46 protein-coding genes (1 of these 46 running past the window's edge) are annotated in these 57,671 nt (G+C 47.7%); 24 read left to right on the plus strand and 22 right to left on the minus strand.

What is annotated here, in order from left to right:
• Positions 1-202 precede the first annotated feature (202 nt).
• The gene (locus JW881_17775; GenBank protein ID MBN1699374.1) at positions 203-955 is read left to right on the plus strand and encodes a hypothetical protein; all 753 of its coding nucleotides are present in this window, start codon (positions 203-205) and stop codon (positions 953-955) included.
• Between the two features lie 588 nt (positions 956-1,543).
• Entirely contained in the window at positions 1,544-2,011 is a 468-nt protein-coding gene (locus JW881_17780; protein MBN1699375.1) for a hypothetical protein, read from the plus strand.
• 800 nt (positions 2,012-2,811) lie between these two features.
• Here JW881_17780 and JW881_17785 read toward each other — a convergent pair.
• The 12 genes from JW881_17785 to JW881_17840 all read right to left on the minus strand — a co-directional run bounded on the left by JW881_17785 (position 2,812) and on the right by JW881_17840 (position 17,598).
• The gene (locus tag JW881_17785) at positions 2,812-4,218 is read right to left on the minus strand and encodes a hypothetical protein (GenBank protein ID MBN1699376.1); all 1,407 of its coding nucleotides are present in this window, start codon (positions 4,216-4,218) and stop codon (positions 2,812-2,814) included.
• 14 nt (positions 4,219-4,232) lie between these two features.
• Positions 4,233-5,093, minus strand: a complete 861-nt coding sequence (locus JW881_17790) for an outer membrane lipoprotein-sorting protein (GenBank protein MBN1699377.1) — start codon at positions 5,091-5,093, stop codon at positions 4,233-4,235.
• Positions 5,094-5,113: 20 nt separating this feature from the next.
• A complete protein-coding gene (locus JW881_17795; GenBank protein MBN1699378.1) occupies positions 5,114-7,447 on the minus strand; it encodes an RND family transporter in 2,334 nt (777 codons plus the stop codon).
• A 130-nt stretch (positions 7,448-7,577) separates the two neighbouring features.
• On the minus strand, positions 7,578-8,159 hold the full coding sequence (locus JW881_17800) for a TetR/AcrR family transcriptional regulator (protein ID MBN1699379.1): 582 nt from the start codon (positions 8,157-8,159) through the stop codon (positions 7,578-7,580).
• Between the two features lie 164 nt (positions 8,160-8,323).
• The gene (locus tag JW881_17805) at positions 8,324-10,498 is read right to left on the minus strand and encodes a cyclic nucleotide-binding domain-containing protein (GenBank protein ID MBN1699380.1); all 2,175 of its coding nucleotides are present in this window, start codon (positions 10,496-10,498) and stop codon (positions 8,324-8,326) included.
• 71 nt (positions 10,499-10,569) lie between these two features.
• The gene (locus JW881_17810; GenBank protein ID MBN1699381.1) at positions 10,570-11,166 is read right to left on the minus strand and encodes a Fe-S-containing hydro-lyase; all 597 of its coding nucleotides are present in this window, start codon (positions 11,164-11,166) and stop codon (positions 10,570-10,572) included.
• Between the two features lies 1 nt (position 11,167).
• Entirely contained in the window at positions 11,168-12,010 is an 843-nt protein-coding gene (locus JW881_17815) for a fumarate hydratase (GenBank protein MBN1699382.1), read from the minus strand.
• A 200-nt stretch (positions 12,011-12,210) separates the two neighbouring features.
• The gene (locus tag JW881_17820; GenBank protein ID MBN1699383.1) at positions 12,211-12,840 is read right to left on the minus strand and encodes a J domain-containing protein; all 630 of its coding nucleotides are present in this window, start codon (positions 12,838-12,840) and stop codon (positions 12,211-12,213) included.
• A gap of 172 nt (positions 12,841-13,012) precedes the next feature.
• Positions 13,013-14,005: a hypothetical protein gene (locus JW881_17825; protein ID MBN1699384.1), complete on the minus strand. Its 993-nt coding sequence runs from the start codon at positions 14,003-14,005 to the stop codon at positions 13,013-13,015.
• A 92-nt stretch (positions 14,006-14,097) separates the two neighbouring features.
• The gene (locus JW881_17830) at positions 14,098-15,996 is read right to left on the minus strand and encodes a cellulase family glycosylhydrolase (protein ID MBN1699385.1); all 1,899 of its coding nucleotides are present in this window, start codon (positions 15,994-15,996) and stop codon (positions 14,098-14,100) included.
• A 52-nt stretch (positions 15,997-16,048) separates the two neighbouring features.
• Positions 16,049-17,035, minus strand: a complete 987-nt coding sequence (locus JW881_17835; GenBank protein ID MBN1699386.1) for a calcium/sodium antiporter — start codon at positions 17,033-17,035, stop codon at positions 16,049-16,051.
• Positions 17,036-17,454: 419 nt separating this feature from the next.
• The gene (locus JW881_17840) at positions 17,455-17,598 is read right to left on the minus strand and encodes a hypothetical protein (GenBank protein MBN1699387.1); all 144 of its coding nucleotides are present in this window, start codon (positions 17,596-17,598) and stop codon (positions 17,455-17,457) included.
• A 237-nt stretch (positions 17,599-17,835) separates the two neighbouring features.
• On the opposite strand from JW881_17840, the gene uvrC reads away from it, so the two are divergent.
• Complete coding sequence (gene uvrC, locus JW881_17845) at positions 17,836-19,644, plus strand: excinuclease ABC subunit UvrC (GenBank protein MBN1699388.1); 1,809 nt, start codon at positions 17,836-17,838, stop codon at positions 19,642-19,644.
• 107 nt (positions 19,645-19,751) lie between these two features.
• Positions 19,752-20,984, plus strand: coding sequence for a KamA family radical SAM protein (locus tag JW881_17850; GenBank protein ID MBN1699389.1), 1,233 nt, complete (start codon positions 19,752-19,754; stop codon positions 20,982-20,984).
• Here the strand turns inward: JW881_17850 and JW881_17855 are convergent.
• Positions 20,957-22,678: a tetratricopeptide repeat protein gene (locus JW881_17855; GenBank protein MBN1699390.1), complete on the minus strand. Its 1,722-nt coding sequence runs from the start codon at positions 22,676-22,678 to the stop codon at positions 20,957-20,959. The two genes, JW881_17850 and JW881_17855, sit on opposite strands and share 28 nt — an antisense overlap.
• A 409-nt stretch (positions 22,679-23,087) precedes the next feature.
• Positions 23,088-24,716 carry a hypothetical protein gene (locus JW881_17860; GenBank protein ID MBN1699391.1) on the minus strand — a complete coding sequence of 543 codons (1,629 nt, stop codon included), beginning with the start codon at positions 24,714-24,716 and terminating at the stop codon, positions 23,088-23,090.
• A gap of 222 nt (positions 24,717-24,938) precedes the next feature.
• Here JW881_17860 and JW881_17865 point away from each other — a divergent pair, with 222 nt between their 5' ends.
• The 16 genes from JW881_17865 (at position 24,939) to JW881_17940 (ending at position 43,828) form a co-directional block, all read left to right on the plus strand.
• The gene (locus JW881_17865; GenBank protein ID MBN1699392.1) at positions 24,939-25,118 is read left to right on the plus strand and encodes a hypothetical protein; all 180 of its coding nucleotides are present in this window, start codon (positions 24,939-24,941) and stop codon (positions 25,116-25,118) included.
• Positions 25,051-25,545 carry a GGDEF domain-containing protein gene (locus JW881_17870; protein MBN1699393.1) on the plus strand — a complete coding sequence of 165 codons (495 nt, stop codon included), beginning with the start codon at positions 25,051-25,053 and terminating at the stop codon, positions 25,543-25,545. The genes JW881_17865 and JW881_17870 overlap by 68 nt, the downstream gene beginning before the upstream one ends.
• Positions 25,546-25,635: 90 nt before the next feature.
• Positions 25,636-26,118, plus strand: a complete 483-nt coding sequence (locus tag JW881_17875) for an SH3 domain-containing protein (protein MBN1699394.1) — start codon at positions 25,636-25,638, stop codon at positions 26,116-26,118.
• On the plus strand, positions 26,115-26,990 hold the full coding sequence (locus JW881_17880) for a M48 family metalloprotease (protein ID MBN1699395.1): 876 nt from the start codon (positions 26,115-26,117) through the stop codon (positions 26,988-26,990). The genes JW881_17875 and JW881_17880 overlap by 4 nt, the downstream gene beginning before the upstream one ends.
• Positions 26,991-26,998: 8 nt before the next feature.
• Entirely contained in the window at positions 26,999-29,113 is a 2,115-nt protein-coding gene (locus JW881_17885) for an adenylate/guanylate cyclase domain-containing protein (GenBank protein MBN1699396.1), read from the plus strand.
• 232 nt (positions 29,114-29,345) lie between these two features.
• The gene (locus JW881_17890) at positions 29,346-31,355 is read left to right on the plus strand and encodes a polysaccharide biosynthesis tyrosine autokinase (protein ID MBN1699397.1); all 2,010 of its coding nucleotides are present in this window, start codon (positions 29,346-29,348) and stop codon (positions 31,353-31,355) included.
• Positions 31,356-31,371: 16 nt separating this feature from the next.
• The gene (locus tag JW881_17895; protein MBN1699398.1) at positions 31,372-32,877 is read left to right on the plus strand and encodes an O-antigen ligase family protein; all 1,506 of its coding nucleotides are present in this window, start codon (positions 31,372-31,374) and stop codon (positions 32,875-32,877) included.
• A gap of 23 nt (positions 32,878-32,900) precedes the next feature.
• The gene (locus tag JW881_17900) at positions 32,901-34,067 is read left to right on the plus strand and encodes a glycosyltransferase (GenBank protein ID MBN1699399.1); all 1,167 of its coding nucleotides are present in this window, start codon (positions 32,901-32,903) and stop codon (positions 34,065-34,067) included.
• Positions 34,068-34,072: 5 nt separating this feature from the next.
• A complete protein-coding gene (locus tag JW881_17905; protein MBN1699400.1) occupies positions 34,073-34,945 on the plus strand; it encodes a polysaccharide deacetylase family protein in 873 nt (290 codons plus the stop codon).
• A gap of 48 nt (positions 34,946-34,993) precedes the next feature.
• On the plus strand, positions 34,994-36,169 hold the full coding sequence (locus tag JW881_17910; protein ID MBN1699401.1) for a glycosyltransferase: 1,176 nt from the start codon (positions 34,994-34,996) through the stop codon (positions 36,167-36,169).
• On the plus strand, positions 36,166-37,551 hold the full coding sequence (locus JW881_17915) for a B12-binding domain-containing radical SAM protein (protein ID MBN1699402.1): 1,386 nt from the start codon (positions 36,166-36,168) through the stop codon (positions 37,549-37,551). Before JW881_17910 ends, JW881_17915 begins: the two co-directional genes overlap by 4 nt.
• Before the next feature lie 39 nt (positions 37,552-37,590).
• Positions 37,591-38,814 carry a glycosyltransferase gene (locus JW881_17920; protein ID MBN1699403.1) on the plus strand — a complete coding sequence of 408 codons (1,224 nt, stop codon included), beginning with the start codon at positions 37,591-37,593 and terminating at the stop codon, positions 38,812-38,814.
• Complete coding sequence (locus tag JW881_17925; protein MBN1699404.1) at positions 38,811-40,244, plus strand: flippase; 1,434 nt, start codon at positions 38,811-38,813, stop codon at positions 40,242-40,244. Before JW881_17920 ends, JW881_17925 begins: the two co-directional genes overlap by 4 nt.
• Before the next feature lie 155 nt (positions 40,245-40,399).
• Positions 40,400-41,488 carry a hypothetical protein gene (locus tag JW881_17930; protein MBN1699405.1) on the plus strand — a complete coding sequence of 363 codons (1,089 nt, stop codon included), beginning with the start codon at positions 40,400-40,402 and terminating at the stop codon, positions 41,486-41,488.
• Between the two features lie 75 nt (positions 41,489-41,563).
• Positions 41,564-42,661, plus strand: a complete 1,098-nt coding sequence (locus JW881_17935) for a radical SAM protein (protein MBN1699406.1) — start codon at positions 41,564-41,566, stop codon at positions 42,659-42,661.
• 123 nt (positions 42,662-42,784) lie between these two features.
• Positions 42,785-43,828 (plus strand): glycosyltransferase family 2 protein, encoded by a 1,044-nt coding sequence (locus JW881_17940; GenBank protein MBN1699407.1) that lies wholly within the window; start codon positions 42,785-42,787, stop codon positions 43,826-43,828.
• 120 nt (positions 43,829-43,948) lie between these two features.
• Here the strand turns inward: JW881_17940 and JW881_17945 are convergent, their stop codons facing one another.
• The gene (locus tag JW881_17945) at positions 43,949-45,349 is read right to left on the minus strand and encodes a sugar transferase (protein ID MBN1699408.1); all 1,401 of its coding nucleotides are present in this window, start codon (positions 45,347-45,349) and stop codon (positions 43,949-43,951) included.
• A 589-nt stretch (positions 45,350-45,938) separates the two neighbouring features.
• On the opposite strand from JW881_17945, the gene JW881_17950 reads away from it, so the two are divergent.
• Positions 45,939-46,889 (plus strand): class I SAM-dependent methyltransferase, encoded by a 951-nt coding sequence (locus tag JW881_17950; GenBank protein ID MBN1699409.1) that lies wholly within the window; start codon positions 45,939-45,941, stop codon positions 46,887-46,889.
• Between the two features lie 46 nt (positions 46,890-46,935).
• On the plus strand, positions 46,936-48,318 hold the full coding sequence (locus JW881_17955) for a B12-binding domain-containing radical SAM protein (GenBank protein MBN1699410.1): 1,383 nt from the start codon (positions 46,936-46,938) through the stop codon (positions 48,316-48,318).
• 133 nt (positions 48,319-48,451) lie between these two features.
• On the opposite strand, the gene JW881_17960 is transcribed toward JW881_17955, so the two are convergent.
• From JW881_17960 to JW881_17980, 5 genes are all read right to left on the minus strand, one after another.
• Positions 48,452-49,918, minus strand: coding sequence for a PD40 domain-containing protein (locus JW881_17960; GenBank protein ID MBN1699411.1), 1,467 nt, complete (start codon positions 49,916-49,918; stop codon positions 48,452-48,454).
• A 67-nt stretch (positions 49,919-49,985) separates the two neighbouring features.
• Positions 49,986-50,729 (minus strand): methyltransferase domain-containing protein, encoded by a 744-nt coding sequence (locus tag JW881_17965; GenBank protein MBN1699412.1) that lies wholly within the window; start codon positions 50,727-50,729, stop codon positions 49,986-49,988.
• A gap of 84 nt (positions 50,730-50,813) precedes the next feature.
• Positions 50,814-51,455, minus strand: coding sequence for a polysaccharide biosynthesis/export family protein (locus JW881_17970; GenBank protein ID MBN1699413.1), 642 nt, complete (start codon positions 51,453-51,455; stop codon positions 50,814-50,816).
• Between the two features lie 316 nt (positions 51,456-51,771).
• Positions 51,772-52,728: an SDR family oxidoreductase gene (locus tag JW881_17975; GenBank protein ID MBN1699414.1), complete on the minus strand. Its 957-nt coding sequence runs from the start codon at positions 52,726-52,728 to the stop codon at positions 51,772-51,774.
• A 301-nt stretch (positions 52,729-53,029) separates the two neighbouring features.
• The gene (locus tag JW881_17980) at positions 53,030-53,761 is read right to left on the minus strand and encodes a hypothetical protein (GenBank protein ID MBN1699415.1); all 732 of its coding nucleotides are present in this window, start codon (positions 53,759-53,761) and stop codon (positions 53,030-53,032) included.
• Between the two features lie 199 nt (positions 53,762-53,960).
• On the opposite strand from JW881_17980, the gene JW881_17985 reads away from it, so the two are divergent.
• The gene (locus JW881_17985) at positions 53,961-54,569 is read left to right on the plus strand and encodes a C39 family peptidase (protein ID MBN1699416.1); all 609 of its coding nucleotides are present in this window, start codon (positions 53,961-53,963) and stop codon (positions 54,567-54,569) included.
• A gap of 173 nt (positions 54,570-54,742) precedes the next feature.
• Here the strand turns inward: JW881_17985 and JW881_17990 are convergent, their stop codons facing one another.
• Both JW881_17990 and JW881_17995 read right to left on the minus strand, forming a co-directional pair.
• Positions 54,743-55,084 carry a P-II family nitrogen regulator gene (locus JW881_17990; protein MBN1699417.1) on the minus strand — a complete coding sequence of 114 codons (342 nt, stop codon included), beginning with the start codon at positions 55,082-55,084 and terminating at the stop codon, positions 54,743-54,745.
• A 101-nt stretch (positions 55,085-55,185) separates the two neighbouring features.
• The gene (locus JW881_17995; GenBank protein MBN1699418.1) at positions 55,186-56,526 is read right to left on the minus strand and encodes an ammonium transporter; all 1,341 of its coding nucleotides are present in this window, start codon (positions 56,524-56,526) and stop codon (positions 55,186-55,188) included.
• Between the two features lie 288 nt (positions 56,527-56,814).
• Between JW881_17995 and JW881_18000 the strand changes: the two genes are divergently transcribed.
• On the plus strand, positions 56,815-57,671 hold the start of the coding sequence (locus JW881_18000; GenBank protein MBN1699419.1) for a UvrD-helicase domain-containing protein. 1,198 nt of this gene lie beyond the right edge of the window; 857 of the gene's 2,055 nt are visible here — the first part of the coding sequence; the start codon lies at positions 56,815-56,817; its stop codon lies off the right edge, out of view.

Below are 57,671 nucleotides of genomic sequence, written 5' to 3' on the forward strand. Positions count from 1 at the left end.
AATCTTAATTACCCTTTTTTAAAAAAAGTGGGGAATCTTGTTTACCCTGATCGGGTAAAAAATGGGGAATTGAGTTTACCCTGGACAGTCTATAAAATGGATAATAAAAGTATATGGATTTATTTTCTGAATTGAATCCAGCCACGCATGTTATGATTCGCCGCAGGAATTCAATGACGATCTCATCGACCAGCGGAACGCGGTGCGCGCGTGGTATTCACCGTCGAATCCGTACTGGTCCATCGATGAGGACGGAAACGGAAGTCAGGATAATGTTAATCCGCACCCTGAATGGGGTTTCGGCGGGAGCGCCGAATGGAATTCGACACTCGCTCCGGACGGTGTGTGGGGAATGGAAGAGGATAACGGCGGCGTCTGTTACCGGTTCGGTATACCGCTCGAAGACGACGGCGGACATTATGATCCTCTCGCGATAACGGCGGGCGGCGGAACGGTATTTCATCCGTATACGCCGAATTTCACCTCAAAGAAAGTCAATGAAGTGCCGAACGGCTACAAGGCGATACATACAAGCTATTCTTCCGGGATCGATTGCGTCACCATTATACAGAGGTCGGCCGGTTATACCGGGAACCGTTATGACGAAATAACCGATCTCGCGGAAGACAGGCAGGAATGGGGAGAAGCATGGGCTTCGCTCGAGCATGTCGACAGTGTCGAAGCGGCCTGCTGGCCGATTCCCGTTGACGGTTCGCTTCTCGTGCCGGGAGATATTCTTGTGATTCACGGGGAATCCTATGGAGTACCGTGGGGTCATTGCGGGATTGTTCAGAGGATAATATATGGAGATGATCGGAGTGTGGATAGAAGTCAGGTGCGTATTCTCGATTCATCCGGAATGGTTATGAGAGTAAGACTTGATTTACGCTGGAGTAGCATGCTGTCTATGGGTGGTGTTACAGTATGGTCGATTGGACGGCTGCAACAACAATAAATAGATATTATTTATATTCAAATTAGGAGTGTAATGATGCGGAAGATAATCTTTATAATATTGATATTATTTCCTTTATATCTTTCAGGTGATTCCATACATGAATACTCACAGTCAAGAATTCTTACATTTGAAATAGGAAAGGGTGAAGGAAAAATAGGGTTTAATCCGAAACGTGCCCAGTATGGAGTTGCTGGTCCTACTGCGTTCACGATCAGCCCCATGTACAGGTTTTATATATGTGATCCTAACAATCGCGTTATAAACATATATGAACAAAATTTTAATTATATAAAGTCAATAAAAGACGTCCAATCCGGTTATGCTTCGGCTGCTTATAAGATAATTGTTGGAGAATCTGAAAACGTTTTAGTTCTTTCAGGTACACATAATTTAATTAAATTTGATTCAAATGGTAATCTAATATTCAATATATGGCATGCGAATTTACCAGACGAGGTAATTGCAGGTAATTTCTTTATTTTTAACAACACCGTATTATATTATAACAATAATTTTGATCTACTATTCCTCGATAGCCAGGGCAATACAATGAGCAAGGAAGACACGGATAAGGAAATTACAGCGATGAAAAATGACATTTCAACGGTATCGGGCGGTAATACGCGCGGCGTTACAGTTTCCCTTATCGATACATTTCTCGATAAAAAAATGATCGGGTTTAAAGACGGGATGCTGCTCACCGCGAGATTCAAACCGCACAGGGAATACTTCGAGACACTCAAAAAGGAGTTGAATACGAAAAGCACTACGGTCTTCGAGGACGAATTCGACATCACATCGCTCGGAGTAAAGGACAATGATCTTGATTTCATCGGGTTTGACGATGACGGAAACAGCTATTGGAACGTGGTTCTGGGCATGAAGCCGGAGGACAGGGCGGTCCTTGTCTGCTCGAAATACGGTGAAGCGCTCGACTGTTTTTACAACAGGATCAAGTGGAGCAGGATCGCTGTTGCGCCGGACGGTGAGGTCTATTTCCTTTATTACGACGAAAAGGGGACCCATATTTACAAAACGACGCGGCGGTGGTAATTACATCGGCGTGTTGTTAAATTGATCGGCAATCCGTTAACGGAGGAATCGGAGGCGATGATACCGGTCCTCGAAGCGCGGGGTGTTCATGTGTACTGAACGGAAGCGCCGTCAGGCTTTTTTTAAACTTTATAAGATTTCTGTATGATTAGCATTAAGAAAATTTCTCACAGAGTCCGCAGAGATCACAGAGAAAGAATTTAAATTTTCTTCCTCCGTGTCCTTTGGTGCGCTTTATGAGAGATTCTCTTTTCTCATATAAGTATGCAAAAGGTTTGCCGGGAAACAACCTTCTTTGACACGCCTTGTCTCCGGGACGATGACGGATGCCACCGCATGCTATATGATATGGCCATATAATTTGATATAAGGAAAACGCATGTGGTGCTGGGTATCTGCGGTTCTCTTCCCGCACTCTTTTCCCGGATTGTGAACACGTGTTCACAATCTGTAATATTGGGTTCATAGAAGGTTATCACCGTTCCCTTGCCCGTCATTCTCTTCCCCTGGTCATGTATATAAAAAGACACGGATTCACACGGATTAACACTGATGTATATTCAATCCGTGTAAATCAGTGTTAATCCGTGTCTGATTACTTCAATAAGGATTATTCCATGATCACTTGCCATCCGTTTGTTTTTACTTTGTTCTCTACAATCTCCTTCAACCACATTCCTTCTCAAACGTTATTATCCTGCTTCAACATCCGCCAAGCGTCACTTCCACATACAATCATCTGCGTACATCCGCGTAAGCCGGCTTCCCGAAACCCTTCGTGTCAACATATATTCACGCCCCTAATAGCTGTACTTGAGCTCGATGTAAAACGAATCCTCTTCGTCCAGCATGCCGAAGGTCGTGTACGGGTCGCTGACGATATCGCCGCCTGCGTCCTTTTTCATGCTGAAAAAGAGGTTCGCCCCCGCGCCGATATCGAAGGCGTCCGCGGCCTTGTAGGTGAAGGACGGCCTGAGCATGAAATCCCCGTATTTTTCATCCGTCTCCGCTTCCGTGTAATCCTCGGGGAAATTGTATATGCCCGCGAACGTGGTTTCGAGCAGGTCGTTCATGAAATTCTTCCGTACGATGAGCATCACCGTCGACATGACGGCCCCCTTCTGGTTTCCCACCAGGTGAGAAAACTGCTCCGAGTATCCTTCAATGTAATACTGATCGCTCTGATTTACGGTCAAGACGCCCGCTTTTTTGAAATTCGTCGTGATCTTTTGCGAGAATTGGAGGGTGACGGTGAGGTTGTCGAAGAAGGTGTAGCCTGCGCCGAGGACGTACTGGAGATACGGGTTTTTGACAAAGGCATCGTCCCCCGCAAGGTCATCCGTGATAAAAAAAGCGGCTTCACCCCTGAAGTCGATGTCGAGGACGGGCCACGCGAAGTCGGCCCCGATAATGTGGACCCTGTTGAATGAAAAGTCGAGTGAGGCCGGAAAGCCGAACATGATACCCCCGCCTAAATCCTGCTGCACGATATTTACTTTTACATCCGGAAGGTCGTCCCAGGCGTAAAGATAACTCAACGAGAAATCGATGCCGGGAAGCATGAAACCCGCCCTGAAGCCCGCCTCGAAACTCGCCAATGCCTCCTCATCGGGATAGCTGAAATTGAACGTGACGGCTGAGAGTTCGGGCGGCAGATAGGATGAGAAATCCGGCATTCCCGGGGGGGTGAAGAGCGGTATGAAAACGCCCTCGATCATGAGAAAATCCGTGGGATAGAAATCAAGCCGCAGTGCGTTCACGGGAATGGCCGTGTCCTTCATGTCCGTCGAGGCCATGTTGATGAGTTCGGACAAATCCTTCGGATTGATGTTGTTGGTCGGGTTCAGGCCGTCGGCGGTTCCCCAGGAGACGATCTGGTAGCCCGCCGTCACGTCGAGGCTGTTCAAATAAAGGGAGAGGTACATCTCCCCCGGCCGTATCGAGAGCTTGTCGGCAAAGGCGCCGGGCCCGGCGAGGTCGTCGATTTCGAAATAGAGCGCACCATAGAGTTTCGCAATGCCGCTCGAATAGTCGGCGGCGAGTTGCATTTCCGCCGACAGCTTCTTGTAGTCCCAGTCGTCGTTCCATCCCGAAGGGATCCACACGGAGGATGTGACATATCCCCCGATGGAGGCGTTTTCATCCGAAAACCCCGGAACCGCCGTGACGATCATAAGTGTAAACACTATAAGGATATTTTTTTTCATGCCTTTTTCCCCTTTCACGCGCCGCGTTTCAGATACTGCTGGGTGAAATAGGAATCGTCGGGATTCGTGTTTATTTCGATATGCTTCAATTCCATGATGGTTTTGTGGCTTTTCTTCACGTCTTCCACTTCGATAAGGGTGGGTATCCAGGTATCCGTAAACTCACGAATTTCCTTTATCCGCAAATTCTTGAAATAATTACCGTTGACGTCGAAAAAGACGGCCTGGAGAGGGGTCATTTTTTCCTTGCTGATCCAGTACACGATTCTGCCGTAGCCCGTGTCTTCTTTAACGGCATCGTTAGCCGGGACCGCCTCCACCACGTAACACGCTTCGCCGTCGACGGTTTCGTCTTCGAAGCGGTTGTTGGTGTAATCCTCGGGCGGCCTTTCTTCCATGTCGCTGTATGAAATATCCGAACCCATGAAACTGTCGTTCTTGCCGCTCGATACGATTCTTCTCGTCTTTTTCAGTTCGGGCAGGTACAGCCACATGTCCGTTTCGCCGTTCTCAGATTCGATCATCAGCAGTCCGGTCCCCTCGACGTCCGCCGGGGAAAGAAAGTGCAGTACCGTTTTGTTCAGTTTACCGTCTTCCTTCGATTTGATGGCGATCTCTCGTACCCGCCGGCTGCCGTTTTCATTGACGAGCGTCATGGTGATATCAGCGACGATATCGCCTGCCAGCAGTCTGCTGTTCGCCTCTTCCATGATTTGTTTTGCCTCGAGGCCGTCCGAACCGGTGTAGGGCGTGAGGCGGAACTGCGCCTGCGTCCCGTCCCCGGAGGCGGCTTCCTGTTCGCCCCCGGCGAACACGCATATCGGTGTCGACAATAAAATCAAAAAAATTACAATCAGTGGAACATGTTTCCGCATTGTATACCTCCTGAAATAGATTATTCCATGCCGGATAACGCATCCGGCGATTTTTTGTACAGAGACTTCCTGAAAAAGGATCTTTTTTCCACCACCGCCAGGATGGCCGGTATCAATGTCATCGACCCCATCGATGTGACGAACATGGTCAGGGCGATCATCGCCCCCAGGACACCGATACTCGCCAGACTCGAAAGGACGAGGACCAGGAATCCGAACCCGACCGAGCAGGCGTTGTAGATGATCGCCTTTCCCGTCGTCGAGTTGGTGTTTTTGATTGCGTCCAAAACAGAGGCGCCATTGTTGCGTTCCGTTTTGTAGTGGCTTATATAATGGATGGAGTAATCGATGCCGATCCCGATGGCGACGCTCGCGATCAGGACGGTCGCCAGATCGAGCGGTATATCGAGCAATCCCATTAGCCCGAAGTTCAGGCAGATGGTAATGATAATGGGTATTGTCGAAATGACTCCCAGTATTACCGATCTGAATATGACGGCGGTAATCAGGAATACCAGAACGAGTGAAATAACGATACTCAGAAGCTGGCTTTGAACGATCAGGTCGCTCAGGACCATTATCGTTGAAATACGCCCGGTGACATTGATTTCAAGGCCGTCCCGGTCGAAATTGTCGCGTATATAGGTTCTGATATGTTCTTCGAATTCCTCGAGTTTTTTCAGATTAACGCTTTTTACGAATATCGTTATGTTGGCCTTGCTGTAATCATAGTTGACGATATTTTCGAGCGTGCTTTCATTGCCGGTCAACGAATAAAGAAGCAGGTACTGTCCGATCAGTTTTTTGGAATCCGGAATCCTGTAAAATTTTTCATTATCCCCGTTCATCACGCGGTTCATTTCCTTGATCATGCCGGCTATCGATTGTGAACTTCCGACGATATCGAAACCGTCGACATACTTCTGAAAATCGTCTATTTCCCTGAGGACTTCCGGTTCCTTTATTTTATCCGCTTCATCGCTTTCGATAACGACCTGTAGCGTCATCGTACCGGAAAAATATCTGTTGAAGAATTCATTGTCCTGCATGATTTTGGTATTCCTGCCGAACATCTGAACCAAATCGCTCTCCACCCGCAGCTTGAATATGCCTATAATCGATATGATAATGACAAGCAGGGCCGCAAGCAGAACGATCGATTTTCCTCTAAATACGGCATCGCCCAGTCCGGATAATATTCTTTGCAGAGAGAAGGTTTTTTTGCCGCCGGTTGCGTTGTCCGGGGTCGATAATTTTCCGGGAATCGGGAGGAGATAGAGAAGTGCGGGAATGAAGGTGATGGAAAAGATGAGGGCGCACACGACCCCCACGGCGGTGAATATTCCGAATCCCCTTATGATCTCGATCCCGGAACTCAAAAACGAAAGAAAACCGGCCACGGTCGTCAGGCCCGCCATGATCACGGCCAGCCCCGTGTGTTTGATGGTTTCCGTTATCGCCTGTTTTTTGTCTTCCCCTTTTTTTACGTCATGGATAAACCTGTTGATGATATGGATGCCGTAGGCGGAACCGATCGCGATGAGAATCGTCGGAACGACCGTCGTCATGATCGACAACGGTATGTTGAGGACCGACATGATCCCGAGGGTCCATATAACACTTATGACAACGGTAAGAACCGGCAGCAGGACCCCCCTTATGTTCCTGAAACTCAAGAATAAAACCAGGAGGATGACGCAAATGACGATCGGGGAAAGAAAGAGAAGGTCCTTTATGATAATGGCTTTGACTTCCGTCAAAGTTGCTGCTTCACCCGCGATTCTGTATTGTTCGCCGTCTTCTTTGTGCCGGTCGATAATGGACTTGATCCGGCCGAGTATTTTTTCCCTGTTTTCGCCGTCTTCGATCTGAATCAGGATAACGGCGGCTTTTTCGTCTTTTGAAATAAAGGTGTCCTTGTAGAGGCGGTTTGTCGTAATCGTTTTTCTGTATTCCTCGATTTCTTCCGCAGTTTCGGGTATTGTTTCGAGGATCGGAAAAACTTCGATCCCTTCATCCGTCCCTTCGATAATATCCACATTGGTGGGACCCAAAACCTGCCCGATACCGTCGATGGTTTTGAACTCGTTCGTCAGCGTATCCAGTTTGCGGATGATTTTGCCGGTAAAAATATTGTCTGACACCAGTCCGATAATGAAGAACTCCTGTTTCGGGAATATCTCGTTGATCCTGTCGAAATATTTCACTTCCGGTATGTAGGACGGTATTGCCGCAGTAACATCCGCCTCGACATCCAGATCTTTAATCATGTAGCCCAGGACGGCGGTGATTATTGCAATCACGGCAATGATAAGCTGCGGTTTTTTCGTGATGGCCTTTGATAATATATTCATTATCATACAATCTCCTTATATCGGGAAACCGGATACGTGTTCGGATTTCATGATCATATTCGGGGGATTCGTACCCTCTCCGACCGTCCGACCACTCAGGTGTTTTGGTCGATTTTCACCCAAAAAAACATCATTGCTTTACGATCCCGTAAAAAAACATATCCAGCATATTGTTCACGTTTTTCTCCAGTTCCTGCTGATCCTCCTCCATGGCCCAGGCGTATTCCAGGCCTTTCAGCGCGATAATGATCGCGTGCGCCGTCACTTTTATATTCTTTACATTGAAGATCCCACGGTCGACGCCCTCCTTGAGGATGTTCTCGAATGTATCGATCTCTTCCTCCACATACCGGATTCGTATCGCTTCGATCAACCCCAGACACTCGAAATAATCGTTTTTCAAAGCCGCATAGAAATTCGATAATTGTGACAGCACCTTTAATCGGGTAAGAACATACGCCCGCAGCTTTTCTTTGGGCGATTCCTGGTTCCTTAGCGCCTCATCGACTTTTTTCTTTAAATATTCATATTCCTTTTTTATGACGCCTTTGAAAATTTCCTCTTTGCTTCCGAAATAATGATAAATCGAACTTTTTCCTTTATGAATGGCATTGGCTATTTCATCGATCGTCGTTTTTCTGAATCCGTATCGGGAGAATATTTTCCTTGCGGATTCGATTATTTGTTCCTTTATATCCATGTCTTTTCCCACTGTGTTCACTCCGAAAATAGAAAATTCGACCAGATTGTTCTATTAGTCAATGTAATACATTATGGCGTTATTATCAATACTTTTAAATAAAAACCGTCCGGTATAACGTATTTTACGGGTATTTATTGAAAAGACCGATTGGAATCGGTGCCGGTTCAGTTCCCTTATTTCTCGAAACGGTAGGCAAGCTTCATGGCCAGTCCGGGATTCCGGCGGATAAAGGTTTCGTAATCCTTTCTTTTTATCGCATACAGGGAGACCCCGTTTTTATATGAAAAGGTGTAATGAGAGGACGTTTTTTTGTCCGGTTTTGTGATTGCGCCGACGATATCCCCCCGTTTGAGGACGGCGACCGCGCCACCCCCCCTGCTGACTGAAACCTCGCCTTTTCTGATGATATAGATGTTATCGAAGGGGGTGTTTTCCCGTATCAGGATACCCGATTTCTCGCAGCGGACAGGATTGAGAACCGACTCGAGCCAGGTCTTCTGGTAGTTCGTAAGCCGCTGGAAGGTGGTGCTGGTCGAAAGAAGATCCCACGATTCACGGTCGCGGTTTTTGATCAGGTGTTTCAGTGTTTCCTCGAATTCGGTACCGGAGATAAAACTCAGGAAATGATCCTTTTCGATCGTATAGACCACGACATCGGTCTCCGCGATAATGTCCACGGCCCGCGTCTGCTCCGTCAGCAGGGCGACTTCGCCGAAGTATTCATAGATACCGTAAATCTTTTTTGCCCTGTATCCGTCATAGGCGACGGCGACATTCCCGGATGCGATAATGTAGAATTTGTCCCCCTTTGTCCCTTTTCTGATGATGTATTTTCCCTTTTTGAACTTCTCCTCTTTCACGAACATGATGAACTCCTGGACTTTATCGAGGGGAAAGGACTGGAAAAAATCGAGATGCCTGAGGATATTGAGTATCTGATAGGTTTTCTCGAATTTCGGGGTACTGGTATGCATGTGGATCGTATGTTCGATGCCGAATGCGGCAAGCGAAAGGCAAGTTTTTTCCGGGAAATCCTTTTTCGCAATATGATAGACGACGGTTTTCTCCTGGATACGGCGTGGAAGCGAGTTCAGGAAAGAGACGGGTGTATGGAGCGGGGGTATCCCGGATTCATGAAAAATATGCTTCGAATCCCAGGGAAAGTCCTGCAATTCCCGGTATCGGGATTCCGTGATAATCCCTTCATCGATGAGTTTTTTATGTATGGCGGGGTCGTTCTGATGATCGGACGAATAGACGAAGCTCTGGCCCTGGAAATTGATGGTGAACCCCATTGCAGGGATGGAATGCAGGGTATAGAACATCCGGAACTCGCCGCCGTGGATAAATACCGGTTCCCCGATATAGACCGGATGGAAGGTAAACAGTTTTTTCAGATATTCCTCCGATTCGTCGGAGAGTGCGGCATATTTTCGGAGAAAACTTTTCATGATCGTGGTCGTCGTATAAATCGTTATCCGTCCCTCTTCGAGTATTTTCTGGAATGTTCCCGCGTCGTGGTCCGCGTGGCAGTGGGTGAGGATGATGCCGTCGATAAGTTTTGGATTGACATTCGAATCCTCGAGCCATTCGGTGGAGTTGACCGGCGGATCGACCATGATCCCGGTGTGATTCAGCCATATGATAAATCCAGATGTATTCTCCGTCGGATCGAAACCGTGGCTCGGTCCAAGACAGGTGATGCCGAACAGTGGCGGGGAGTATGGCTCCGGAAGGCGCTGCCCGATATTGAACCGTGGCGTGTATTCGAAATTACGCGGAACGAAGGCGATTTTCATTTTCCCGTCATAGACTGCGAAATCATTGTTTTTATCGATTTTAACGGTCAGATTGCCGATGGTATGCCTGTTGTCCATGAAATACTCGAGTGAGAGGAGGTCGTTGAACGAAAAGTTCCTGTAATACTCCATCTCCGCCCTCAAATCGGGGATGCGTGGTTCCTTTGCGGCGGGATGAAAATCCGGAGAGAGATCGAGATCTTTCGGACCGAATATCGCCTCCTGCAGCACCTTCAACAGCCGTTTCCCCTGGGACTTCCTGCAGACGATGCGGGTTTTTTTCTTTTTGAGAAAGAAGTTGTAGTAAATTGGGAACTCGAGTTCGGCAAGGCTGATCCCTTTGTCCCAGTTGAAAAGCGAATACGGCAGCACAAAAATCTGCGGGACGGATTCGGGCAGCGCCATCGTGTCTTTTATTGTTTCAGGCGGTGCGCCGAACTGAATATAGCCGGCCGGTGAATCGAGGAGGTACCCGCCCCGCGGGAGGGAAGTGACTGTCCCCCTCAATCGCGCGAGTGATTTCATGACGGATTTCTTTGTTTTTTTCATCTTGCCCTTTTAACGGTGAAAAAGAACTCCATTTCATTCACAGGCAAATACACCGATAGAAAACCCCCCGGTCAGGTTAATGTATTCAAGATATCCTGAATGGACGTGCTGTGGTTTTTACGCCCGATTTCATAAAAATCTCTCCCGAAAATATCATTGACAACGATAACGGGGAAATCGACGATTTTGAGTTTGTGTATCGCTTCGGCGCCGAGGTCCTCGTACAGCACGATTTCGGATGATTTAATATATTTGCTGAGAAAGGCTGCGACGCCCCCGGTCGCGGCAAAATAGATATTCTTATACCGTTTGCAGGCGTCCCGGAACTCATGCGACCGTTCACCTTTTCCGATCATTCCCTTGATGCCGGAATGTTCCATCAATGTGATGGCGTACTTGTCCATACGAGCCGCCGTGGTAGGTCCCGCCGAACCGATTATTTTACCGGGCCGTGCGGGGGTGGGTCCGACGTAGAAGATGATCGCACCGTTCAGGTCCAGTTTTTTCGGGAGGGGCCGTCCGTTATCGATCAGTTCCACCAGCCTTCGGTGGGCTTCATCACGCGCCGTGTACACATACCCATTGAGAAGGATTCTGTCGCCGGCATGAAGGGTTTCGATGTCATTGTCGGTGAGTGGGGCATAAAGCCGTATCGTCGTCCAGACCATATTAAATCGTCGCCTCCTTGTGCCGATGGCTGTGACACTCCATATTGACCGCAACCGGAAGCGATGCGATATGACACGGGGATTCGAGAATATGAACGGCGAACGCCGTTGTCTTTCCGCCCATGCCGAGCGGGCCGATACCCAGCGCATTGATTCCCGAAAGAAGTTCCTTCTCGAGTGTGTCGAGTTTCGGATCGTCGTTCGGCGTCCCGACAGGCCGTAAGAGCGCCTTTTTTGCCAGGAATGCCGCGTAGTCGAAACTCCCGCCGAGTCCCACGCCGACAATGGTGGGGGGACACGGGTTCGCGCCCCCTTTGTATACCGTCTCGAGGACAAATCGCTTGACGCCATTGATGCCGTCCGAGGGATTCAGCATGGCAAGCGCACTCATGTTTTCACATCCGCCGCCCTTCGGGAGGACCGTGATCGATACCGTGTCGCCGGGGACGATATCGAAATATATGATGGCCGGCGTATTATCCCCGGTGTTTTTCCTGTCGATCGGGCTTTTCACGATCGATTTCCGCAGGTATGCGGAGGTATAAGCCGAACGAACCCCCTCATTGATCGCCAGCCTGAGATCGCCGCCCGTGAAGAAAACATCCTGACCGATATCCATGAATACCAGGGCGACGCCGCAATCCTGGCAAAGGGGAAGTTCCTCCTGATGAGCGATATCGGCGTTCTTGAGAATCTGGCCGAGAATTTCCTTGGCGGTCAAAGACGATTCGGTCTCCCGTGCCTGTTTCACCGCCTCCAGAACGTCGTTCGGAAGGTCGAAATTCGCGGCAATAAAGAGGTTTTCGATTGTTTGTTTTATATCGTTGACGTCAATCTTTCGCATTGAAAATCTGCTCTTGTATTTCCTTTTCGACCCCGCTTCCGGGTCTTAAGCAGGAAAGTCAGTGCGAAAAGGATAAATGAAACGGTCCTTTTTGTCAAGCGAGGTGGAGTGTAAAGTCACGGTAACTTCCGTTTCATTATTTCAGTTTCCGATCACAGGTAATGCATTTTTATAAGGTGTGATGTGTTCGCGGCAGAATTCTATTTTTTTACGATTGCGAGAGCGATTTTATAGGCATTCTCCGCCTGAATGAACTCTTCTTTATCGACATCGGGATTGATGTCGGGGTGAAGTTTTTTCGCGAGCCGTCTGAAAGCCAGCTTGACCTGGTTCCTGTTCACCCCTTCGGATATATTGAGGATCGTAAACGCCCGTTCCTGTGTCATAATCTGTTGAACCTGTTTCATCTCGTGTTCCGGATCGAGGCCGAAGTCGAAATCCAGATTTTCATTGAAATATGCTCTGTATAATGCTTCACAATCGATCTGTATCGAAAGGAGTTCCGCATAGAGGCTTTTCAGGCTTTCGATGATCCTGTTCGAGTGATCCTTGAGCCAGTCGAGCTTGTTCAGTACATAGCGTATGATACTTCGCGAGGCGCGTGTGTGTTCGGAGATAATGGAATAGTTCCTGAAAAAATAGTCGACGACAAACGTGACCTTCCTGTTGACACTCTGAGCCTTTATCAATTCTTTTATTCTCAAAAAAAAGGTGGCGATTCTGTCACCGAGTTTCTGAATCGTGTCGAGGATATCCCTGAGCACCGGATCGCGGGTGATAATCAGCGCAAGCTCTATATCCTTGCCCAGGGATTCGAAAAGGCTTGCCATTTCCCCCGTCCGCCGGGCAAGTATTGACTTTTTATTTTCTTCAACCATTTATTTTAAAGTATACAACATAATCCGATTGTTGAATAGTGCAAATGGTATGTTTTTGATCTGAGGAATCGTTGTATTTCTATTAAAATAATTTTAATAAGCCGTCAACCTGTGTCGCGACGTTTTATTCGACCTTTGTAATCCTCCCCTCCCGGTCAAACTCGAGTTTTGCCCCGGCCTTGAGTGCTTTTTTCTCTCCCGCTACGATGAGGGCGGCGTCGCTGCCGAGGTATACGAAATGGGGGGCATCGGTATTGTAATGAAACGAGAGGTATTTTTTAGCCATAACGGGTATCCTCTGTGTTCCCACCCTGAGTGTGACTGGCTCTGCGATCATGATCATGAAGATATTACCGTCCTCCGTGAAGTTTATCGATGGGACCGACCCCGAAGAAGCGAGGGCCGTCACCTCATATTTTCCGATGTTCACTTTTTTGTTTTCTTTCAGGATACCTCCCGATACCTTCCCGTTGATAAACGAAAGCCTCGTGCCTTTCGAAAAGGTATAACGGGTGTCTTTGATGATGAATGTGTGGTCGCTCTGCAATGTCAGCTGTACTATTTCGCCTTTGAAGTTGAACACGATATCGGGCAGATACTGATTGCCCGCGGCGGCGGCGTCAATCCGGTAGGAACCGATCGTCAATTCACTGTCGTCGAAAAGATAGCCGCCGTACAGGTAGATGTCGCCGGTATAATTCCTCATGAAAGAGATCGGTGTTCCGGCTTTTAGCATAACGGCCGATTTTTCCGTATTGACGGTAATGTTGTCCGCGAGGGTCGCCTCGATAATATAGTTGTATTCGGTGTTGAACCTGACCGCTTCCCCTTCCTTTAAGGGGATAATAATTCCGCCGATATCAACCGAGGTCTCCTCCGCGAGAACTCCTGTTTTCATGGTATCCGAGTATTTCGATTGCTCGATATCGGCAATCCTGATAATTTTTCCATTGAGAAAAACTTCTTCTCCCCTGTTTTTCTCAATGGGGGTTTCCGCCGCACGTGCCGCATCGACGCCGGCTTCCGATGACGTACCGCCCGTGCTCGCGCATGAAGAGGCAAAGATTGTCAATAACAGCAGGACGATGATTTCCGGTAAAAGGATTCTTTTTTTCATCGCAGGCCTCCGTCTTTTTTGTTTCCTTACCATGCTATTACTATGAACGAAATTCGGAATAATTTCAAACGGAAATACACCCGGGGGTATTGTTATTTTCCCTTTGTACCGGCGGGAAATACGGTAATTTCGCACACACTCCTCGATGCGGGCGGGCGAACGGCCAGAAGCGACGCCGAAGGATCGAATTCCCATGTTCCGCAGGAGAGGGTAACAGTGATTCCGGACGGATAATGGACGGAGGGTATGAATATTTCCGTGGCCCCCCCGCAGGAAGAATCGTGATCGAACGTCAGTCTGAATCGTCCCGTTTTCCGGTTGAATGACATGGCGAGCGGTCTGCCTGAAATTTTTTTCGCGTACGGCCTCACGAAACCGAAAAGGGCTTTTGCCCCCGAATCGATGGACGCCGGATCGTCCTGAAGGTCTCTGCTGAATACGGAAAAATCCTCCCCGTTCCACCCGTCGCCGTATACCGCGGTGTTGTCCGCCGAGTAATTCCAAAGCGTGCAATGCAGAAGATTCTTGTCCATTGCATAAAAATAAAGATCGAACGCCCGCTCATATGCTGAAAAATCCCGGGTACGGTACGCTTTTTTCTTCTCACCGTCAAAGGGTATTCCGAACTCGCCGATCAATGTGGGAATACGGCCCATCCTGTCAAAGGAGGTTTTCCCCAGCAGACGAAGCTGCCGCACGACGGCCCGCTTTACCCTTTCCGCGCCGAGAATGACTCTTTCCTTTATCGTATCGACGGTGATGAACGTCCTGAACTTTTTTGACATAATCGTCAATGCATCGTACCAGTGGTGCGCGTTCACGACGTTTTTTCCGTCTTTTTCCGACCATGAAAAATAGTCGTTTCCTACCGGTCCCTCGATAAAAAAGAGTGTTTTCGGTTTTACTGTGGCTATTTCCCGGATAAAACGCCTCAAAAAAGGCTTAAGATAATCTTCGGCAAAGTCAACGCTCCTGTTTTGCCTGAAGGAAAAATAGAAGGGCTTGAGTAGTTCCGGCTGTTTCGAACGGCGCCCTTTATCCGTCCAGACGCCGTGCCGTTTCCAGATGCATTCGTATCCCTCTTTCCAGAGAGAGATACCGTTCGGGTTAATGATCGCCGAGCCGGTTCTGACGGGGAAGATGGTACCGGATGAGTACCGCGGAACCTTTTGCGGATACCCCGAAGCCGCCAGCATGGATTGGAAGGGGGTGGGTGTATCCCTTATGCGGAGGGGATTCAGCCCGTGCCGGCCGAGATGGCGGTAACCGATATACCCCGCAAGGGGTTCGTTCAGGGTATCGTACCCCGTGACATTCGGAAGACGGCAAAGCCGTCCGGCGACCCGTTTGACTGCACCGATGAAGTGGTGCTGCAGGAATTCCTGAACCGGTACCCCGTCGAGGAGTGTGTGGGGGGCGAAATCGGTCCCGCCGAAAAAAAGGGTGAACATTGTGGCGGCTCCGAGTTTATACCGGTTTGTCGTCCATATCATCGACGGGGGCCTGCCGTTATAAAAGGAATGGACGAACGCGGAACCGGTTTCATGGAACTTCAATATATCCATGCCGAGAAGCTCCATCGTCCACGCGGGCGCCCCGTCGCCCCCCGTCCACCTGCTCCACATGTCATTGTGGGGATCGATAAAGAGATCGATGCCGTACCGCGCCGCCGCTTCGCACACCTGTTCGAGGTAGTCCAGGTAATCTTCATCGTATACTCCCGGGCCCGCGTGTTCGACGGCCTCCCACGTTATGAGAAAACGGATAAAGGTGAGACCCCACGAGGCAAGCCGCGAATAATGCTCGTCCGCCTCGTCGAGGGGAAAAGGCCGGCCGATAAAGGAAACCGTTTCGGGGTGGAGGAGTGATTCCTTTTTATGACTGGAACCATCCGGCCGGGCCGGAATCTTGCTGTTGCCGCCGAGGTTGACGCCGCGCAGAATGAGTGTTCTTCCTTCATCGTCCTTGATCCATATCCCGTCTGTTTTCAACCGGGTTTATCGTCTCCCTTCGCAACGGCCGCCACCGGATAACGGGACGGCCCTATAATATGTTGATCACTTTACAGAGAAAGTATATATAAAACAGAACGAACATCATACCCTCCCACCTGCTGACCTGTTTATCCTGAGTCGTGACGAGGAAGAGAAGCGAGGCGATCACCATCGCGGGGATACCGGTGGTAATGATCGATGGTGTGACGATGAGTCCTTCCTGAGCCCCGGGCGCGGCGATCGAAACAATACCGGTTATACCGGGCACGGCGAATGAATTGAATATGTTCGAGCCCAGGATATTCCCCACGACCATCTCCGCATTGTTTTTCCCGACCGCGCTGACGGTTACCCCCAATTCCGGTAATGATGTTCCCAAAGCGACGGCACTGACCGCGACGATATCGTTTCCGACACCGAAGAAAGAGGCGATATTGACGACCGAATCGACGGTGAGTTTCGCGCCGATAAAGATAATGAAGGCGCTTGCGAGAATGACGAGAAACGGGCGGATGGAGAAGGGGGGTTTTACCTCTTTTTCTTCCTCCGCCTGCGGTTTGCGGCCGGATTCAATCATATAGAACATGAAGATGAAAAGTCCGCCTGAAAGAAGCACCGCATCGAAAAAGGAAATGCGCGCGTCCCACATGACAAACGAGACCAGTAACGCCGATCCCACGAACAGGGGGAGATCGACGTTGATAAGATCGTATTTGATAACGAGTTTTTTCCCGACGATTGCGCCGATTCCGAGGATCAAAAAGATATTCGCGACATTCGAGCCGATGACGTTTCCCGCCACGATTTCCGACGAGCCTTCCAGGACCGCGACCACGGACGATATGAGTTCGGGGAGGGAGGTTCCGATGCCGACGATGACGACACCCACGATAAACTGGGGAATTCCCGCCATGAGTCCTATTTTTTCGGCTGCACCGGTGAACCGGTCGGAGCCCTTGATGAGGACGAAAAGACTCACCGGAAAGATGACGAACCAGAGATGAGGGGGAATTTCCAGACCCATGAGTGTTTCCATTTTTTTTCTCCGAAGGCAGTCTCCCGGCACGAATCGGCCTGCATGCGACGGGTAATCCCGACATACATCGGGTAATTTCCCGCTTCCTTTATGTTATAATCATATCGTCCCCGCTTGTCCAGCTTTTTATCCGGAGTCTTTCACGGAGGAAAACGGTCATGCTTTTATATTAATTATAAAAAGTATAATAATTGCCATCGGAACGATGGATATGGATAATCGTTGTTAACCGGTAAAAGATAAAGAAACGCCGGACATTATATTGTCGGGTTCTCGTGGTAAATCACGCCGACCCATATAATTCCGTTAACGTTTGCTTATACGTGTTTTTACGCATACGTATAAACAATCGGGCTTCAGGGATACGGCCTTTGCAAACACACAGCACAACCCCTGCCATCTCCCATAGATGTTTGCCGTCAGCTTACTTCGCAGGAGCCGTCCTTGAGCTGCTGCTGATCCTGAGTTTGAGTCATTATCCGGTCTTGTGTTTGTGCCGATGTTCCGGCAAAAAGTGATGTAATGGTAAAAAAAACCACCAAAAAAATAAAATACTTTTTCATAATACCTCCAGCTTTCTTTAAATTTACTTTTTGCCCGGCCTTCTCTATCCTCTACATATAGTATACGCTTGCCTTCCGGCCCTGTTTCAATCGATACCAAATTATTAATATGATACGCATGATTAATCGAAACAGGACGGGAATAACTCAAGAATAAGGGGAAACGGCTTGGACGGCCGCTATCATTCCCCTTTTTCATTCCCTTTTTTTATAGTAAGATAAAGCAGGGACATTTATATGGATGCGAAAGACACAATCCTTTACCTCAAGCGGAAGATCGATGAAATGCCGGACAAACCGGGTGTCTATCTCTTCAAAAACCGGAAGAAGATCATCTATGTCGGAAAAGCGCGAAGCCTGAAAAAACGGCTGAAATCGTATTTTTCCGGTGAAAAGGATATCAAGACACAGATCCTCACGGAACGGGCTTCCGATATCGAGGTGATTATTACCCGGAACGAGTATGAGGCGCTGCTTTTGGAAAACAGTCTCATCAAGCAGTGGACGCCGCGGTTCAATATAAATCTCAAGGACGGGAAATCGTATCCGGTGATCAGAATTACCGATGAGAGGTTCCCGCGGGTTTTCCGGACGCGCCATATTGTTTTCGACGGTTCCCAATATTTCGGTCCCTTTCCCGACACCCGACGGATCGACCTTTATCTCCAGATTATCGAGCGGTATTTCCCTTTAAGAAAATGCAAGGGAAAGCTGAAAAAACGGAAGCATCCCTGCCTCTACTATCATATCAAGCGCTGTTCGGCGCCATGCTGCGGCAGCATCACGCAGGAGGAGTACAACCTTACCGTCGACAGGATCAGGAAACTTCTCTCCGGGAAAACGGACGATCTGTTGCATGAACTCAAAAAAAGGATGACTGAGGCTGCCGGGCGGATGGATTACGAGCGGGCGGCCGCCTACCGGGACCGGATGCATGCCATAACACACGTGAGGGAAGTGCAGCAGGTCGTCGATCCGCACCACGAAGCCCGCGATTATATCGGGTATGCAACACATGAAAACCTCTGCACCTTTGTCGTCCTCAAGTACCGGGGCGGGATTCTCTCCGGCAGGGAGGTGTTCCCCGTGGAATTCTATTCGACGGAAACGGAGGCCCTCTGTCAATGTATCATCCAGTACTATGACAAAATCCGGACACTGCCATCGGCCGTCTATCTTCCCGCCGGTTCGTCGGACGAGGAAACCCTTCGTGCCTATTTCTCGGATAGCAAGGGGAACGTCCGCATCAAAATCCCCAGAAAAGGAAAGCATGCCGACGTTATCGCTACGGCGGAGGAGAATGCCCGCGAGGAGATAGAGGCGCGGATCAGAAAACTCGATTCCCTGAAAGCCCTTGAAGAACTCGAAAGTGTATTGGGGATCGGGCGGCTTCCCTCGAGAATCGAGGGGTTCGATATATCCCACCTGGCGGGTGAATATACGGTCGGGTCGATGGTTTCTTTTTCCGGCGGTCTCGCGGATAAAGCCTCCTACAGGTATTTCAGGCTCCGTTCGCTCGGGGACGGGAAGATCGACGATTACGAAGCGCTCCGGGAAGTGGTGGCCCGGCGTTATACCCGCGTGGTGAACGAACATCTCACCCGGCCGGACCTCATCCTCGTCGACGGAGGGAAGGGCCAGCTTTCTTCCGTCTGTAAGATATTGCGCGCGCTCGAACTCGCCGATATTCCCGTCATCGGTCTTGCCAAAAAGAACGAAGAAATATTCGTGCCGGGAAAGGAGAACCCGATCATTCTCGATCCCGCGTCTCCGGCGCTGAGGTTGCTCGAGGCCGTCAGGGACGAAGCGCACCGGTTTGCCGTCGGTCTGAACAGACGGTTGAGGAAAAAATCGGTCTCCCACTCGATACTCGAGAACATCAAGGGAATCGGGCGGAAAAGAAGCGCGATGCTGCTCCATACATTCGGCTCGATCGGGAAAATGATCGAAGCGGGACCCGGGGAAGTGGCAAAGGCGGCGCGGATACCTGTTCAAAAGGCGGAAGAAGTGTTGAAACTGCTCGAAAGCGGGCAGGAGGAGACATAGCGTGAATTTCCTGAGGGCATTCGCCTTGATGATTTTTTCAAATATGAGTATTATGATAATAAATTGAGGTTCAGAAACAACCTGGATCGCGCAGAAAAGGGAGGAAGATGATAATCAGGGACGACCGGCGATCGACCGGAACATCACACATGTATCGGAAAACGACGATACATGGAAACGGGTCCGAAAAAGAAAGTTTTTCCGTTATCTCGGAAAAGGCCGATTCCTTCCGCAGACGCTTTTTCCCCGGTGTTTCGCAAAACGACTGGAACGACTGGCGGTGGCAGCTTTTGAACAGAATACGCGACCGTGAAGGTATCGAAGCGGTCGTTACCCTTTCCGAAGGCGAGAAAAAGGCCCTTGAAGCGGTCGAATCGCAGCTGCCGTTTTCACTGACGCCCTACTTCGCCCACCTCGTCGAGGGAAGCGGCACGGACGATCCCGTCAGACGAACCGTCATACCAGTGTTAAGCGAGACACGCGTGAGCCCCGGAGAGCGGGACGACCCGCTCGGCGAGGAAAAACACCGGCGGGCTTCCTGCATCGTGCACCGTTACCCCGACAGGGTCCTTTTTCTCGTCACCGGTCTTTGCGCGGCCTATTGCAGGTATTGCACGCGAAGCAGGCTCGTCGGCGGCCGTCACGATATTTCATCGGCAAAGCCGGAATGGGAAAAGGGTATCGATTACATTCGCGGCAACACCGATATCCGTGACGTTCTCGTATCGGGCGGCGACCCCCTCATGCTTTCGGACCGTAAACTCGAGTGGCTGCTCGAACGGCTGAAAGGAATCCCCCATGTTCAGATCGTCCGCATCGGTACCAGGGTACCGGTCGTTCTGCCCCAGCGGATCACGGCCGATCTCGTTGAGATGCTCGGGCGTTACCATCCCCTCTGGATGAGTATCCACGTCACCCACCCGGACGAACTGACCGGCGAGACCGCCTTTGCCTTAAACCGGCTCGCGGACGCGGGTATACCGATGGGAAGCCAGACCGTGCTGCTTGCGGGGATCAATGATTCGGTCGAATGCATGAAGACGCTGATGCACGGACTCCTTACGATGAGGGTGCGGCCGTATTACCTCTACCAGTGCGATCCCATTACCGGTTCCGCCCATTTCAGAACCCCGGTCAAAAAAGGGCTCGAGATCATCCGGGGGCTGCAGGGGTTTACCACCGGGTTCGCGGTCCCCACCTACGTCATCGACGCGCCGGGCGGTGGCGGCAAGATCCCCCTTTTCCCGGACCGGATCGTCGGACGGGACGGAGGCGACCTGCTTGTCTCGAATTACACATCCGAAGTGTTTCGCTACCCCGACCCCGAAGGCGGGGAGTGAGGTTTTTTGGTCAAACCGCCGGTGACGGCGATCACACGTTGTACCGTGATTTCGTCCGGATCGAGGGAGACAGCCTTTTCCAGAAATGTTCGTGCTTCTTTCATCTCGTTTTTTCTGTAACAGGCTAACGCACACAATGCGGCGGTGATTGCCTTGTTTTTTGTGTTTTCATGATTCCTGAATGATTGTCTGAGGCAGAATAATCCCTCATCGGTACGGTCATGCTGCAACAGCGAGAAACCATAGGTTCCTTGTATAGAAGGGTTCCATGGCAGGCGTTCATACGCATAACGCGCATATTCCATTGCATTGCCGCATTCGCCGCTTATTAATGAACGGCGCAGTAAAAAATAGGCGAGGTTGTTGAACAGATATACATTATCGAATTCGAACCTGTCGCGCTCATCATTTTGATAATTTTCTTTTTCCCGGTGTTCTTTTGTTTTTTCAAGAAGATGTATCGCTTCATTCTCTTTGCCGAGTGAAGCAATGGCATTGGCCTTGACAATGAGAAAATGCAAATCGGTATGCACATCATACGGAGCATGATCGCAGAGATCGACAACCTTATTAAATCGCCTCAACCGTAAAGCATATACGCATTCGATATACAACTTATTTTTCGTGTATTCGACAATATTAACTCCTTTTGTAATATATTCCCATAAAGCCAGGCCGTCTGAACGATAGGACGACAACCCCATTTTTATTTGACGGGGATACAGGCTGAACAGGAAATTGAGAAAAGAGGATATACATACGACTTCACATAAGGCAATACGTATGCCTATATTTTGAATCGAAAATCCGCATGTAAATAAAATCACCAACAATACGAATAAATGAAACACGATACCCGCACTCGTTCCCATGATGATGCGAAATCGCAGCTTTCCATCCACGGGGAAGACAGCGGCGCATAATCCGGCATTCAGGGTTTTTCTGATTGTAATAAACATCCGTTTGTTTATTAATTTTCTCAGTATAAGGGGGCCGGTACCTGTGACGATTTCAAATATCCTCCCATGCAACAATGCGTAAACGAGTGCATGGGCGCCTTCGTGTAATACGATCATAAGAATATTGCTTATCAAAATCAGCGTCATGTTTATAATGATAATAACGGGTCTGAACGTGATACCGGGTTGGGAAAAAACGAGTGCAAATAAAAATATGAAAAAACATGAAATGATTAAAATGACGTATGCGTGGTGAAAAAATGAACGGCGTTCGAAACAGCCGGGACATATGCTTGTACATGCAGTGTGGGTAAATTGCGAACCCAGGAGGGATATGCAGCCGCATATATCACATTTTTCGTAGGTGTATCCCGTTAATGCATGCAATTCTTCCTTAGCCGAATATTTATCGACTCGTTTTTTTGCGTTTTTCATGATGTCCTCGAAAAGGTCGACCGCTTCCTGCTTCCGGTCCTGCTGCTTCAGGAGTATACCGAGATTGTACATCGCATCGGTGAAATTCTGCTTGCTATCGATTGCCTTACGATAATGGAATTCGGCACGCCCGGCGTCATTGTTTTCATGATATATGGCGGCCAGGTTATTATGGGCAAAGGGGTTCGTTTCATCCGTTTCGAGAATCGTCTTGTACAGGGTGAAGGCTTCTTTCTTATTTCCCTTTTTTTCCAGGTGGTATGCTTTTTTGAGTATGTGTAATGTCTTTTTTATGCTCATAGCTATCTATAGTCGCAAATTATTGCAGGGTCAAGAATTAATATAATTTTTTTACGTAATGTTATCATTTAAATGGTTTGCATATTTTTTTATAATGAAATAAATCAGATTTCAGTGTGCCTTGATTATTGCCCAATCAATATGAACATCGGATTAACCGGATTACGCGGATAATAAGGTATTGGTGAGTTTCCTATATACAAAGTTTTTTATTATAAGGGAGGAGTACAATTATCTCAAAGAGGTCACAAAAAACACAAAGGAAAACCATTCCTCTGTGTGATAGAAATCTTTTTATATAATCATTCAACTGAAGCCAATTATTCAATCCGTGTAATTCGTACAATCCGATGTTTAATTCCTCTTTTTCTTTCATTTAACCTTCACTTTTTATCACCGCGTCCCCGCTTCACGCGGGGGCGGCATCCGTGTCCGCGGCGCCGGAGACACCGGCCAGGAGGTTGTCGATATTCCTGTTTATTTCGAGATTTTCCTTTTTTATCTCCGTGATGGTTTCCATGATGCGGACGGATTTTTCCTTGTAATCCTTGAGGCTCGAAATAATGTCGTACAATTCGGAAAAGTAATCTTTGAGTTCCCCGAATGTCGCCACATAGGTCCGCGAAATCTCTTCTTCCTTGGCCGCGCTGGCGCTCATGGAATCGTTCATCGCGATCAGGTCGCTGTTTTCTTCGATAAAGGTTCCGCTTTTATTTACCAGATTGTCCATGGAGCCGGCGATATCGGAGATGAGGGGGGAGGATTTTTCGATTCCTTCGATAATCCCGTAAAACGATTCGCTCGTGTCCTTGACAAGAGCGACGCTTTCCGAAATACGGTCGTTCATTTCCTTTATGAGATCGTGTATCTCCATCGTTCTCGTTCTGGAGCCGTCCGCCAGTTTTCGTATTTCATCCGCGACAACGGAAAATCCCTTTCCCGCCTCTCCCGCGTGCGCCGCCTCGATCGAAGCGTTCATCGCGAGAAGGTCCGTCTGTCCCGATATCGTCGAAATGGCCTCGATTATTTCTTCCATCCGGCTTTTGTAATTGCCGAGTTCCCCGATGATGTTGACGACTTCGGTGACACTTTCCCTGCCCGAGATCGCTTTCGAGGAAAGAGCCTGGTTGATGGTGCGTGAGGTTGTGACATGCTGAGAAATATCGTCGAGGGAACCGAGAATTTTTTGCTGTTCCGAGGTATTGGCGGACACGAGGACCTGCTGTTTACGGATAATCCCGATGATGTTTTCGATTTCGGAAATAAAGACATCCAGATTTTTCTGCGTATCGTTGATTTTATCGGACAGGTAACCCGAGGTTTTGGAAAGGGTGTCCACCCGTGTGGAGTAATTGCTGAAAATAGCGTCGATTTCCCTGAGTTGGGCCGATATTTTTGTCTGGCTTTCATTGAGCCTTTTTTTGAAGTGGACGACATCCCCGATGATTTTATTGTTCCTCCCGAGCATCTCCCCCGTTTTCAGATTTTCATTGATTGCATTATCGACAAGTTTATTCTGGGCATTTGAAACGATGATGATAAGCGTGCACGCCATAATATAAAAAATAAAAAAGAGGGGGATTCTGGTGATGAGTGATTGCTGTCCGGATTGCAGAATCACGTATACCGAAGGGCCCAAACATGTTATCGCGCTGATGATGGTGAAATACCTGTTGACTAAAATCCCCGACGGAATAAGCAGGGCGACGGAAAGCCCGTAAATCGTAATCAATACCTGGGCTATCTCCGTTACGGGGCTGTAGGCGAGGACAAAGGCAAGCAGTACCTGGAGGGTGAGAAGGAAAATGCCGTTACCGATTCTTATTCTGTCTTTGATGACAAGAACAAGGCTGAAAATATTGATGAAAAGGGCGGAAACCGTGAGGTATCCGGCCATCATGTTTCCCACAACAAAGAACAGGACGAAAATAATGATCACTTCGAATACGGTCACGGCAATAATAAACGCGCGGCTTACGCCTTTATAATATTTGTTGAAATAATCCGGTGTATCGACATGTTTTTCTTTTGTTTTCAATACGGTACCTCTTTACGGTGGAACGGCAGCATCGTCTTCCGTCTGCGACTTATATATTATATTAATATGCATCCCGATAAAAATATCAAATACTATTTTTCAAATTCTGTTTTCTCATGGGATTGATTGAATTAGCCGGGCAATTTCATATATTTAATGGTAACAACAGATACGTGAAATTTATTTCCTGTGAAGTATTCCGTATTTATTAAAGGAGTCGCGGTGATTTTCATAACGCTTCCCGTTTTTATTATCCTCGGGATTACGCTTTATATGTCTCTTTTTTATTTCTGGCTTTACGGCTACAGGAAAAAGATAAAGGTCACGGACGGAATTGGACGGCCGCACGATATTATACAACCACCTGGCAATTCACCGGCGTATTCAGGCGGCGTTCATTGAATCGGGACGGCATGTGTTCCCGATCAGCCTGATGATGATCGATATCGACGATTTCAAGGCGATTAATGACTCTTTCGGACACCCGGCGGGAGGCAGCGTATTGAAAACCCTTGCTGGAGTTATCAGCGGGTCGGCCGGAAACAACGATTCGGCAGGAAGGTACGGGGGCGACGAGTTTATTCTCAGTCTCCTTTATTGTGGTAAAAAGGAAGCGATGGTCATTGCCGACAGAATCAGACTGAAGTTTCTATCCGAACGCTTTGCGGATATTACCGCGCTCAAACCGACGATCAGCATCGGCGTTGCGATCCAGAACGGGGAAATTCCCGGCCGTAAAGAAATCGATCTGATCCATCTGGTTGACCTGGCGTTGTACGAGGTGAAAAAAGGCGGAAAAGACTGTATCGTTTTTCATGTTCTTGAATGATACCATATGATTGTCCGTTCGCGGGCCGCCTTGAAATTTGTATGGTGAACGATTACAATAAAGAGAAGATCAACCTGAGGGGAGGAACCAATGAAAAAACTATTGCCATGCATCATGCTTTTGATCGTTTTATCCGGCGTCACGGCCGCAGCCCAGAGCGGGAAAATGAGCATTATCGTCAAGGAAACCCAGGCCCGGGAAAAACCGTCGTATCTGGGAAAAATTCTTGCCGTACTCACATATGGCGAGATGGTCGATACCGTTTCACTCGAAAAGGACTGGTACCGGGTGCGGCTTTCAGGCGGAAGGGAGGGCTGGGTTCATTCATCGGCCCTGACCAAAAAAAAGATCGTTCTCAAGGCCGGAAAGACCGATACGGAAAAATATGCCGATTCGGATGACGTCGTGCTTGCCGGAAAGGGGTTCAACGAACAGGTCGAAAAGCAGTACAGGAAAGAGAAGGACCTCGATTTTTCAGAAGTCGACAGAATGGAGAAGATCGTGGTCACGCCCGGACAGATGGAGGAGTTCCTCGGCGCCGGCGGACTTGAAGGCGTGGAAGGGGGTGTATGATGAGAGTTGTCCTTGTTATTCTTGCGGTGACTGTCGCGATGACGGCGGGGTCTTGTATTTCGATTGAAGATATCAGCATCAGCGATATAAAACAGGTCGCCGATACCGCGGGCAAGATACAGAAAAGCATGGAGGATTTCACCCCGGAACAGGAGTATTACATCGGCAGGGCGGTGGGCGCGATGGTTCTCGATCAGTACAAGCCGTACCGCAATAAAAAGGCCACCGACTATATCAACCTCCTCGGCCAGACACTCGCCCTTTTTTCCGAAAGGCCAGAGCTTTTCGGGGGGTATCACTTCCTTATTCTCGATTCGGATGAGATCAACGCTTTTGCAACTCCCAGCGGGCTGGTCTTTGTCACCCGCGGACTGCTTCGCCTTGCCCGTTCGGAAGACGGGGTAGCCGCGATACTCGCCCACGAGATCGGACATATCGTGAAAAAGCACGGACTCCAGTCGATCAAACAGGCCCGGATAACCGAGGCCCTGACCAGTGCCGCGATCACCGCGGCGGATACGGCCGGCTATGAGGAGGTCGCGGCATTGACCGAGACCTTTTCCGCCTCGATCGACGATATCGCGAAGACCCTGATCGTCAATGGCTATTCGCGGGAGTTCGAATTGCAGGCCGATGCGATGGCGGTACAGATACTTGCTGAGGTCGGTTATGATCCCGAAGCCCTCATCGAACTGCTCGAGGCCCTCGATGCGGGCTATAAACCGGGGGGACTCGATTTTGCCAAGACCCACCCGAACCCCCGAAAGAGGATCGACGGGGTAAAAAAGGCGATGAAGGATTACCGGCCTGTTTCCCGTGGGGACGCTTCCGGGCGCGAGAAGCGTTTCAGGGCGTTTATTAAAGAGATCTGATCGCTGCCATGAAGAAAATCATCCTTAAAATAATCCGTGGGGCGTTTATCGGGCTTGCGGGGGGTGGGCTGGCGCTTCTCCTCCTTTATACCGGCATCATATCCGGTTTCGAAGGGCAGACCTGGGACCTTCGCGCCCGGCTTATGGCTTCTCCCGGGCAGGCCTCGAATGAAATTGCCGTCATTCTCCTCGACCAGAAAAGTCTCGACTGGGGTGAGAACACATTCAACCTTTCCTGGCCCTGGCCGCGGGAGATCATGGGCGTTATCGTTGATTTTTGCGGACGCGCCGGGGCAAAAGGGCTTGCCTTCGATGTCATTTATTCGGAGCCGTCGTTTTACGGTCCGGGAGACGATGGGACATTCGGGGACGCCCTTGCCGGTTACGGCAGGGCCGTCGGGGCCGTGGTACTGAGTGATGAATCCGGTGACGGGACCTGGCCCGAAGCGTTCGAGGATAAACTCCCCGCAATCGAAGTATCCGGAGGTATTGCCGGCCGGGCTTCTTCCGGTGTTTCGTTTCCCGTCGATGAACTCGCGCCCGCCTTTGCCGCTTTCGGCAATGTCAGTGAACAGGCCGATCCGGACGGTATTTTCCGGGAGGCGAGGCTCGTTTCCCTTTTTAACGGCAGGGCCGTGCCCCTTCTTTCCGTGGGGCTTTATCTTCTGGCGTATCCGGGGCTCGAGGCGTCTGTTTCGGAAAAAGGATTTACGGTAGGTCCGATTACGTTTCCGCTTAACGCAAAGGGAAACGCGGTGATCCGGTATCGGGGGGCGTCGGGTACCTATCCCACCTATTCCGCGGCCGCGATCATCAACAGCGAACTCCGTCTCAATGAAGGGCTTGAACCGGAAGTCAAACCGGAAGAACTCGCGGGCAAATATGTCCTCTTCGGCTATTCGGCGCCCGGGCTCAAGGATCTGAGGCCCTCGCCGGTCGACGAAAACGCGGCCGGGGTCGAGATCCACGCCGCGGTTTTAGACAATCTTTTGACCGGCTCGTTTATGGTCGATATGCCGCCGGTTTCAGTCGTCATCGTCTGTCTCCTGCCGGCAATATGTATCGGTATCGCGGCCTCATTGTTTTCAGCCACGCTTCCGACCATTCTCCTCTTTTTTGCCGCGTTTCTGCTTCCCGTGGGAGGCGGTCTTGCGGGGTATGCCCTGGGCGTGAGGTTCCCCGTTGTCGCGCCCCTTATCGGTTGTGTGGTGGCCATGGTGAGCGTGAGTGTGTACAATTTTTCCACGGAAGGGAAACAGAGGCGCTTTTTGAAAGGAGCCTTCAAACAGTACCTGAGCCCCGCACTCATCGAACAGCTGATCGCCAATCCGGACATGCTCAGACTCGGTGGGGAGCGAAAGGAATTGTCCATGTTCTTTTCCGATCTCCAGGGGTTTACCTCGATCTCGGAAGCTCTTACCCCCGAAGAACTCACGTCGCTTCTCAATGATTACCTTTCGGCCATGACCGACATCATTCTGGAGGAGGGGGGAACGGTCGACAAGTACGAAGGGGACGCGATCATCGCTTTCTGGAACGCGCCCCTCGACCTCGAAGACCACGCGGTCCACGCGGTGAGTTCGGCGCTCCGGTGCCAGACGAAACTCGCCGAACTCAGGCCCGGGTTCAGGGAACGGACGGGCAGGGACATGTACATGCGTATCGGTCTGAACACCGCAGCCGTGGTCGTGGGGAACATGGGGTCGCACGGGCGTTTCGACTATACGATGATGGGCGACGGGGTGAACCTCGCGGCGCGCCTTGAGGGGATAAACAAACAGTTCCATACCTATACAATGATATCGCAGTGGACAAAGGAAAAGATAGGGGACGCCTTTCCCGTGCGCGAACTCTCACGCGTGGCGGTTGTGGGAAAAAAAGAGGCGGTCACCGTCTACGAACCCATGTATCCCGAAGAATTTGAAAGAAAACGGGATCTGATACTGAGTTTTCAGGAAGGACTCGCCCTTTTTTACAAGGGGAAATTTCAGGAGGCGAAGGCCGTCTTCACGAGGACCGCGCAGAGCGACCCGGCAGCGGCCGCCTATGCGGAAAAATGCGGCGAGCTTGCCCTGAAGCCCCCATCCTCATGGGAAGGGGTATGGGTGATGACCACGAAGTGAAGCGGATATTGGATTTTCACGCGGTAGTCTCTTGTCCGCGAGGGTGCGTCCTTTGAATCAAAGGTTCGCCGAATCCGGTTCATTGTGTCAGACAGGATCGGTCTCAATTATTTCATCTTTCGCATTTACAAAAATCGAAATTTATACTACTATGGTATACAATATTCCGTGTGTATCCCTTTGTTTATTAACAGGATTATCTAAAAATCCGGAAGACCCGTGTTGACCGAATATGGAAAAACAAGCTGATTCGACATTTTCGATAAGAGATTTCTTCTATTTACTCTTTTTGTATAAAGGCAGAATATTTTTCTTCTTTTTTGTGACCCTTCTTTCCGTCGTTATCGGGCAATTCATGATTGTCGACAGCTATGAGGCCAAGGCTAAAATTCTGATCAAAATGGGCCGTGAGACCATTCCCCTTTCTTCACTACCGTCCTCGCAGCAGCAGGTGGTTTCGGCAGCCGGGTTGCGAAAAGAAGATATCAAGTCGGAGATAGAGATAATACAAAATCAGTTTATAATCGAAAGGGTCGTTTCCAGATTGGGAATAAAAACCCTGTTTCCCGACGACGAAGAACCCGAATCGGCTTTCGGCCGTATAAAATACAAAGTGAAATTTTTTCTTACGGATATCATCGACAATGTAAAGCAGGTGTTGTATGAATTGAACCTGAAACAGAAATTGTCGGATTTTGAAAGCACGGTCATTACCGTGCAGTCCGCTTTGCAGGTGAAACAGGTGGAAAGCACGGATGTCATTGAAATTTCGGTCATGTGGTTCTATCCGGAACTGGCAAATAAAATAGTCGATGCCATCATAGACGAATACATGAAACATCACGCAGAGATTCATCAGGTTTCAGGCAGTTACGAATTTTTTCAGGAACAGGTGGAATTGATCGGCGCACGTCTGGCCAAAAGCGAAGCAAAATTAAATAAATTAAAGACCGAACACAATATCATATCTCTCGATAATCAGATCGAATTGCTGCTGCATCAACTCTCGATCCTCAAGGGAGAGTATAAGGAAACTTTGAGCAATATCGCGCAGACTGAAGCTTCCATAGCGGAGTTGAAAAAACAAATCGATTCTTTGACGGAGAATATAACGCCGAACATGGAAGAAGTGATGAAAGAAGCGGAAACGCAGCTTTTCGAGCATAATGTCAATATCAAAGCCTTATACAGCAAGAAACGCGAGCAGGAAAAACAAATCGGTAATTATGAACTGGAACTCGAGAAATTGAACTCCCTGCAGCTTACCGTGCATCAACTCGAACGGGATATCAAAAATGACGAGGACAATTATAATCTCTATCTTATGAAACTCGAGGAGATGAGGATTACGAGTGAACTGGATAAAGAGCGTATCATCAATGTGAGACTCATTTCACCGGCGGTCGCTTCCAATATACCGGCCGGTCCGCGCAAGATGCTGGTGATCGGTCTGGGGCTGGCGATAGCCCTGATTTTTTCTCTTGCACTGGTTTTTCTTCTCGATTTTATGGATCATTCGATAAAAAATGCGGATGATATATCCAAATACACCGCGTTACCCGTCCTGGCCACCATCACCGAACAGAAAAAGGCGTTCAAAAAACGCAATAGAAACAAAATTCGCATCAATGAAATCGGCCGTCTCAAAAACAACCTTTCGGCGTTGATGTCCCGTAAAAAGCATTTTGCCCTCATGGTCTGCAGTTCCAAACGGTACGAGGGTAACACGTCGATCGCCATTAATCTGGCCAGGGAACTCGCATATACCTTTTCTGATCGTGTGCTGCTTATCGATGCCAATATGTATAATCCATTATTGCACGACTACTTCAAAACAGAGGCGCCCGTGGGATTGCTGCAGATACTGCAAAAAAAATCGACCATTGCAGCCGGTATAAAAAGGGCGGAATACCCGAATCTCTATTTTATTTCGAGCGGCAATAATAAAGGCAGGATCATCGAACCGATAAAGGATCTCGCTTTCAAGAGCCTGCTGTATAAACTAAAGACGACATTTAAATTTATCGTTATTGATGCCCCCCCTGTCAGCCAGTATTCTGATAGTCTTGTCATGGCGCCGTTGGCGGACGGGGTTCTTGTCATAACTCGCGCCCATTATACGAAACGCGAGACCCTTCAAAAAACCGAAGAGCAATTAAAGATTGTCAATGCAAATATACTCGGTATCGTGCTGAACATGAAAAAACATACTATTCCCAAATTTCTCTACAACATGCTTTAGACCGTCCGGATATGCCATGATCGGGAAGAAGAAAATTTTTGGTAAAATTATTTCCTATCTCCTCATTTTTGTCAGCGGTCTGCTTTTCGGCCAGTTGATTCTCGCGACAAGGGCGTTCACGGAAAAACTGACATTGTTCGGTATTTCGGTAAATATTGTGTTTATCTTTTTCGGTTTTTTGATTATCGTCCCGTTTTACCGGTATTTGAATATACGCCAGCGGTTGCTTTATGTTTTTATAGCGGGAATATTTTTCTGGGTGGATAAAAATATGTTTTTTCGCTCTCATCACGCTGGCGGGGCTTTTGGATTGAGTGTCGGCGTTATCGATATTGTGCTGATCGTTTCCCTTTTTTATCATCTGCTGCATAAAAAAGAGACGGCGACAGAAGAATTTTCGTTTTTCCCGTTCGTCTCAATTCCGTATCTCCTGTTAATCGTCATGAATTTCCTGACTGTTTTCCTTTCAATCGACCCCCAATTGAGTATGCTGGAAATTATCCGTCTTCTAAAAGGTCTTTTTGTGTTTCTCCTCGTCGCTAATATGATACAGGATGTAGAGGACATCAAGAAAATCAGTCTGTTTCTTGTTTTTATGGTGTTCGGTGAAAGTCTGCTTTGCCTGGCGCAATTCTTTATGAAACGCACCATCGGGCTTAATTTTCTGGGTGAGGAGACGGAATTATATGTGGAAACCCTGACTGAAGGGACGGAAGTAACGAGGATTTCCGGTACATTCGGTAATCCCCATTCTCTTGCCGGGGTTTTTGGTTTCATTATCCCTCTTATTGTCTGTCTGGTGTTGTGCAGTAAAAAAGTACAATCAAAGTGGCTTTATATTTTCGTTCTTTTTACGGGTCTTTCCGCCCTGATCGTCACCTACCTGCGCTCCGTCCTCGTCGCCCTGGGTCTTGTTCTTGTTCTCATTTTCATACTGACGATCAGGAAAGGGTACTGGGACAGGTCCAACAAGAAATTCTTTATCGTTATACTGATTATGGGAATAGTAACCCTGGTGCCGTTTCTTCCTTCTTTCTTCAAACGTATGTTCTATGCCGAGGCCGGTTCCGTCGATGTCCGGCTTGATTTTATCAAGATATCCATGAACATGTTCGAACGGAATCCTTTTTTGGGAGTCGGCATAAACACCTATAACGAGTTTTTCACCGCCATGGGAGATCCACTCGCGCTCAATGACAGGATGCCCGGCGGTAACGCGGTCGATCATAATTTCTATATACTCACACTGGCCGAAACCGGCATTGCCGGGCTTCTCGCGCTTATCGTCCTCTGGTTTTCCGTTTTCCGGCTGGCCGTTCCCTGTTTTAAAAGCGACAACACGTGGTTTAATGTGATCGGTCTTGCACTGATAGGCGGTTATACGAATTTTTTTATGCGCTCTCTTATCAGTTACGAATACAGGCTGGATCAGGTGTTCGTCTTTTTCTGGTTTATCTCCGGCTTTCTGGCCGGGGTATACCGGCTCGTGAAACGGGGAGTGGACGAGCGTATTCCAATATAATCGCTATAACGGGGATTGCATGTATGGATAAAAGATACAATATCTTGAACATAATCGATAAATCAATGACGGGCGGCGGCCAGCAATGCACCTATATGACGGCCGCATTTCTGGATCGAAAGGTTTTTCATTCATATGTTGCATGTTCACCCGGCGGCCCGCTTGTCGAACGATGTAAAAGAAAAGGCCTTACCGTCAAGACAATTGTCATGAATAAAAGATTCAGTCTGCGATCCGTCCTGGTCGTTTATTGTTTCGTGAAGGAAAAGCGTATCGATCTTATCCACGCGCATGGACTCGTTGCCGCAGTTTTTGCCGTTTTTGCCGCAAAAGCATGCCGGATCCCAATAATTTACAGTCAACACGGATTCCATTATCGAAGTTATAAAGGAAGATTTCTGCAATCGTTGCGTATTATGGCGGAAAAATGCATAATCCGTTTGATAAATATGGTTATTTGTGATAGTGATGATAATCTGAGAAAAGGAGAGGCGGAAGGATATTTCCCTGCCGGAAAAGGCCGAAGGGTTTTTCCCCCCATTGAAACGGACAGCTATCATATATCCCCCGATACCTCGCGGAGGATAAAGACCGATCTGGGAATCGCCGGGTGTTCGCCGATTATCGGCACGGTCGGGCGGCTCGATGAGGCCAAGGGATTCCCGACCTTGTTGAAAGCCCTCGTCGCCGTCGTCGCGGAATTCGCAGAATTGCGGTTTTTATTGATTGGTGAAGGGCCGGAACGCAAGATGATCGAGCGGAAGCGAAAGGCATTGGGCCTTGAATCGCACGTGATCCTGACGGGGTACCAGCCGGACATCATGCCGCTTGTCGGATTGTTCGATGTATTCGTTTCTTCGTCGTATTGGGAGGGATTGCCACTCGCCCTTTGCGAAGCGCACATGCTCGGCAAACCCGTCGTGGCGACCGGTGTCGGGGGCTGCCCGGAGATTGTTGTTCATGAAGAAACGGGCCTCATCGTAGAGCCGGGGAACCCGGATGCCCTCGCAGTGGCCGTTCTCCGGCTGTTGAGGGACCCGGCGAAGTGTCGGGCGATGGGGCGAAAAGCGAAAGAACATGTTACGGCCAACTTCGGCGTCGAACATGTCATCGGTGAAATCGAGGGGATATACGGAAATCTGTTGAATCATGAAAGAGATTCGGGGAAGCGGACGGTGAAAAACGGGTGAATGTCATGCGATTTATAAAACGAATCTTTCTTCTGTTGTATTTTTGTACCGGTATGCCGTTTTTCTATTTTATTTTTTTCAGAAGGCGCGGCCGCATTTTGACCTATCACCGGATCAACGACGACTCGAACGATTTTCTCAGTATTTCACCGCACGCCTTCGAACGGCACATGGCATACCTGAGTCGCCGGTACACGGTCGTTCCACTCGAACGGATGGCGGCTTCATTGGCGGACGGCGCCTCACCGGAAACGGATACGGTCGCGATCACTTTCGACGACGGCTACCGGGATAATTACCTCTATGCTTTTCCGGTATTGAGAAAATACGGATTTCCCGCCACGATATTCCTCGTGACGTCATTTGTCGGCACATCGCATGTTTTTGAATGGGATCGTCATCAGCGGGCGCAACAGGATAAATATCTCATGGGCTGGGATGAAGTGGAGGAAATGGCGCGGACCGGAATCAGCTTCGGGGCGCATACGCAAACACATCCCGTCCTGACGGCAATTTCTTTGGAAAAAGCCCGGGAAGAAATAACGGGTTCCGCTTATGTATTGAAGAAACGGTTGGGCCGTGTCACGGCGTTTGCCTATCCGCGAGGGGAACGGCGGGATGTCAACCATACACTGAAACAGATGGTAAGGGAAACGGGCGTTGCCTGTGCGGTCACCACCGTAAGCGGCACCAACACGCGGCATTCGGATATTTTCGGGCTTAAGCGCTGGGCGGTTGAAAAACCGGACGCTTCCCTTTGGGCTTTCCGGATGCTTATGGCCGGGGGTTCCAGTCTCTTTCATCAATTGACGCGCCATTCGCGGTTCGCACAATGGTGGAGGAAAAAAACGAAAAACAAAGGCGGTAAAAGGGTATAGTATGATTTATACGATCGATATAGATCGCCGGGAGAGGAAGGGGAGAGGATGAAGATAGCGCTTTATTATCCGTGGGTATATTTGACAAGCGGAGCCGAACGGTTAATCCTGGAAATATGCACGAAAAGCAGGTTCACATGGCGTGTCTTTACCAATCGATTCGACAAGGAAAATACCTTCCCGGAGTTGAAGAATGTCGATATCGTCGAATTGTCTCCGCGAATCAGCGTCAACCGAACGTTTATCGAAGTCATCAAGGCGGCGTTTGTCATTCTGAAACAGAAACTCGATGTATCCGGGTATGACGTTCTGGTTGTACTGTGCGAGGGGGTCGGGGACCTGGCCGTTTTCAGAAACAGCAGACAACCTGTCATATGTATCTGTCTTACCCCGCTGCGTCCCGTCTACGATATCTACTATAAAAAGCATTTTCTAAAGAACAAAGGGTGGTTCATAAAAGCGCAACTCAAGGTGTTCGGTTGTCTTTTCGGCATCGTCGCAAGAAGGGCGTGGAAGCGTTACGCCCGTATTTTCTGTATCAGTGAGGAAGTAAAGAAGCGGGTTATACGGGGTAATCTGGCCCGTGAAGAAAAACTCGATATTCTCTATCCGGGAATATATTATTCACGGTTTATTCCCACAGATGAATACGACCGTTATTTTCTCCTGCCCGGCCGTATTATGTGGACCAAGAATATCGAACTCGGTATCGAGGGATTCAAAGTCTTTCTCGATACATACCCTCAGTATTCCGATTTCAGGCTGATTATCACGGGGATTGTGGATGAGAAGAGCAAATCATATTTCGAAGAACTGAAGGATCGTTCGGGAGAAGACCGCCGCATCCGCTTTATCGTTCATCCTTCCGATGAAGAGCTGTTCCGATTGTACCAGAGGTGTTATGCGGTGCTTTTTACGGCGTTCAACGAGGATTGGGGAATCGTCCCCCTCGAAGGAATGGGCTACGGAAAGCCCGTTATTTCCGTCAACCGGGGAGGTCCCCGGGAAACGGTCGTCGACGGAAAAAACGGGTTATTGTGCGATCCCGATCCGGCCGCTTTTTCGAACGCCATGTATTCGCTTGCCTCGGATCCGGTAAAAGTGAGGGAAATGGGAAAATTCGGCAGAGAATTTTGTAAAAAATTCGATTGGTGCTATTTTATCAATGGACTGGATGACTATCTCGAAAAAGCGTTTGGGAGGAAAGGAGAGGAACGTCCGTGAAATTACTGCTTATTAACGCCGTCTCAAGCCGGCTTGATATCGAAAACGTGTACCCCCCGCTCGGCCTTGGATACATCGCATCCTACCTTATGCAACAGATGCCCGCGGTCGACATAAAAATAATCGAGGGAAATTTTGAAAAGGAAATCAGGTCGTATCAACCGGATCTGGTCGGGATATCCTCCGTTTCCCAGAATTACGGCGGCGCCATGCGGCTGGCAGAATTGTGCAGGGGCCTTGGTTTGCCCGTCGTCATGGGCGGAACACATATCACGACACTCCCTTCCACACTGACGGACGATATGGATGTTGCGGTGATCGGGGAGGGTGAACAAACGATGCTCGATCTCTGCCGTGTTTTCGAGAAGGGGGAATTCGAACCGGATCAATTGAAGACAATTCCCGGGCTGGCGTTCAGGGATAAAACCGGCGGGCTTGTTTTTACCCCGGACAGGGAACCCATATCGCCATTGGATAAACTGCCGTTTCCCGCGAGATCGCTTATGCGGATACCATATCGCGGTCAGCTTTATCTTTTTTCTTCGAGGGGATGCCCGTATAAATGTACGTTTTGTCAATCAACGCGGTTTTTTAACACGGTTCGAACCTTGTCGGCCGATTATGTCGTGCGCGAGTTACTCCATCTCATCGAGACGTACCGGCCCGTGGCCGTTTCTTTTTATGACGATTTGTTTATTTCAAATAAAGCCCGCCTCAGGGAAATTGTCACCCTGATCGAGCGGCATGGCATAAACAGGGAAACCGAGTTTTTTGTCAATGTCAGGGCCAATCAGGCCGATGAGGAGACGGCGGATTTATTGAAACGCATGAATGTTTCCATGGTGAACCTCGGGCTTGAGTCCGGTTCGGATAAAATATTGCATTTTTTGAAGCCGAAAAAGGCGAGTGTTGCAATGAATACAAAAGCGGTGGCGATATTCAATAAGGCGGGTTTGAAGACGAACGGCAGTTTTATCATCGGAAGTCCGATAGAGACGGAGGAAGATCTGATTGAGTGCTATCGGTATCTGAAAAACAGCCGTTTGTCTGTTTTTACGACATATGTCCTTGTTCCCCTGCCTAACACGCCCCTCTGGAAATTGGCGGAAGAAAAGAACCTGGTTTCCGACCGGATGGATTGGAGTACATTGAAGATGGAAGTGGAGCCGTATTTCAGGGACGGGAGAGTGCTTTTGAGTCCCCTGAATCGTCACGAGTTGTATCTGTGGTACGTGAAGTTCAGCAGATTGGGAAAAAGAAGGCAATTGAAAACACGGCTAAAACTCGTCTTCAGGCATCCTGAAAAAGTGTTTCCGCTTCTGCTTAAAAAGTTCAAATTATGGTGGACAAACACACACACACCTATCGGAAACCGGGTATAATCGTCCTTTCGGGAAATAATCGGAATCAAAGGAGAGAAAATGAACATATTGCTGGTTTCTCCGTATTTGCCGGAAGCGGAGTCCATGGGGGGGATGAGGCGTTTTGTGCGTTTTATGCATTACCTCGAGTCCCGACATAATGTTTATACCGTGTGCCTGGATAACCGTACACAGACCTTTTCGACGCCGGAACGGATGGATCCGGAACGTGTCTTTGTGGTGAAACGGGATAAAGAAGGGATCATCAAAAAAATTGTGACACACCTGTTCAGGTTGAAACCTTCATATGTCGTCAAGAACTATACGAAGACAATGGCGAAAGAAATAAAGCGGATCGTTTCAGAATACGACATCGATCTGGTCCATATCGAGTTCATCTATATGGGCGATTACGCATGTGCCGTATCGGATGAACGGTGTGTAAAAGTGCTGGTGGATCAGGAACTTAATTTTCGACGCATTGAACGTGAACTCAAATATACCGCTTCCCTGCCGAAACGATTGCAGCTTCTCCTCTATCATTTCAAATTCAAGCGATATGAAGTCAATATATGCCGTTATTTCGACAGCATCTATACGACAACCAGGCACGAAAAAGAATTACTCGAGATGCACGCGGGAGTAAAATCGCGCGGTTCGTTCGAGGTGTATGCCAACGTCATCGATTCGGCATATTTTCGTCCGGATATATCGATAAAGGAGGAACCCACGGGTTTGATTTTTACCGGCAATTACCGGCACAATCCCAACGCAATGGCCGTCGACTGGTTTTACAGGCACGTTTTCCCGATTATTGAGGCTGCGATTAACGGGGTGATATGGTACATTGTCGGTCCCGATCCCGGTAACGGGATAAAGTCCTTCGCATCGGACCCCCGGATCATCGTCACCGGTGCCGTCGACGACATACGGCCGTATCTCGCCAGGGCCGCCATTTTCATCAATCCGGTCGTTTCCGGCGGGGGGATGCGGGGGAAGGTGCTGGAAGCGATGGCGATGCATAAACCGGTCGTATCGACCACCATCGGCATGGAAGGCATCGAGGTCCGGCCTGATCATGATGCCTTTGTCCGGGATACCCCGGAGGCGTTCGCAGAAGGGGTCGTCACCCTTATGAAATCGGCTTCGTTACGCAAGGAAATCGGCGCAAACGGAAGGAGACTGGTGGAAGAAAAATATGACGACCGTACGGTGTTTGCCTTTATGGAAAGACGATACAAGGCGCTTGTTGACGTTAAAAGGCGGAAAAGCCAATTCGAATGAACATACAAAGCCGGTTTTATCGAACACTTAAGAATATCATCATGACACTCATAACACAGGGGACCGCACCCTTTCTTTCATTGATACTGATCGTGTTTATCGCCCGTTCTCTGGGTGTCTCCGAATTGGGCAAGTTCACCTTTCTTACGACGCTTTTTACCGTGTTTCAGGTGGTCAGTGCCTTGAGTTTTAATTTTCTGATTACCCGTGAAATCGCACAATACAAGACGGAGGCAAAAAAACTCTATGCCAGTTTCAGTCTATTGGGATCGTGTATTTCGTTATTGTTTATCGCAGCCTCGGGTTCTTTTGTAATGGTAATGGGTTATTCTTCCGACATGGTGCTTGCCAACTGGATTATCGCGATCGGCCTGCTTCCTTCATTCTGGACCGCGATAAATGAAGCCGTGTTCATGGTTTATGAAAGAAACGAACTGATAACGACAATTACGATCATTGAAAATGCCTTCAAGATTGTGTGCGCGGTGGTCATTGTCATGTCGGGCAGGGGGATTGTCATGATCGCCGTTGTTCTTGCAGCGGGCAGGTTTTTGAATGCCTTCATCGGCATTCTTTTCGTGAATAGAAAGTTTTTTACCTTTTCATTTTCAATAGACTTCAAGGCGATCGGTCGATTGATAAAGGACGCGCCCGTTTTCAGTTTTATTTATTCGCTTTCGACCCTGTTCATCTCCATGGATGTACTGATGCTTTCGAAGATAAAGACGGAATATGAAGTCGGGTTGTATACGTCGGCCTATAAAATCGCCGCTATTTTAAAAATACTGTCGGACAGTATTGTGATCGTTCTTTTTCCACTTCTCTCGGATGCCTTTAAAAACGATAAAGACCTGTTTAGAAAGATGACGGTAAAAGTCCTCCAATACCTTATCCTTGTATTTTTACCGATCAGCCTGATGATGACCTTCTTCGCAAAGGAACTGGTCCTGCTTTTCTTCGGCCATGCGTATGTTTCAAGTACGATGACACTGCAATTATTGATCTGGGCCATGTTCGGCAATGTCGGGCATTCTCTGCTGGGTAATTCGCTGATGGCCGGTCATCACCAGAAGGATGTGCTGAAAATCATGTTTTTTTCGACCATATTGAACGGTATCCTCAATTATATTTTCATCATGTTGTGGAATTACGACGGGGCCGCATTTGCCACGCTTGTTTCTTCGAACATCCTTTTCTTGCTTTGTGTGATCGTCGTCAACAGGAGGTTGTTCGGCATCGATACGATATCATGTCTGGTGAAGCCTTTTGTCTGTATTGTCGTAACCGGGATACCGGTTTATTTTCTGGTCCGGCATTATTCGGTTTATTATGCTTTTTTGGTACCGCTTCTGTATTTTCCATTGATGTTTTTGATAAAGGGAATAGGGAAGGAGGATATCAGGTTCATTAAAAGGATCGTCAAATTGTGATTGCCGCAATGATGGCGCCTGTCGGAGAAAGGATTCAATAATAAAATAATGTCACGAAGCTGGAAATTCCAAAAAAATGGTATATCATTATACAGGATACCGCGTTTGATTATCGTATATTCAAAAAAGAATTAATGGTAAAGGATATTATCGTTATGAAGACTCGTCTGAAATTCTCTTTCGTCTTTATGGTTTGTTTTGCCGCCGTTGCGTTGTCCGGCTGTTTACTGAACCATATCGAGGAGGAATATATTCAATTGGGAATGTCTCCCCACGCATGCGGCGATGAAAGCGTGTGGACGGATACCGATATTGAAGACACCTATATCAAAATGGCCGACGGGGGTGTCGATGTCGTCATTTACAGGCATCATTGGGCCGATGACGAACCGTCTTTGGGGGAATATGCGTTGACGACGCTTGATTACGAGATCGGCAAGGCACGGCGGCACGGGATGAAGTTCGCGTTGATCTACAATATCATCGACAGTTCCTCTTTGGGAGTGTATCCGGACGGTATCGATCCCTCCGGGTCATTCGACAGCGCGGTGTTTTACGAAAACTTTCTGCTGCTGGTCAACCAGCTGCTCGTTTTATATCGGGATGATATCGATTATTTTTTTATCGGCAATGAAGTAAATCAATACCTTTTCAACAATCGCGGACTGATAAATCCTTTTTTAATGTTTTGCGGAATCGTCAGGGAATACTTTCGGCTGAATGCGCCGGAAATTCCCGTCGGTGTCGTCTGTTCATATCATGAGGCCCGCAGTGACGGAGCACTCTCCATGGTTGCTGATATCGCGGAGTTTTGCGATGTTCTCGGATTCACGGTATACATGCAATATGACAGTTCCAGGCCCACCCTGGAAAACACTTGTTCATATTTCAAGGAGATGATACAATATTTTGACGGCGTACCGCTTGCCGTTATTGAAACGGCCTGGAGTTCGGCGGGAGTAGGTGGAAGTATCATGGGGCAGATCGACTACATTTACCGGCTGGAGCTGGTCCTGCGGAGGTACAGGCGATATTTCATGTTCTTTTCATGGTTCAATCTTCATGATTTTTCTCCTTCAATGAGTGTCCTGATGGCGATCAAATACGATCATCCCGCTTATAGTGAGGAGGATCGGCGTGAGTTTTATGAGTTTCTGTCGACACTCGCGCTCATCGATAATGATTGTCATGAAAAACCGGCATGGCTTGCATGGAAGGGTATCATAAGCCCACTCAGTCCGTAAGCGGAATCGGTTTTAATTATTGATGCGGCCGATAATTGTGCAATAACGAAAATATATGACGTGTGAAGGAGATATATGAGAATCAAATCCCTTGTTCAAGCCGGTTTTAACGCCTTTCACTATGTACGCCAATACGCTTCCATGAAAACGGGTCTCAATATAGGCAAACCGACAAATATTTATATCGCCATCACCCATCATTGTAATTTCAGGTGCAGGATGTGCCATGACTGGATGATAAAGACGCCGGAATTGTCGCACGGGCAATGGCTGAGCGCTTTGAAAAAACTTTTTGCCTGGCTGCCGCGCGGGACAAAAATCAATTTCAGCGGCGGAGAACCGCTGGTATTGCGGTTTTTTCCCGACTTGTTGAAGGAATTGCATTCGGAAAAACATAACTGGTCTCGTCATTTGATCGGCATAACCTCAAATGGATTTTTCCTGGATGAGTCTGTGGCGGCGGCAATGATGAAACTCGATCTCTTTAATATCAATGTGTCCCTGGATTCCCTCGACGGCCGCAAGCATGACGAGTTGCGGGGAAAGAAAGGGGCTTTTGAGCGGTTGCTGAACGCGATAGATTCTCTCACACGGCAGAAAAAGCGATACAACGCGCATACCACGCTTATTTTAAAGACGGTTATCTCGGGCGCGAATCTCCACGAACTGGCGGATATTATACGGTTTGCGCGTGACAAACACATATCCGGCGTTTATTTTCAGCCGATCGAACAGACGTTCGGCGACAAACCGGATAAAAACTGGTACAAAAAAAGTGAACTGTGGCCTGATAATATGTCCGATGTCAAAACCGTCCTGAAAGAGGTGGGCCGGCTCAAGGATGAAGGTTATCCTGTCCTGAATTCCGGAATCCACCTGAACTCGATGATCGATTATTTCCATAATCCCCTGCGGAAAAATAGCCGTATGTGCCCCCTGGGTTATTCGACAATGTTTATTTATCCCGACGGCACGATGTTCCTTTGTCCTGCCTTCGGCGGTATCGGCAATCTTTCAAGCGGAAACATAGAGGAAATATGGAAAAGCAAAAAAGCCGATAAAAAGAGGGCTTCAATGAAAAAATGCAGCAAACAATGCCTGCTTACCTGTCTTTATCAAAGCGGCCTTCATGAAAAGGCAAGGGCATTTCTGGGGCTGATGAAAAATGCGTGAGTCCGGCCGGAAACGGAAAGCCGCGCCGGATGGTTTACGGTTCGATATAATTAAAGGCGGTTCTTTTGTAAAAAGGACAGCACGCATCTCCTTGATGAACATGAATAGAGAGAGGGTATTCGCATGACGGGGAAAAAAGGTATGGTTTCCGTTGTCCTTTTGAACTGGAACGGAAAGCGATTTATTACGGATTGTCTCAGGACGCTTTTCGAACAGGATTACCGGCCGCTCGAATTAATAATCATCGATAATGCTTCAACAGACGCCTCTCCCGGGGATATATCGGTGTTTCTGGAAAATACGCCCAAACCTGACGGCGATTTCAGGGTCGTGTATAAGGAAAATAAAGCAAATCTGGGTTTTTCGAAAGCCATGAATCAAGGGATTTCAATGGCGCACGGCGAGTATATCCTCCTCTGTAATTTTGATATCCGTCTGAACACCGATTTCATCACCGAAGCGGTGAACGCCGTCAATGAGGCGCCGGATGTCGGGGGGGTATCGGGAAAGCTCTTGGTCTGGCATGATGGCGGAGACAGCAACCGGCTTATTGATTCAACCGGCATGTTTCTGGATTATTTTAGAACCCCCATCGACAGGGGGCAGGGTGAAGCCGATAACGGGCAATACGATACATGCCGGGATATTCTTTGTCCGTGTGGGGCGCTCCCGCTTTACAGAAGGACAATGCTCGAAGATATAAAGATCGACAAAGGGTTTTTTGACAATACCTTTTTCGCGTATTATGAAGATATGGATTTGGGATTGAGGGCGCGGTTGAGGGGATGGCGGTTCCTTTTCTGTGCGTATGCGGTGGCATATCACTACCGGGGAGGAGCGAGCAAGCTGTTCGGACGGGCGGACAGAAAAAAGGTGATGTTGGCGCAGATGGAGGCGATAAAGAACCGTTACCTGATGATGGTAAAGAACGAACGGTTTACGACAATTGTCGTTCATTTACCGTACCTCGTTCCGTATGAAATCATCCGTTTTTTTTATCTATTGCTGCGGTTCCCCAAATGTATGAAAAGCTATTTCCGGTTTATTATGACGCTGCCGACGGCGTTAAAATATAGAAGAATAATCCAGGCTTCCCGTACCGTGTCAAACTCATATATGAGAAAATATATTTTATCCCGTAACAGGGCGTTGACCTCAGGCGTGTGACCGGTATTCCGGTTATGTAATTCGTCTTGCACCAAAACCATGCCGAAATATCCGGGGTTTCCCGTCACGAATATTTGACGCCGTTGCGCGTACAGGTTTATCGATAGCGGGAAGTACGAGTCAGGAGGCGCCCTTCCGGCTGAAAACCGCCGGTATGGTTTTTAATAAAATGAAAATATCTTCTTTAAGCGACCAGTTGTCGATATAATCCATATCGAGCCGCATCCATTCGTCGAATGATATATTATTACGGCCCGATATTTGCCATTTGCACGTGATACCGGGAAGAACACTGAATCGTCGCTTTTGCCAGTCCTCGTTGAATCCGTTATAATCCCTGATGGGCAGGGGGCGCGGTCCGACCAGACTCATGTCACCTCTGATCACATTTATCAGTTGGGGCAGTTCGTCGATGCTTGTTGCTCTGAGGATTTTCCCTATTTTGGTGATCCGCGGATCGTTCTTGATCTTGAACACAGGCCCATCCATTTCGTTTTTATTTTCAAGCGAATGAATCTGCTTCTCGGCATCACGGACCATGGTGCGAAATTTGTATAATTTGAAAACCCGCTTATTATACCCCACACGGTCCTGTACGAATAAAACGGGACCGGGTGACGTCAGGAAAATTAGAAACCCGGCTAAAATAAGAAGTGGTGAAAAAACCAGAAGTGCCATGCCGCCGACTATGACATCGAGTATTCTTTTTACAAGATATTTCTTTTCCCCATAATGGGTTGGAGAAATAGTCGTGACGGTAAAATTTTCAAGGTGTTCCGTTCTTACGCGTCCAAGACATGTTTCAAAAGCCTGAGAAATGAAACGAATTAGAATGCCCTGTTCTTCGGCTTTCATTATGATCTGCCTGATGGCGTCATAATATGACTTGATTGTAATACCTATAAATATCTCATCGACGACATTATTGGCGACGATTCCGGGGAAATCGTCCAGTGAACCCAACAGGTTTATATCGGCATCGGGGACATGTTTTTCGTTATCAAGAAACCCCAGGACGCGGTATCCCAGCGATTTTTTTTCTTCAATTGTCCTGCTGAAATCGATTGTTTTTTGATTGGATCCGATGATGAGGGCGAACCGCAGATTCCTGCCCCGTATACGAAGATTTTTTATAAATATCCGTATGAGTGTTCTTGCAACAATCGAGAACGCCAGACCGCATATCCAGAAAATGACCATAAAAGCCGGCGACAAGAACGGTAAACGCAATATATGCGCACTAAAGAAAAACAACGCGCAGAAAATACCGACAGCTAAGAAGATATCTTTCCATTCGTTTATTAATGTTCCCATTCGCCGCGAGCCGTAAAGGTTGAAGACCTTGAAAAGGACATACCAGGTTATCGTCATTATATAAATGTACACCAATGATATTATGCTTATTTGTATGGAAAAAACCGCCTGAAAAAAATCCGCATCGTCAAATCGATTGGCCAGATGAAACGCCATTAAAAATGCTGAAACAAGCATTAAAAGATCGGAGGCTTTTAATAATTTCATACTCAGATTTCTTTTAAAACTGAACAACCGCTTTCCTTTCTCTCTTTCAATGACTAATGTAGCGCTTTTTTTTCAAAAAAACATTAATACTGATTATTTTTGTTTAGAATAAACAGATAAAAGTTAATCATATTTATTGTATAATATGCATACCGCACGGTCATCGATGCTGTTGGTTGGTTTCCTGCATCTTTCCTTGTCAACTTGATAAGGTAAAAACGGGATAACAACGTGCTATGATACCATTTTTTGTATGGTATCCTATCACATATCGCCTGATTTGTCAATATTGATGTCTGTTTGGGAGTAATCACCTTATAGTTGTCGCGTGGAGAGGGGTGATGAAAAAAAATATGAAATAACAGAGATTGAAAATCGGGATTGTATGGCTAATGGTTTTTTCTTCGACAGACCGTTGTATGGCGACGGGTATTTCGATGATGCCGATAGGTGTGTGATCAAACAGACACCGATATTGGGTTTGCAACAAGCGTATAAATATGATATAACGATGTGATGCATCATAAAGCAGAAAACGTGTGAACAGGGGACACCCTCTTTTTTCTATGATACAATATGGAGATGAACAATGACAAGCCAGCAATGCCCGATTTGCGATGAGAAAATGAAGAATACCGGATTATGCGGAAATACATGGAAGATTGTTCAATGTCGGACCTGTTCTCTCGCCAAAACGATTGTTCCGGAAGCCGGCCGTCATGATGATTATTATGAAAAGGATTATTTTTCAGGCGTAAGCGGGAAAGACTTTTTTTCCGATTTCATGCAGGATAATGATAAGAAGCGTTTTTACAACATTTTGCAGAAATTGGATTTTTATAAAAAAGATAATGCACGCCTTCTGGATATCGGCTGTGCGATGGGTGATTTCTTGGTACTCGCACGGGAAAAGGGGTGGCGGGTCCATGGGATTGAAAAATCTTCCTATGCCGCGCAACAGGCAAGAAGCAGATTGAATGCCGATGTTCATTGCGGAGACCTTTCAGAAGATTTTTTCCCATCGGATTATTTTGATGTTGTTACCCTTCATCACACGCTTGAACATATTGAAGATCCGGTGAGAGATTTATCCGTTATATATAATTGGCTTAATAAAGAAGGTGTTATATTTGTTGAAGTCCCCAATTTCGGTTCGCTGGAATCCAGAATCTACCGTGATCAATGGGAAGACCTTCGCCCCGAACAGCATGTGAGCCACTTTTCTCCCCGTTCGCTGAAAAAGCTGCTTGAAAAAACCGGCTTTCATGTTCTTCGCGTGGAAACGCGTATCATCCATCCATGGCATTCGCACTGCGTTATCGATTATCTTCACATGTTCACGCACTTATTTATGAATCACCATAAAGCGAGTGCGGAAAGCGGTAAAAAAAAGACTATTGCGGGTAATCACAAGAATCATAGAAGCAATCTATCCGGAATAGTGAACTCACTGAGTTGGCTGCTTTTCCGGCCATGGACCTTGATCGAAGAGAAACTGACGCTGGCCAAGCGATTAATTGCGTTTGCCCGTAAATTGTAATAAATATCCTCACATGTATCGATAACCGGATTGGAAAGGAAATAAAGTGCGGGTCCTGTTTAATGTATCCTCGATAAAAGCGCAAGAATTACTGCCTTATCAGGAATATCCGTTCGGGCTACTCTCTCTGGTAAGTTACCTGAACGCCCGTCTGTCTGAACTCACTTCGAAAATCATTGTGGGAGAACTCGAAGACAGCGATATCAATGATTTTGCCCCCGATGTGATCGGTCTGTCAGCCACTTCGGTGATATTTTCGGCAACGGTAGCCACTGTCGAGCGAATCAGAAAACTGGATTCGCATATCCCTATCGTCATCGGCGGCGCGCATATATCGTTCCTGCCGCACAATTTACCTTTGAAAGCCGATGTCGCTGTTTTGGGAGAAGGTGAAATTACCTTTTATGAATTGTGTCGATTGTTTATGAGAAAAAAAGGCCTGCCGTCGGAAGAACTGAGGCATATTAAAGGTATCGCTTTCCGGGAAAACGGGGAATTAATCCGTACGGACAAAAATCCGCTTCTCGATATAAAGGATGTACCTGTCATTGAATGTCATGACATCTGTGAGTTCAAAGAGAAAAAAGAGCTGCACTTTCATGTCATGACTTCCCGCGGCTGTCCGTATAAATGCCGTTTCTGTGCTTCGTCCTGGTTCTGGGGTAAAATTCGTCAGCAGACGCCGGAGGCAACCGTGAACCAGATTCAATATATTGTCGAAAAGTATTCGCCCGAGTTTATGCACATTTTTGACGATTTGTTCACGTTTAACAAATCGAGACTGAAGGAGATTCAGCGGCTGATCGTCGAAAGAAAATTGCATAAAAAAACCGCGTTTGAGTGCTGGGTGTCGGGAAATACCTTTGATGAGGAAGTCGCCCGGTTGCTGAAGGAGATGAATGTTGTCTTTGTCAGTTTCGGCCTGGAAAGCGGCTCTCCTAAAATATACAAATACCTGAAGGGAAGCTGGAATTCGCCGGAAAAAAATAAAAAAGCGGTAGAACTGGCGCACCGGTACGGATTTATCATCAATACATCAATGATCATAGGAATACCGGGAGAGACGATCGAGGATATGAAGATGACATATGATTACATCAAATCCCTGCCCATCGATGACGGGGATTTGCACCTTCTAACCCCGTATCCGGGAACAGAGGTGTGGCGTTATGCCAGGGAAAGGAATCTTGTTACCGAAACAATGGATGACTGGCATGTGTTGGAATATAGGAATTTGACGGATCCCAGAACGATCTATCTGGGTGATACCGTATCAAGGGCCGATACGCTCGCTTTTTTTAATAAGATATCCGGGCTGCTGGCAAGAAAAAGATTACGAAGCAAGCTGGTGAGAAGAATCGGTATCATCCTGCATCCCCGGCGTTTACTGCGAAGATTAGGGATAAAGACTATGGCCTCAAGAATATAATCGTCAAAAAACCCGAATAGGTGAGCGGAAAGCGTTCGAAGAATTTTCACGCAAAAAATCCGGTGTTGAAATAACGCATTTATGTCAGGAGAACGAACGTAATAATATACGGTACCGCGCGCGAGTCTTCGGGTTAATCCACCGGTTTGGGTTTTCCCCACGAACCGTCTTTTTTCTTTTCCGCATACATAATGGTAATCGTTTCATCCACGGGTGAAACACTGGCAAAATAGAGTGTATTTCCGTCTGCGGTAAAAGATGCTTCACCGACAAGAGGCAGTCCCACATCCAGATGTTGTACGGGCATCCATCTGTTTTTCGCATCTTTACGTGAAAAGTAAATCTGGGTATCCCCTTTTTTTGAATTCGTTCGATTAAAATAACATTCGGTACCCTTGTCGTTCATCCATATCTGGGATTCATCTTCGGAAGTATTGATGACGGGTCCCATATTCACCGGAGAAGACCATTTTCCGGATGCTTCGAGTTCACAGGAATAAATGTCGAACCCTCCACGCCCTCCCGGTCTGTTTGATTCGAAATAGAGTGTCTTCTCGTCATATGATATATGGGGATTGTCCTCGACATGTCTTGTGTTGATGGGACTGCCGAGGTTTTTCGCTTTTCCCCAAATACCGTCCTTGTTTTTATAGACGACATATATATCATCATCAAGATGTTCGGGGGTTTCACCACGCGCAAAGTAAAAGACGGTGTTCGTCTTGTTCGGCATCCCCGAGTGATCCGCATACATTGTATTAAAAGGCAGGTTGGTGATATTACCCCAATGTCCGTCGGGTTGTTTGTAAGCGACATAGAGGTCGGAATCGTCCTTACCCGGATTAAAATGATGCCCCGCCCTCGGAGGGCCTTTGATATTCAAATTTCCTTTTACCATGTCTATGCAGTTCAGCTGTGTGTACATGAAATAGAGTCTGTTTCCGTCGCGGGAGATATACGGAGAGTCCTGCCATCCCAATGTGTTGATTTTATCCGTAACAATTCCGCTATTACCGTTTTCACTGCTTCCCGAGGCCGGCTGTTGTAACGGTTCGATGGCAATGTCGTCGAGCCAAAGTTTTCCGTTCGGTTTTGAAAAGGTCATCAGAACCATATACAACTCGTAGGTATTAAGCGGTATCGCTTCCGAATAGGAGAATTCCGTAAAGTCATCCGATACGCCGGCTTTGACCAGATGTTCCGCTTCCACGCCGGTACCCGCAATAAATACTCCCAACTCCGCCCCTTCCGCTTTCAGTTTTCCGCTGATATTGATTTCTTTCCCTCTGAAATCGGAAACCGATATCTTTTGTTTTAATGTCAGCGCCCCGGTTCCTTCCGAGGATTGGCTGCCTATTGTAATCAGCAGGCTCTGGTTTCCATCCGCTTTATTCTGTCTGTCGAAAAAAAACGTTCCTTTATCGGCATTTTCAATGATCCAGCCCGCAGGCCGCGAAAAGCTTTCCTTCTCAAAACTTCCGTTTTTCAGGATTGACGCCTCATCCGACGATTCATCCGTAACACCGATCATCGTGACGATCAATATGAGAAGTATAACGCTGATGCCGATAACGAAAGCCGCTTTTTTCATTTTTGCCATATCTTTCTCCTTGTATAATTATCTCGCTATGAAATTCTTTGTTTACATTTGAGTATCCATAGACAGATCAGATTTTCCTTAAAATTAAATAATAGCCGGAATATTTATTATAAAATGTCGTTAGTGCTTTATCCAGTTTATCAAAGATTGCATTACCCTGTAAAGTGTGCATCGTGTTCAAAATAATCGTAAGCGGGCCGTCAATGTAGAGTGAAAACAAAGGGAATAATTCCAGTAATTTGCAGAACGATTTGTTTTTTTCCAGACACCGGGCGATCTGGGCTTTACTTAAAAATGTGAATTTCGAAGGTAACAGGGATTTTATGATTCTTTTAAAGATTGTATCTGTTTCATCGAGTCGCGGTACCACGGAAAACAGATACACCAGATAGGCAATACTGAAGCGGTCTGATAACTCCCAGAAAATCAATCCGCCCGGCTTAACGAGACGAATATATTGAGGCAGTATCCGCCACCACCTGGGGACAAGAAAGGTTGCCCCGTATTCATGCAGGACGTCAAAATAATTGTCCGGCAATTCATGTATTTTATCCATATTCTGGATATCGCCATGGATGAGACGCGCGTCGGGAACGCGTTTTCCGGCTATTTTTAGGTTTTCGCTTACATAGTCTATTCCCCAGAGTTCACCATCGGTCACATGGCGGGATGCCAATGCCAGTTCATTACCGTGCCCGCATCCTATATCGATAAAGCGCTGTCCGGGCTTCAGGTATTTCTGAAAGAGTGTGTTTATTTTTCTTTGTTTTGTTTCAAGGTGCCATGCTAAAAAGGGATTCTTTTTTTTCATCCGGCCATATTATAAACTATACGCCGTTTTGGCAACGGTGCATGTGAAAACCACCCTCACGGAACGGTGGTTTCCGGTAATTTTCTATTCGAAGGTGACCTTTCTGGGTATAAAGATTATATCTTTTGGTTCAAGAATGATATCGTTGTTGACGCCGCCTTCTTTAAACTCCGCGGTCAAATCGAGAATAATTATTTCCGGTCTGGCAGTACCCTTGTTTCTGAGTACGACGACTTCCTTTTTAAAAGCCCAATCGGTAAACCCGCCCGCCTTGATAATTGCCTGAAGGCAGGTAAGGCCGCCCCGGAGGGAAATCGCTCCGGGCTGTAGTACTTCTCCTCCCACATAAATGAAAAAAGCGGCGAATTCCTGAACAATGACGGAAATATCCGGGTTTTTAATTTTTTGTGAATAAACCGAGGTAAGGTACTCATCCAGTTCTTCCGGCTGTAAGCCGGCTGCCCGCACATCATCGATCAATTGCAATGTGATTTTTCCGTCCGGCCGGATGGTTACTTTTTTATTTAAGGAAGGGTGATAATAAAATTGAATTTCGATTGTATCTCCCGCTTGCAGCACATACGGTTTCGGTTCCGCGGGAGGAACCACATACCCTGTCCCGCTTGTTGTTTTGACGGACGGATTAACTATAGGAATATCCTGACAGCCAGTGCCGGTGAGTGCAATGAAAAGTATACATAAAAAAAAGAGTATTCCATTAATCAATTTTTTTCCCTGATTTCCAGGGATTCGTTTGCCTAATATGCTTCGATATCGACTAATCATGATCGTATCATCCCATCCCTTTATGTTGATATATATGCAGGCGGGTATACCGCTTTCCCCTGCAATTACCATTATGCCTATCAAAACTTGTTGGGTTAATGGCAATGCCTTGTAATTTTTATGCTTACGTTGATACTCGATTCTACCCTGAAACCGGTTGTTTTTCAAGACGTTCGCCACCGTTATTTTGCGTTTGATCTTGACGGTAGATAACCGGACGTCATCGATACCTGTGAACATTGGGGAAAGCCCGGTCTTATTCACTTTTCAGTAATCTTTCGAAGTACTCGATTGTTTTCAATAATCCTTGTTCGATCTGTATTTCCGGTTCCCAGTTCAATTCTTTTTTTGCAAGGCTGATATCGGGCTGTCTTTGCTTTGGATCGTCTTTTGGCAACGGCATATAAACGATGCTGCTTTTTGAGTTTGTAAGTTTTTTAATCATTTCAGCCAACTCGATGATTGTAAACTCGGCGGGATTGCCGAGATTAACCGGTCCCGGAAACTCGTCTCGACTATTCATCATCATGATCATGCCGTTCACCAGGTCGTCGACGTAACAGAAGCTTCTTGTCTGCTCGCCGGTCCCATAAACGGTAATATCTTTTCCAAGTAATGCCTGGCTGATGAAATTCGAAATTACCCGGCCGTCGTGGGGGTGCATATTCGGTCCATAGGTATTGAAAATCCTGATAACCTTTATTTTCAGCTTATGCTGTCTGTAATAATCAAAAAACAACGTTTCGGCACATCTTTTCCCCTCGTCGTAGCACGCACGGGGCCCAATCGGATTGACATTGCCCAGATATGATTCCGGTTGCGGATGGATCCTTGGATCGCCGTATATCTCGGATGTCGATGCCTGTAGTATTTTTATTTTCAGTCTTTTTGCCAATCCCAGCATATTTATCGCACCGACGACACTCGCTTTCGTTGTCTGTACGGGATCGAATTGATAATGAATCGGGCTCGCGGGACAGGCCAGGTTGTATACCTCGTCGACTTCGATATATAAAGGCCATGTGATATCATGGCGTATCAACTCAAAAGAATCGTAGTCCATCAGGCCTCTTATATTCCGTTTGGTACCGGTAAAAAAATTATCGATACATAGTACCTCGCATCCTTTTTGCAGCAGGTTTTTACATAAATGAGAACCGATAAAACCGGCGCCGCCTGTAATTAAAATCCGATTATTACGATATCGTTTCATGATGTTTCCTTATTATATATGGTATTCAATGCATCTATAAGTTATAGTGTACAATAATAGCACAAATCATCGGGACTGAATATAAAAAAAAAATTTTTACGGGAATTGAACGTAATAGCTTCGAAAAATATTTTTCTGACATGCGACACTCGATTGCCTGTTTTTCTAAAATGAAAAACATGGCTTTCGGCGAGGTTTTCTCACAGGCAGCCGGCGGTTAAAGCATTGTGTTATTATAGTGGTATATTCATTCCGTTATTATTTTCATGTATGGGTATAACGGGTGTCATTTCGCTTTTTCTCAGAGGAGAAGAAGATTGACCAGAAAGAGGAGGTGGTTTCGCACATATCTTCCTGTTTCCAGCTCGATATCGATATCCCAGATAGTTCCCTGAAAGCCCTCCTGTTCCACGGTATGCAATGAAAGTTCTTTTGTCTGATCTTCCAGCTTTTTTGTCAGCGTACCGTAGAAGGACCGCTGGTTCGTGAAAAAACTCATTAGCCGGTCTATGTTCGATATTGTGTAAAATGCTTCATCGGATAATCGGTTTTTGAGTGTCTCATCATCGAGCAGCGTTTTAAAAATACTTTTTTTATTGAATGTCGCTCGATTGAGTGTCGAAAGAATCTCGTCGTAGTATAGATCGACCTCGGTTTTTATAATATCTCCGTCCTGGTCCGAAAAAAGGAATCCGCTTCGCCGAAGAAGGAGTTCGCGTATATGCAGAAGCAATTCGGTGATATGTGCGAGATAGCCGTCAGCTGTGCGATAAAAGGAGATCATATCGGTCTGGTTGGTAATGAGCGTTTCAAACTCCCGAATATGAGTTTCCAGTTTTGTGTAGATGGCGTAGTTCGCGGGATTATCGGGAAGAAGGTGTGTCCCGCCCGCAAGGCGTTGCGAGCTTTTTTGGGTATTTTCACCGGCGTTCTCAAGGATACGATTGAGATAAATGAGAGATGATTCCGCACGAAGAGTGGAAACAAGCATAACGGAAAATAAAATATACCATACATATCTATGCGGATGCATTAATGTCGCCTTTGCTATAAAGGTACTCCGGCGGTATGGTCTGCGTCAATAGAGAGTACAAATGTGATACTGAATTATTGGCGCTTCTGAAAACCTGCTTTACGGATTTTCAGAAGCGCCAATTTATTTGAATAATAAGATGTTTTTCATATATACTTCGTAAACGGCAACATCATTTCTGTTAACAAGGAGGATAAAAATGATAAAAGGAGCAAGACGCTGGAATGACCGGTATGAAACCTTTTATACCCAGACAAACAATCCGACTGAAGGGCTTTTAAAAAAACTTGTCAAAAAACTGACCGCCGGCTGGCTTGAAACATGCGGCCCCACCGCTGCATGTTCATGTCTTGCCGCGGTCGGTTATGGCCTTTCGATTACAACACCCGGAGGATACAGTCCTCAGCATGAAGAAATACTTTCCGATTTTTTGAATGATCCGCGCAATTACGCAAAGCTGGAAGAAATCCGAAAAGGGGTTGAACATATTCCCGGAAACAGGATTCCCCAATTTTATCCCTTTGCCGTAAAGGAAGTATACGGGGCAAAAGGGAAGTTTATGTGGCTCAAAGGGCTTGAGGAGATTGCGCGCATCCTGCAATCAGGAAAGGCGATACAGTTGTGTCTGAAAAAGCCGGGACATTATATTGCCGCGGTTGCCTATGACGATGAAACGAATGAGATCATATTCAATGATCCGTGGCCCCAACGGAGTGGTTTGAAAAAAGGCGGTTTTAACGAACGGATGGACCGGCGGGAATATGAAACGAACGTACATTCGTTCATTGTCGTCTACGAAGGGGTATGATTTTTTCGTCAATCTCCAATAACGCGTGAGGTAATGGAATCAGTAACGGAAAACAATTACGGGGACGAAATCAAAGGCGGCGGAACATTCGCCGTACTTGGAGAGGGAAAGAAATATTGATGCCGATAGAATGGGGCCGTCACGGAAGGCGTCCGGACGGCCCCGCCAACCGGCTAACCGATTGCATCCGAACCGGTTTCCCCGCTTCGAATGCGTATGCATTCCCCGAGATCGACGATGAAAATCTTGCCGTCGCCGATTTCACCGGTTCTGGCGCCGGAGGTGATCGCGTCAATGGTCGGTTTGACGAAATCCTCGTTCACCGCGATTTCCAGTCGAACCTTTTTCAACAGATTGACCTCGATATCGACGCCGCGGTAACGTTCGGTATATCCCATCTGCTGCCCGCACCCGACCGCATTGGTCACCGACATTTTATATATTTTCGCCTTGTAAAGTTCCTGTTTAACATCGGACAGTCTGTGCGGCTGTATATAGGCGATAATCAGTTTCATGGCATACTCCTTTCTTATCATACGGGAATGTCCGGTTCAACCCGCCGCATCACGCTTTTTTCCGGGTTGTCCGGATAAAAGTTCCCTCACGACAGTAACTGTTACTGTGTGATAAAAATCTGGAAACCGCTATAGGATTCCATACCGTGTTCCTCGATATCGAGGCCTTTGAGTTCTTCTTCCGGAGTGACCCGGAGGCCGATGGTTTTTTTGATCGCGAAAAAGAGGGCAAGCGAAGTAATCGCGACCCAGCACCCGACGCTTACGACACCTATGGTCTGCGTACCGAGAAGCCCGAACCCGCCCCCGAAAAACAGACCGTCGACACCGCCGTATGCCGATTCCGCGAACAGACCGACGGCGAGTGTGCCGAAAGCACCGCACACACCGTGTACGGATACCGCACCCACGGGGTCGTCGATGTGAAGCACCTTATCGATAAACTCGACGGACGCAACGACGATGATACCAGCCAGAAGACCGATGACGATCGAACTACCGGGTGAAACGGAGGAGCAGCCCGCGGTAATCGCGACCAGGCCGGCGAGTGCGCCGTTCAGCGACATGCTCGGATCCGGTTTTCCGAAACGCAGCCATGAAAAAATCATTGCGGAAATAGCCCCGGCCGCGGCGGCAATGCTTGTGTTTACCGCGATAAAGGCGATCGAGAGGTTCGTTCCCGCGGTTGTGCTGCCGGGATTGAACCCGAACCAGCCGAACCAGAGAATGAACACCCCCAGTGCGGCGAGCGGTATGTTGTGACCCGGAATTGCTTTTGTTTTCGTTTTACCGTTGATCTTGATGTACTTGCCTGTCCTTGGCCCGAGAACAATTGCCCCGGTCAAAGCGGCCCAGCCGCCGACAGAATGGACTACCGTGGAGCCGGCAAAGTCGACAAATCCGAGACCCGAAAGCCAGCCGCCGCCCCAGATCCAGTGGCCGACAATGGGGTAAATGAGGGCTGATATGACGGCGCTGTAGATCAGGTAGGAAATGAACTTTGTCCGTTCCGCCATTGCCCCGGAGACGATAGTCGCCGCCGTTGCGGCGAACACGCACTGGAAGATCCAGAATGCGAAGGTCCAGAGTCCGTCGGTCGTTGAGGGATCACCCCCTGAAAGCATGAATCCGCTTGTTCCAATCAGTCCCGCCGCGGAGACGCCGAACATGAGCGCAAAGCCGACAAGCCAGTACGCGATTGAACCGACGGAAAAATCCATGAGGTTTTTCATGATTATATTTCCCGCATTCTTAGCCCTGGTAAATCCGGTCTCTACCATCGCGAATCCCGCCTGCATAAAAAAAACCAGAAACGCCGCGATGAGTGTCCAGACAACGTCGATTGCGGTTTTATTCTGCATAGCCTGTATTTCTTCTTCCGCAAAAACTGAAAAAACCACAATAAAAAGAAGCAGAATAACGATGATTGTTCGCTTACCCATAGAAACCTCCTTGATACGATGATATATATTTTAAGCAACAACTGTGCCATCGGCCGGTTAATTCTGTAACTTATGGAATTATAGGAAATAAACTGTTGTCAATGATAAAAGAGAGAATGTGAATGAAATAAAAGTATACATTATAGAAGTATAAAAAGCTATAAGATACAAAAATGTAGTAAAATAAAACAGAAACGTCATTAATTCGGGAAAAAAGTAATAAAAACCTCATGATGTCATACACATATCTGTTGCAATATTTTGCGTATTATGTACACTGATTGCAGGATGCATTATCTGGATCTTCTGAATGAAAAACAGCGTGAAGCGGTTCTCCACCTGGGTTCACCCCTTCTCATCCTTGCCGGTGCCGGGTCGGGAAAGACCCGTGTTATTACGACAAAAATCGCGTGGCTGCTTGATGAAAAAGGCTATGATCCCCTGTCGATCCTGGCCGTCACCTTTACCAACAAGGCCGCCGATGAAATGAAAAACAGGGTGCTTGATCTGACCCCCCGCGCCGGGAACGTCATGATCCGTACCTTTCACTCATTCGGCGCGTGGCTGTGCCGCCGTCATGCGCATCTTATCGGACTTCCCCCGAATTTCACTATCTATGATCCCGACGATATGATCGCCCTCATCAAATCGATAACGGAAAAAAAGACACCGCTTTCCGAAATAAAACAATATGCGAATCTCATCAGTCGCGCGAAAGATATGTGTCTTTCGCCGGAAGACGATCTCTCGCCTTTTTCATGGGCATCGGGATTCGACGACATCTATCTGCGGTACCAAAAGCGACTGGAAGAAATAGGAAATCTCGATTTCGGGGACCTTATCATGAAACCGGTACGGCTTCTCCGTGATTTTCCCCGGGTTAAAGAGAGAATCCGGCAGCGTTTCGGGGTTATCCTTGTCGACGAGTTTCAGGACTCGAACGGGGCCCAGTTCGAACTGCTTTCCGAACTTTACGGCGGGAAAACCTACCTCTGTGTCGTCGGGGACGAAGACCAGTCGATATATTCCTTCAGGGGGGCGGAAGTGAAAAATATCGTCGGTTTTGCCGATGCCTTTCCGGGAACGACAGTCATCATGCTCGAACAGAATTACCGGTCGACCGCCACGATTCTGGAACTTGCCAC

The organism is Spirochaetales bacterium, from assembly GCA_016930085.1.
Taxonomy (GTDB): Bacteria; Spirochaetota; Spirochaetia; order SZUA-6; family JAFGRV01; genus JAFGHO01.

What these genes read in the sequence shown, in the direction of transcription:
- JW881_17940 (MBN1699407.1), top strand. Translation starts at nt 42,785, where the DNA reads ATGACGGGGAAAAAAGGTATGGTTTCCGTTGTCCTTTTGAACTGGAAC.
- uvrC (MBN1699388.1), top strand. Translation starts at nt 17,836, where the DNA reads ATGGATGCGAAAGACACAATCCTTTACCTCAAGCGGAAGATCGATGAA.
- JW881_17965 (MBN1699412.1), bottom strand. Translation starts at nt 50,729, where the DNA reads ATGAAAAAAAAGAATCCCTTTTTAGCATGGCACCTTGAAACAAAACAA.
- JW881_17950 (MBN1699409.1), top strand. Translation starts at nt 45,939, where the DNA reads ATGACAAGCCAGCAATGCCCGATTTGCGATGAGAAAATGAAGAATACC.
- JW881_17975 (MBN1699414.1), bottom strand. Translation starts at nt 52,728, where the DNA reads ATGAAACGATATCGTAATAATCGGATTTTAATTACAGGCGGCGCCGGT.
- JW881_17855 (MBN1699390.1), bottom strand. Translation starts at nt 22,678, where the DNA reads ATGAGCATAAAAAAGACATTACACATACTCAAAAAAGCATACCACCTG.
- JW881_17790 (MBN1699377.1), bottom strand. Translation starts at nt 5,093, where the DNA reads ATGCGGAAACATGTTCCACTGATTGTAATTTTTTTGATTTTATTGTCG.
- JW881_17835 (MBN1699386.1), bottom strand. Translation starts at nt 17,035, where the DNA reads ATGGAAACACTCATGGGTCTGGAAATTCCCCCTCATCTCTGGTTCGTC.
- JW881_17795 (MBN1699378.1), bottom strand. Translation starts at nt 7,447, where the DNA reads ATGAATATATTATCAAAGGCCATCACGAAAAAACCGCAGCTTATCATT.
- JW881_17780 (MBN1699375.1), top strand. Translation starts at nt 1,544, where the DNA reads ATGAAAAATGACATTTCAACGGTATCGGGCGGTAATACGCGCGGCGTT.
- JW881_17935 (MBN1699406.1), top strand. Translation starts at nt 41,564, where the DNA reads ATGAGAATCAAATCCCTTGTTCAAGCCGGTTTTAACGCCTTTCACTAT.
- JW881_17895 (MBN1699398.1), top strand. Translation starts at nt 31,372, where the DNA reads ATGATCGGGAAGAAGAAAATTTTTGGTAAAATTATTTCCTATCTCCTC.
- JW881_17990 (MBN1699417.1), bottom strand. Translation starts at nt 55,084, where the DNA reads ATGAAACTGATTATCGCCTATATACAGCCGCACAGACTGTCCGATGTT.
- JW881_17925 (MBN1699404.1), top strand. Translation starts at nt 38,811, where the DNA reads ATGAACATACAAAGCCGGTTTTATCGAACACTTAAGAATATCATCATG.
- JW881_17825 (MBN1699384.1), bottom strand. Translation starts at nt 14,005, where the DNA reads ATGAAAAAAAGAATCCTTTTACCGGAAATCATCGTCCTGCTGTTATTG.
- JW881_17805 (MBN1699380.1), bottom strand. Translation starts at nt 10,498, where the DNA reads ATGAAAAAAACAAAGAAATCCGTCATGAAATCACTCGCGCGATTGAGG.
- JW881_17890 (MBN1699397.1), top strand. Translation starts at nt 29,346, where the DNA reads ATGGAAAAACAAGCTGATTCGACATTTTCGATAAGAGATTTCTTCTAT.
- JW881_17900 (MBN1699399.1), top strand. Translation starts at nt 32,901, where the DNA reads ATGGATAAAAGATACAATATCTTGAACATAATCGATAAATCAATGACG.
- JW881_17850 (MBN1699389.1), top strand. Translation starts at nt 19,752, where the DNA reads ATGATAATCAGGGACGACCGGCGATCGACCGGAACATCACACATGTAT.
- JW881_17840 (MBN1699387.1), bottom strand. Translation starts at nt 17,598, where the DNA reads ATGAAAAAGTATTTTATTTTTTTGGTGGTTTTTTTTACCATTACATCA.
- JW881_17880 (MBN1699395.1), top strand. Translation starts at nt 26,115, where the DNA reads ATGATGAGAGTTGTCCTTGTTATTCTTGCGGTGACTGTCGCGATGACG.
- JW881_17920 (MBN1699403.1), top strand. Translation starts at nt 37,591, where the DNA reads ATGAACATATTGCTGGTTTCTCCGTATTTGCCGGAAGCGGAGTCCATG.
- JW881_17885 (MBN1699396.1), top strand. Translation starts at nt 26,999, where the DNA reads ATGAAGAAAATCATCCTTAAAATAATCCGTGGGGCGTTTATCGGGCTT.
- JW881_17985 (MBN1699416.1), top strand. Translation starts at nt 53,961, where the DNA reads ATGATAAAAGGAGCAAGACGCTGGAATGACCGGTATGAAACCTTTTAT.
- JW881_17980 (MBN1699415.1), bottom strand. Translation starts at nt 53,761, where the DNA reads ATGCATCCGCATAGATATGTATGGTATATTTTATTTTCCGTTATGCTT.
- JW881_17910 (MBN1699401.1), top strand. Translation starts at nt 34,994, where the DNA reads ATGAAGATAGCGCTTTATTATCCGTGGGTATATTTGACAAGCGGAGCC.
- JW881_17960 (MBN1699411.1), bottom strand. Translation starts at nt 49,918, where the DNA reads ATGGCAAAAATGAAAAAAGCGGCTTTCGTTATCGGCATCAGCGTTATA.
- JW881_17820 (MBN1699383.1), bottom strand. Translation starts at nt 12,840, where the DNA reads ATGGCAAGCCTTTTCGAATCCCTGGGCAAGGATATAGAGCTTGCGCTG.
- JW881_17875 (MBN1699394.1), top strand. Translation starts at nt 25,636, where the DNA reads ATGAAAAAACTATTGCCATGCATCATGCTTTTGATCGTTTTATCCGGC.
- JW881_17785 (MBN1699376.1), bottom strand. Translation starts at nt 4,218, where the DNA reads ATGAAAAAAAATATCCTTATAGTGTTTACACTTATGATCGTCACGGCG.
- JW881_17995 (MBN1699418.1), bottom strand. Translation starts at nt 56,526, where the DNA reads ATGGGTAAGCGAACAATCATCGTTATTCTGCTTCTTTTTATTGTGGTT.
- JW881_17930 (MBN1699405.1), top strand. Translation starts at nt 40,400, where the DNA reads ATGAAGACTCGTCTGAAATTCTCTTTCGTCTTTATGGTTTGTTTTGCC.
- JW881_17815 (MBN1699382.1), bottom strand. Translation starts at nt 12,010, where the DNA reads ATGCGAAAGATTGACGTCAACGATATAAAACAAACAATCGAAAACCTC.
- JW881_17905 (MBN1699400.1), top strand. Translation starts at nt 34,073, where the DNA reads ATGCGATTTATAAAACGAATCTTTCTTCTGTTGTATTTTTGTACCGGT.
- JW881_17945 (MBN1699408.1), bottom strand. Translation starts at nt 45,349, where the DNA reads ATGAAATTATTAAAAGCCTCCGATCTTTTAATGCTTGTTTCAGCATTT.
- JW881_17810 (MBN1699381.1), bottom strand. Translation starts at nt 11,166, where the DNA reads ATGGTCTGGACGACGATACGGCTTTATGCCCCACTCACCGACAATGAC.